The organism is Arthrobacter sp. BI5 (assembly GCF_056680065.1).
The window spans coordinates 616660-674060 of the sequence record NZ_CM155264.1 but is presented as its reverse complement, the minus strand read 5'-3'; the positions used below and the strand labels follow the sequence as shown (position 1 = coordinate 674060).

Annotated in this window: 49 protein-coding genes (2 of these 49 only partly in view); 27 read left to right on the top strand and 22 right to left on the bottom strand. The window is 68.4% G+C overall.

Going from position 1 to position 57401, the window contains the following annotated elements; translation table 11 throughout:
- A protein-coding gene (locus tag AC1MED_RS03215; protein WP_479785403.1) for a hypothetical protein crosses the window boundary here: on the top strand, nucleotides 1–230 show its end. Its footprint begins 316 nt before the window's first position; only the last 230 of its 546 coding nucleotides appear in the window; its start codon lies off the left edge, out of view; the stop codon is at nucleotides 228–230.
- Nucleotides 231–437: 207 nt separating this feature from the next.
- On the opposite strand, the gene AC1MED_RS03210 is transcribed toward AC1MED_RS03215, so the two are convergent.
- From AC1MED_RS03210 to AC1MED_RS03190, 5 genes are all read right to left on the bottom strand, one after another.
- A complete protein-coding gene (locus AC1MED_RS03210; RefSeq protein ID WP_479785402.1) occupies nucleotides 438–1493 on the bottom strand; it encodes a hypothetical protein in 1056 nt (351 codons plus the stop codon).
- Nucleotides 1490–1711 carry a hypothetical protein gene (locus AC1MED_RS03205; protein WP_479785401.1) on the bottom strand — a complete coding sequence of 74 codons (222 nt, stop codon included), beginning with the start codon at nucleotides 1709–1711 and terminating at the stop codon, nucleotides 1490–1492. Before AC1MED_RS03205 ends, AC1MED_RS03210 begins: the two co-directional genes overlap by 4 nt.
- A 247-nt stretch (nucleotides 1712–1958) precedes the next feature.
- A complete protein-coding gene (locus AC1MED_RS03200; RefSeq protein ID WP_479785400.1) occupies nucleotides 1959–2606 on the bottom strand; it encodes a DUF3223 domain-containing protein in 648 nt (215 codons plus the stop codon).
- A 152-nt stretch (nucleotides 2607–2758) separates the two neighbouring features.
- Nucleotides 2759–3796, bottom strand: coding sequence for a DUF4062 domain-containing protein (locus AC1MED_RS03195; RefSeq protein WP_479785398.1), 1038 nt, complete (start codon nucleotides 3794–3796; stop codon nucleotides 2759–2761).
- A 1050-nt stretch (nucleotides 3797–4846) separates the two neighbouring features.
- On the bottom strand, nucleotides 4847–4993 hold the full coding sequence (locus tag AC1MED_RS03190; protein ID WP_441418987.1) for a lmo0937 family membrane protein: 147 nt from the start codon (nucleotides 4991–4993) through the stop codon (nucleotides 4847–4849).
- Between the two features lie 191 nt (nucleotides 4994–5184).
- Between AC1MED_RS03190 and AC1MED_RS03185 the strand changes: the two genes are divergently transcribed.
- Nucleotides 5185–5511 carry a DUF1905 domain-containing protein gene (locus tag AC1MED_RS03185; RefSeq protein ID WP_479785396.1) on the top strand — a complete coding sequence of 109 codons (327 nt, stop codon included), beginning with the start codon at nucleotides 5185–5187 and terminating at the stop codon, nucleotides 5509–5511.
- Between the two features lie 183 nt (nucleotides 5512–5694).
- Here the strand turns inward: AC1MED_RS03185 and AC1MED_RS03180 are convergent, their stop codons facing one another.
- On the bottom strand, nucleotides 5695–5898 hold the full coding sequence (locus AC1MED_RS03180; RefSeq protein ID WP_479785395.1) for a hypothetical protein: 204 nt from the start codon (nucleotides 5896–5898) through the stop codon (nucleotides 5695–5697).
- Nucleotides 5899–6014: 116 nt separating this feature from the next.
- Between AC1MED_RS03180 and AC1MED_RS03175 the strand changes: the two genes are divergently transcribed.
- From AC1MED_RS03175 to AC1MED_RS03140, 8 genes are all read left to right on the top strand, one after another.
- Nucleotides 6015–6833 carry a pyruvate, water dikinase regulatory protein gene (locus AC1MED_RS03175; RefSeq protein WP_479785394.1) on the top strand — a complete coding sequence of 273 codons (819 nt, stop codon included), beginning with the start codon at nucleotides 6015–6017 and terminating at the stop codon, nucleotides 6831–6833.
- Between the two features lie 145 nt (nucleotides 6834–6978).
- Entirely contained in the window at nucleotides 6979–9402 is a 2424-nt protein-coding gene (gene ppsA / locus AC1MED_RS03170) for a phosphoenolpyruvate synthase (RefSeq protein WP_479785392.1), read from the top strand.
- Between the two features lie 93 nt (nucleotides 9403–9495).
- Nucleotides 9496–10977 carry an amidase gene (locus AC1MED_RS03165; protein ID WP_479785390.1) on the top strand — a complete coding sequence of 494 codons (1482 nt, stop codon included), beginning with the start codon at nucleotides 9496–9498 and terminating at the stop codon, nucleotides 10975–10977.
- Nucleotides 10978–11106: 129 nt separating this feature from the next.
- Entirely contained in the window at nucleotides 11107–11730 is a 624-nt protein-coding gene (locus AC1MED_RS03160; RefSeq protein ID WP_479785388.1) for a hypothetical protein, read from the top strand.
- Between the two features lie 199 nt (nucleotides 11731–11929).
- On the top strand, nucleotides 11930–12628 hold the full coding sequence (locus AC1MED_RS03155) for a YcnI family copper-binding membrane protein (protein ID WP_479786534.1): 699 nt from the start codon (nucleotides 11930–11932) through the stop codon (nucleotides 12626–12628).
- Nucleotides 12629–12760: 132 nt separating this feature from the next.
- Nucleotides 12761–13411, top strand: a complete 651-nt coding sequence (locus tag AC1MED_RS03150; protein WP_479785387.1) for a DUF4232 domain-containing protein — start codon at nucleotides 12761–12763, stop codon at nucleotides 13409–13411.
- A gap of 112 nt (nucleotides 13412–13523) precedes the next feature.
- Nucleotides 13524–18686 (top strand): Lhr family helicase, encoded by a 5163-nt coding sequence (locus AC1MED_RS03145; protein WP_479785386.1) that lies wholly within the window; start codon nucleotides 13524–13526, stop codon nucleotides 18684–18686.
- Entirely contained in the window at nucleotides 18679–19530 is an 852-nt protein-coding gene (locus AC1MED_RS03140; protein ID WP_479785385.1) for a DNA-formamidopyrimidine glycosylase family protein, read from the top strand. Before AC1MED_RS03145 ends, AC1MED_RS03140 begins: the two co-directional genes overlap by 8 nt.
- 43 nt (nucleotides 19531–19573) lie before the next feature.
- Here AC1MED_RS03140 and yczE read toward each other — a convergent pair whose 3' ends face one another.
- A complete protein-coding gene (gene yczE / locus AC1MED_RS03135; protein WP_479785384.1) occupies nucleotides 19574–20281 on the bottom strand; it encodes a membrane protein YczE in 708 nt (235 codons plus the stop codon).
- A 61-nt stretch (nucleotides 20282–20342) separates the two neighbouring features.
- Between yczE and yczR the strand changes: the two genes are divergently transcribed.
- Complete coding sequence (gene yczR / locus AC1MED_RS03130) at nucleotides 20343–21908, top strand: MocR-like transcription factor YczR (RefSeq protein ID WP_346960534.1); 1566 nt, start codon at nucleotides 20343–20345, stop codon at nucleotides 21906–21908.
- A gap of 50 nt (nucleotides 21909–21958) precedes the next feature.
- Here yczR and AC1MED_RS03125 read toward each other — a convergent pair whose 3' ends face one another.
- Nucleotides 21959–22651 (bottom strand): SRPBCC domain-containing protein, encoded by a 693-nt coding sequence (locus tag AC1MED_RS03125; protein ID WP_346960550.1) that lies wholly within the window; start codon nucleotides 22649–22651, stop codon nucleotides 21959–21961.
- Nucleotides 22644–23285, bottom strand: a complete 642-nt coding sequence (locus tag AC1MED_RS03120; protein ID WP_479785382.1) for a helix-turn-helix domain-containing protein — start codon at nucleotides 23283–23285, stop codon at nucleotides 22644–22646. Before AC1MED_RS03120 ends, AC1MED_RS03125 begins: the two co-directional genes overlap by 8 nt.
- A gap of 158 nt (nucleotides 23286–23443) precedes the next feature.
- Here AC1MED_RS03120 and AC1MED_RS03115 point away from each other — a divergent pair, with 158 nt between their 5' ends.
- Together AC1MED_RS03115 and AC1MED_RS03110 are read left to right on the top strand one after the other, a co-directional pair.
- Entirely contained in the window at nucleotides 23444–24442 is a 999-nt protein-coding gene (locus tag AC1MED_RS03115; RefSeq protein ID WP_479786533.1) for an RluA family pseudouridine synthase, read from the top strand.
- A 47-nt stretch (nucleotides 24443–24489) separates the two neighbouring features.
- Nucleotides 24490–25134, top strand: coding sequence for a DedA family protein (locus AC1MED_RS03110; protein WP_479785380.1), 645 nt, complete (start codon nucleotides 24490–24492; stop codon nucleotides 25132–25134).
- A 29-nt stretch (nucleotides 25135–25163) separates the two neighbouring features.
- Here AC1MED_RS03110 and AC1MED_RS03105 read toward each other — a convergent pair whose 3' ends face one another.
- From AC1MED_RS03105 to AC1MED_RS03095, 3 genes are all read right to left on the bottom strand, one after another.
- Complete coding sequence (locus tag AC1MED_RS03105; protein ID WP_346960531.1) at nucleotides 25164–25469, bottom strand: hypothetical protein; 306 nt, start codon at nucleotides 25467–25469, stop codon at nucleotides 25164–25166.
- Nucleotides 25470–26066: 597 nt separating this feature from the next.
- Nucleotides 26067–28886, bottom strand: a complete 2820-nt coding sequence (gene ppc, locus AC1MED_RS03100; protein ID WP_479785379.1) for a phosphoenolpyruvate carboxylase — start codon at nucleotides 28884–28886, stop codon at nucleotides 26067–26069.
- 163 nt (nucleotides 28887–29049) lie between these two features.
- Nucleotides 29050–29730: an NADPH-dependent F420 reductase gene (locus tag AC1MED_RS03095; RefSeq protein WP_479785377.1), complete on the bottom strand. Its 681-nt coding sequence runs from the start codon at nucleotides 29728–29730 to the stop codon at nucleotides 29050–29052.
- A 212-nt stretch (nucleotides 29731–29942) separates the two neighbouring features.
- Between AC1MED_RS03095 and AC1MED_RS03090 the strand changes: the two genes are divergently transcribed.
- Nucleotides 29943–30581: a TetR/AcrR family transcriptional regulator gene (locus AC1MED_RS03090; RefSeq protein WP_479785375.1), complete on the top strand. Its 639-nt coding sequence runs from the start codon at nucleotides 29943–29945 to the stop codon at nucleotides 30579–30581.
- Between the two features lie 27 nt (nucleotides 30582–30608).
- Nucleotides 30609–31436 (top strand): DUF1684 domain-containing protein, encoded by an 828-nt coding sequence (locus tag AC1MED_RS03085; protein WP_479785374.1) that lies wholly within the window; start codon nucleotides 30609–30611, stop codon nucleotides 31434–31436.
- 215 nt (nucleotides 31437–31651) lie between these two features.
- Here AC1MED_RS03085 and AC1MED_RS03080 read toward each other — a convergent pair whose 3' ends face one another.
- Complete coding sequence (locus AC1MED_RS03080) at nucleotides 31652–32866, bottom strand: acyl-CoA dehydrogenase family protein (RefSeq protein ID WP_479785373.1); 1215 nt, start codon at nucleotides 32864–32866, stop codon at nucleotides 31652–31654.
- Nucleotides 32863–33708: an SDR family NAD(P)-dependent oxidoreductase gene (locus AC1MED_RS03075; protein ID WP_479785372.1), complete on the bottom strand. Its 846-nt coding sequence runs from the start codon at nucleotides 33706–33708 to the stop codon at nucleotides 32863–32865. The genes AC1MED_RS03080 and AC1MED_RS03075 overlap by 4 nt, the downstream gene beginning before the upstream one ends.
- 160 nt (nucleotides 33709–33868) lie before the next feature.
- Here AC1MED_RS03075 and AC1MED_RS03070 point away from each other — a divergent pair, with 160 nt between their 5' ends.
- The 5 genes from AC1MED_RS03070 (at nucleotide 33869) to AC1MED_RS03050 (ending at nucleotide 41251) form a co-directional block, all read left to right on the top strand.
- Entirely contained in the window at nucleotides 33869–35188 is a 1320-nt protein-coding gene (locus tag AC1MED_RS03070) for a glycoside hydrolase family 76 protein (protein WP_479785371.1), read from the top strand.
- Nucleotides 35189–35353: 165 nt separating this feature from the next.
- Nucleotides 35354–36406, top strand: a complete 1053-nt coding sequence (locus AC1MED_RS03065) for an iron ABC transporter substrate-binding protein (RefSeq protein ID WP_479785370.1) — start codon at nucleotides 35354–35356, stop codon at nucleotides 36404–36406.
- Between the two features lie 3 nt (nucleotides 36407–36409).
- Nucleotides 36410–38002 carry an ABC transporter permease gene (locus AC1MED_RS03060; RefSeq protein WP_346960522.1) on the top strand — a complete coding sequence of 531 codons (1593 nt, stop codon included), beginning with the start codon at nucleotides 36410–36412 and terminating at the stop codon, nucleotides 38000–38002.
- Nucleotides 37999–39174: an ABC transporter ATP-binding protein gene (locus tag AC1MED_RS03055; RefSeq protein WP_346960521.1), complete on the top strand. Its 1176-nt coding sequence runs from the start codon at nucleotides 37999–38001 to the stop codon at nucleotides 39172–39174. Before AC1MED_RS03060 ends, AC1MED_RS03055 begins: the two co-directional genes overlap by 4 nt.
- A 115-nt stretch (nucleotides 39175–39289) precedes the next feature.
- Entirely contained in the window at nucleotides 39290–41251 is a 1962-nt protein-coding gene (locus tag AC1MED_RS03050; RefSeq protein WP_479785369.1) for a glycogen debranching N-terminal domain-containing protein, read from the top strand.
- Here the strand turns inward: AC1MED_RS03050 and AC1MED_RS03045 are convergent.
- Together AC1MED_RS03045 and AC1MED_RS03040 are read right to left on the bottom strand one after the other, a co-directional pair.
- Nucleotides 41248–41997, bottom strand: a complete 750-nt coding sequence (locus AC1MED_RS03045; RefSeq protein ID WP_479785368.1) for a phosphatase PAP2 family protein — start codon at nucleotides 41995–41997, stop codon at nucleotides 41248–41250. The two genes, AC1MED_RS03050 and AC1MED_RS03045, sit on opposite strands and share 4 nt — an antisense overlap.
- A 41-nt stretch (nucleotides 41998–42038) precedes the next feature.
- Nucleotides 42039–42656: a YdeI/OmpD-associated family protein gene (locus tag AC1MED_RS03040; RefSeq protein WP_479785367.1), complete on the bottom strand. Its 618-nt coding sequence runs from the start codon at nucleotides 42654–42656 to the stop codon at nucleotides 42039–42041.
- Nucleotides 42657–42698: 42 nt separating this feature from the next.
- Between AC1MED_RS03040 and AC1MED_RS03035 the strand changes: the two genes are divergently transcribed.
- Nucleotides 42699–43502, top strand: coding sequence for a VOC family protein (locus tag AC1MED_RS03035; protein ID WP_479785366.1), 804 nt, complete (start codon nucleotides 42699–42701; stop codon nucleotides 43500–43502).
- Here the strand turns inward: AC1MED_RS03035 and AC1MED_RS03030 are convergent.
- From AC1MED_RS03030 to AC1MED_RS03010, 5 genes are read right to left on the bottom strand one after another with little or no spacing between them, the layout of a single operon-like run.
- Nucleotides 43499–44782 carry a M20 family metallo-hydrolase gene (locus AC1MED_RS03030; protein ID WP_479785365.1) on the bottom strand — a complete coding sequence of 428 codons (1284 nt, stop codon included), beginning with the start codon at nucleotides 44780–44782 and terminating at the stop codon, nucleotides 43499–43501. The genes AC1MED_RS03035 and AC1MED_RS03030 overlap by 4 nt on opposite strands.
- Before the next feature lie 53 nt (nucleotides 44783–44835).
- On the bottom strand, nucleotides 44836–46539 hold the full coding sequence (locus AC1MED_RS03025) for an amidohydrolase (RefSeq protein WP_479785364.1): 1704 nt from the start codon (nucleotides 46537–46539) through the stop codon (nucleotides 44836–44838).
- A gap of 13 nt (nucleotides 46540–46552) precedes the next feature.
- A complete protein-coding gene (locus AC1MED_RS03020) occupies nucleotides 46553–47968 on the bottom strand; it encodes an aldehyde dehydrogenase family protein (protein WP_479785363.1) in 1416 nt (471 codons plus the stop codon).
- Between the two features lie 11 nt (nucleotides 47969–47979).
- Nucleotides 47980–49611, bottom strand: coding sequence for a thiamine pyrophosphate-dependent enzyme (locus tag AC1MED_RS03015; protein WP_479785362.1), 1632 nt, complete (start codon nucleotides 49609–49611; stop codon nucleotides 47980–47982).
- Nucleotides 49608–50936, bottom strand: coding sequence for an MFS transporter (locus AC1MED_RS03010; RefSeq protein WP_479785361.1), 1329 nt, complete (start codon nucleotides 50934–50936; stop codon nucleotides 49608–49610). Before AC1MED_RS03010 ends, AC1MED_RS03015 begins: the two co-directional genes overlap by 4 nt.
- 193 nt (nucleotides 50937–51129) lie before the next feature.
- Here AC1MED_RS03010 and AC1MED_RS03005 point away from each other — a divergent pair, with 193 nt between their 5' ends.
- The 6 genes from AC1MED_RS03005 (at nucleotide 51130) to AC1MED_RS02980 (ending at nucleotide 57061) form a co-directional block, all read left to right on the top strand.
- Nucleotides 51130–52335 (top strand): helix-turn-helix domain-containing protein, encoded by a 1206-nt coding sequence (locus AC1MED_RS03005; RefSeq protein WP_479785360.1) that lies wholly within the window; start codon nucleotides 51130–51132, stop codon nucleotides 52333–52335.
- Between the two features lie 76 nt (nucleotides 52336–52411).
- A complete protein-coding gene (locus AC1MED_RS03000; protein ID WP_346960510.1) occupies nucleotides 52412–52951 on the top strand; it encodes an NUDIX hydrolase family protein in 540 nt (179 codons plus the stop codon).
- A gap of 122 nt (nucleotides 52952–53073) precedes the next feature.
- Nucleotides 53074–54141: a DUF6707 family protein gene (locus AC1MED_RS02995; RefSeq protein WP_479785359.1), complete on the top strand. Its 1068-nt coding sequence runs from the start codon at nucleotides 53074–53076 to the stop codon at nucleotides 54139–54141.
- Nucleotides 54142–54231: 90 nt separating this feature from the next.
- Nucleotides 54232–54957 (top strand): SRPBCC family protein, encoded by a 726-nt coding sequence (locus tag AC1MED_RS02990; RefSeq protein WP_479785358.1) that lies wholly within the window; start codon nucleotides 54232–54234, stop codon nucleotides 54955–54957.
- A gap of 33 nt (nucleotides 54958–54990) precedes the next feature.
- The gene (gene tgt, locus AC1MED_RS02985) at nucleotides 54991–56289 is read left to right on the top strand and encodes a tRNA guanosine(34) transglycosylase Tgt (protein WP_479785357.1); all 1299 of its coding nucleotides are present in this window, start codon (nucleotides 54991–54993) and stop codon (nucleotides 56287–56289) included.
- A gap of 22 nt (nucleotides 56290–56311) precedes the next feature.
- The gene (locus AC1MED_RS02980; protein WP_479785356.1) at nucleotides 56312–57061 is read left to right on the top strand and encodes a dienelactone hydrolase family protein; all 750 of its coding nucleotides are present in this window, start codon (nucleotides 56312–56314) and stop codon (nucleotides 57059–57061) included.
- Between the two features lie 54 nt (nucleotides 57062–57115).
- Here the strand turns inward: AC1MED_RS02980 and AC1MED_RS02975 are convergent, their stop codons facing one another.
- Nucleotides 57116–57401: the 3' end of a queuosine precursor transporter gene (locus AC1MED_RS02975; protein ID WP_479785355.1), read on the bottom strand. It continues 413 nt past the right edge of the window; the window shows 286 of its 699 coding nt (coding positions 414–699); its start codon lies beyond the right edge, outside the window — the gene reads right to left on this strand; it ends in the stop codon at nucleotides 57116–57118.

Here is a 57401-nt window from a genome sequence, read left to right as displayed (position 1 = left end):
CCCTTACGACGGACTATTTCTCCCGGGACCTGATCGACTGGCTACTAGACCATGGTGCGTTCGACAACGAGTACAACGGAAACAACGGCGATCAGGACCACTCCTTTTTCCTCAAGATGTTTAACAAGCGCAAAAAGGAAGACATCTCAGATGCCCAGCGCAAGAAGATTTGGGTCATGCTGCAGCACCAGGTAAAGCCATTTATCCGAACCCATCCCGCACTTGGGTAACAGGACTCAACAGGGCCCCATCTGGAGGCAGAACGGCAAGCGGGGTGCATTATGGGGCACAAGTACATGTGCACCATGATGGAGCGTGTTTCGATAGTAGAATGCGGGGTTGCGACACTGATTGTTGGTTGCGACTACCCGCAGCTAGTAGGCGTGGGGTGCGGATGCTTTCACGGGACACTGAAGTCTCTGCCTACCTTGGCTTTCTCAGTCCTCGGCCCTGTCCTGCTTTGTTGAAGCCAGCTGCTCACGCCAAGCCAAGCATTTGTTGTAGTACCCCATCACTTCGCGGACGAGCTGCATAGCTTCTTCCCTTGACTTGCCGATGTCAGGGCTTGAAGCGTAGGTGGTCATAAACTTAGATTTCGGCCACCGGAAGCCCAAGGTGTGAATGGTTTTTTCAAGGTCCTGCAGAACGCCCCAAGAGAGCTCCTGAATTTCCTCAGAAACATCGCTCTTGTCCGGATACATAGTCAGGAAAGCCGCTTGGGCTATTCCCAGGGCATCAGCACCCTGAGTCGCTTCGAGAAAGTCGATCGGGCTATCGCGAACGTCTCGGGCGGAACCGTCGCGCAAACGCAGTACGCCCTGAGCACCCGGGCCGAGATAAATGTCAGCAAAGTGCGATTTCATCCACGCCAGGACAACCTCACAAGTGAACTGGTACGCCTCCTGATACAAGCCGGCCCGGCCAAGTTTCGTCCAGTCCTCGATCGAAGAGCGATACATGATCCCTGGGTACTTTGTCCACAGGTGAAGCAGCCATGAGAATTCCTCCGAGTTGTATTCTCGAGCCTTGGATAGAGAAAGGGTCACCGATTTGACCTCTGCTTTCCCTTCCCCCTTCTTCTTCACGTTCCCCGACTCCCAGTTAGCCACGATGGTTCTGAGATCCCTGGGCGAAAGATAGAAGTTCGCTTTTGGGAGAACGATGAAAGCGAACGTAGGGACGCCTACTTCCGACCCGCTGATCCATCCGCGAATAGTTCCGGGGTCAACTGACGGTGACTTGGAGCTGCTCTTCTTCTTCACCTGCACGTGAGCGGCGCGCCCGGACATGGACCACCCGTCAGCGTCCCCCAAGTCGGACGCGTTAGTGGGTATGAGAGGAACCTGTACATGCAGATCCCAACCGTAGTCCGAGCCGGTTATCAAATGCACCGCCGCCCCGATTTCCAACAACTCAAGGAGAACTTTTACTTCGCCCACGTCTCCGATGTATGCGGTCAGTTTTCTTTGGGCCATTGCCATCTCCGTGTTCATCCAATTCCTCTCTTGATGGTCCAGCCATGCTCGCCAGCGAGGACATCTAGATAGCTGCGCCGGATAGTCCAGATTCCGTTGGGCATTGGAGGGTTCTGCCAGGCACCCTGTGGATCCAGGATGCCCGAGGCTTTCCGCTCCCGAAGTGTGGCGCGAAAGTACTTGCCCGACTTGCCTACGAGTTCCGCTGCCTCATCGGCGCTGAGTTCATTCTTCATGCCGACATCTTGACAGGGATTCTGCCTATGCACCGAGTTTCAATAATCTCGACCACCATTCACCCAGCAAGACATTGGATTCCGAGTCATCGTCCGCTGAAGCCATGGGGAGACTCAGCTCGCTAGTCCTGATTAGGTGTAACCCTTCGTCTTCATCCCAGCGACCCATCAGGCGGATGTCCAGCATGCATTCCCTTCCGGTGAGAAGCCGTGCCCTCCGCAGTCCGGCCACCAGCAAATCTGGCGTCTACGATTGCTTTGAACGAGGTGCCTTCTCGATGACCAATCCCCCCAGATGCTGGCGCTGGAAATCACACCACCGCTCAGCGAGTGCCCTATCTTTCAGCCGCATGCCGGATTCGGTTGGATGTTTAACCAGCTCCACCGATTCGTAGTTCAGACCTTCGCGCAACAAGAAGCTCAAGTGCAGTTCTCGCCTGCTCGGACTGCGGTGCACAACGTCTGCGTCCGTTTTTTCGGTAATGACGACACCGGTTTTGGCACAAAGTACGGGACCATCCTTGAATGCCTGAGTCCGGAACTCCCTGGTAATTTCCAGCGCCTCTTGCGTCAATGCTTCGGCCACGAGGTCCTTGCGGCTCGGCCTCTTTAGCACGTCCAAGTAGCTAAATCTCACCAGCTCGTCGCGGTTCACCTGTTTCAACCGGAAGCCTTTGCTTGCGTACCCTATGTCCTTATTGGAGCAGACGACCCAGAATTCAATACCTGGTCCAATTTTTTCCGCCGCTTCCGGATGCCTTGACACGAGCTCAGACAGTAGCTCGGTTATGTCGGGGTCGTCCACTTTCTCTCCATGAGCATGGGTTCGCAGATATGAGCTGAAGAGCCTTTTGATGGCCGCTTTCGTGTATTTGCCAAACTCTGCCTCAACCATGGATACCCCAACCGTGAAAAGTGCGGACGCTGTCGAACTGAAGCAGCTTGCTACATATTCGCACGCCTACTTGCTGAGGCCGATTGGAGCTTCAGTCCTGCGGCCTAAATAGGGGCAGTGCACGCTACGTCAAGCCTGGCGCTGCAGACCTTTTATGGTTCGAGTTTTGCCCGGCTAGGCACCGCCCGCAGCGCGACAAGGTAGTCATCCCCTGCTTGCGTGAGCTTCCAGTAGACCGCTTTGTCGCTGGCGGTGCGCTTCTTTGTTCCCGTTTCGATCAAGCGCAGGGCTCGCAGTTGCACAATAATTGATCCCCAAGACTTGTCGGAAACCTTCGCCGATTCGTTGGAAAGGTCCGTCCAATGCTCCGGATCATTCTGGATGGCGCTGAGCATGTGGTTGTTGAAGGTCACGCGAAGCGAAGGCTCAGGGACTTCATCAATCATGAAGGGGCCAAGCACCTCAAAGATCTCGTCCCACGTATAGGTGAGATCTCCCGTCTCTTCAAAAGGTCCAAGAGCAAGGCTGTAACCCTCATGAACCAGCGAGAGTTCCACCTCCTCCGTCCCGTGAGCGAAGCCATCGTCGATCTGTGAAGTGAGAGACGCGGTCGTCTCGATCTCCTTTTTCTCCAGTTTGGCGATTTTTGCCTCAAGCTCCGCGATCTCAGCACGCATCTCGGGGGTCATTGCCTGGTCGCCGCGCACCCATCCCGGACGAGGATTGGTCTTGATTAGGTGAACGAGTCCACGAGTGACCTTCGAGCCAAGATCCTCTGCATTCTTCCAGTCCTTCGTCATTCTGAGTTGTACTTTTTTCTGAAAGGCGCTGAGCTTCTTCGCCGCGGCAGCTTTCTTGTCGGTCTTGCCGACAACGATCGAGTCGGGATCTGCGGGAACGAATCCCATGACCGGGATGCCCAGCTCAACGGCGTAGTCATACTCCCTCTCGGTGTAGCTGATTCCTTCTTCCGACACCGATCCATAGCGTCCGCCCAGGATTACGAGATAGTAGTCGCTCTGCTCGATGACACCCTTTATCAGCGTCCATTGGTCTGTATCAGCGGCAGGAAAGAGCTCCATTCCAGCAGGGATGCAATCCATCTCAAGCAGGGCCTGCATAACCTCTCGGCGCTCATCTACGAGGTCGACGAACGTAGAACTGATAAAGACCTGATAGCGCTTCTCCATGGGTCGATGCTATCGGCAGAACCCGATACATCCGCTAGACCCTGACTCTAACTCGCTCACTTCGGTCATGCCGCGCCCTTCCCAGCTTGGGCTCGAAGGGCAGCAATGCCGCGGCCGTGGTGCGTTTTGGTGCAGGAGTAGCTGTGAGCAAGCGTTTCCGTCCGTGAACACACCGCCCTAAAGTGCCGCTATCTGGGGACTTTTGGTTCAGTGCCTGGAATCCAATTAGGGATGTCAGTGGGTTCAAATCCCACCGTCACCGCCACATAGCGAGGCCCCTGCTTCCCTTTGATTACAAGGGAAGCAGGGGCCTTCGCTTTGCCAAAACTAAGCCAGAGGGCACATTTTGGGCACATTTACCAGAGAGACGGCGTGATCCAAAGCGTCTGAAACGGCGTCCAGATCTGCGTCAAATTGGTCCGCGTAGACATCCAATGTTATGGACGCAGGGCGCCCGAACGTCTTTGGCGCGGCTGGACCTTGGCGCCGGAGAACTCCCCGCAGTTCGCGGCGCCCGAAGTATTCTGAGCCGACTAGCGAGTCGTGGACCACTCCTGCCTCGACATCTGCTGAGCCCGGACGGGGAGCGCATCGATCTTCACCAGAGCACGATGCGCAGCCACCACTAGCATGAAGAAGCCCACTAGGCCGAGGACGGCCCCGAGTATCGCCACACCAATCAGCACGGCAACCAAGCCTCGGTCATTCCTAGAAATAGCCCAGGCCATGAACATCTGCCCGGCGAAGGCAAGCAGCGGACCACCGAAGAACAAAGAGATGCCGGCTACGAAAACTCCGGCTGATCGTTTGAATTCCGCATTTCCCCCAATTACGCGACGACTCCGTAAGGCTACAGCTCCCCGTTACGCCGCCGGTGAGAAATGCCCCGGCACGCCTAACGCGAGTCGGGCGATACGGGATAGACGCCGTTGACCCGTGGCTCCAACACTGGTCATGTCGGCGAGCTAGCCCATCCGGCGCCACTCCTGCAGTGATAAGGGGCCGTTGTCGAGAACCCCACGTCCGCGGCGGGGAAACGGCGACCAGTATCTACGTGCGCGACCGGCCGCGGATGAAGTGGAAGATCAGGACCACCACGGCGATGACCAAAAGCAGGTGAATGAACCCGCCACCAATGTTCCCGATCAAGCCGAGAAGCCAGAGAACAGCAATGATGATGGCTATCCAAAGCAACATGAGAATCTCCCTTAACTCGTCCGCGGGTGGAAATGCTGAGTCCGGCGGAAGCCCCCACCGGATGTCGTGTGGTGGCTTCACCCTATGCCCGGATCGCTTCCTTGGAAATGGGTGAAAACCTATATGCGTCTGGCCCGATGCCGAATCCAAAAGGTTGAAATCCCGAGGTGCCACCACTACCGTTTCGTGACGTGGACTCGACCTTCAGCGCGGAATTGTTCGAATGGCGTGGCCCGGCGCCCTTCTACTGGCTGGCCCTACCCGCAGACGTATGTGACTACGTCCGGGCGGAAGCAGCTGCGGCCACTTACGGGTGGGGCGCCATCCCGGTGAGCGTCCGAATCGGCGCAACCGAATGGGAGACCTCACTGCTGCCGCGCAACGGCGAATACGTGCTGCCGGTGAAAAAGGACGTCCGCGCCAAGGAACGTTTCGGCGACGGCGACACCGTGACGGTGGCTATGAGCGTGTCACCCCGCGGCGGCCGGGCCGCCAACGGTACCGGCCCGGCAGTTTGAAGCACAGGTATGCCTGGGCCAAACGGAGTCCGAAGGCAATAGTTCGTGTCGATTCAGCCCCGTGGTTGCAGCCTGGACGGACGATGCCGGAGCACTGGGTTGGGAGCCCACTGCCCCGTTCTGGTATCCGCGTCTCAAAGGCCGACCAGCCCGGCCGAGGGACGGACCACGCGCATCAGCCTCCTAGCCCGCCGGGCTGACAACGTCCTCCAGCACCGACCGGTCGAAGAAGCGGATCTCGCCGGTTTCCGCGAAGAACACGGGAACCACCGAAGTACTCGGGTCCTTCGAGGTCTCGTAGATTTCGGGCGCGCCCCCGTGCCTGCGCGCAATGGTGCCAACCAGGTCCGTACCGCGGACCTTCACAGTCCGATATTTGTAGCTCATGCGGCCTCCTTTGGGGATGTGGGTCACAGCCTACTCCCCGCCGTCCGGCCGGCGACCGGCGGCGGGTGCATGCGTCATGGAAGACCGCGCGGCCCCCGCTGGTGCACAATGCGTTTATGACCAATGACGCTCCCCGCCCGGTCTACTTCCTTTCGGACAGCACGGGCATCACCGCGGAAACGCTCGGCAACACCCTGCTCACGCAGTTCCCCGCAAACGAATATGACCGCATCACGGTCCCCTTCATCACCACCGTTGACCAGGCGCGCGCCGTCGTCAGGGTCATCGACAACCTCGCGGCCACCGGCCAGCAGCCCATCGTCTTCTCCACCGCCGTCGGCAGCGACATCCGCCAGACGTTGGGGACCTGCAAGGCGATCCTCGTGGACCTGATCGGGACCCACGTCGGGCAGCTGGAGCAGGCCCTGGGAACCCAGGCCAGCGGGGAACCGGGCCGGGCCCACGGCCTGGGCAACGCCGCCCGCTACCAGTCCCGGATGGCCGCCGTCGAATACGCCATGGAGCACGACGACGGCCAAAGCCTGCGCGCGCTGGAAAAGGCGCAGGTCATCCTGGTGGCCCCGTCCCGCTGCGGCAAAACGCCCACCACCATGTACCTGGCGCTGCAGCACGGCATTTTCGCCGCGAACTTCCCGCTGGTGGACGAGGACTTTGAACGCGAGGGGCTCCCCAAGCCGCTGCGTCCGTTCGTTTCCAAGTGTTTCGGCCTCACCACCAACCCCCTGCGCCTGAGCCAGGTCCGGACCGAACGCCGCCGCGGCTCGCCCTACGCCTCCCTGCGGCAGTGCGGGTTCGAGCTGCGCAGCGCCGAGCGGCTGTACGTGTCCCACGGGATCCCGTACCTCAATTCGGCCAGCGTCTCCGTGGAGGAAATGGCCGCCACCATCCTCCAGAAGATGAACCTCAAGCACTGAGGCCAGGCTTCACAAGTGTTGCGTGGGCCACATCGTGTGGAATCACCGGCGCCGACCTGTCACTGTGGACAGGACTTGCGCCCATCAAACGGCGGCCGCCCCCCACCGGCGGCATTACGGCATCACCTGCAAAGGAGCAGCAACCATGACGACGGACATCCTGTGGTTCTCAGAACTCGGGCTCAAGGACCTGGACCGGGTGGGCGGCAAAAACGCCTCCCTCGGCGAGATGGTGCAGAACCTCACCTCTGCCGGCGTCCAGGTTCCTGACGGCTTCGCCACCACCGCGGACGCCTACCGCCGCTTTTTGGCCGACTCCGGCCTGGACCAGAAGATCGCCGACCGGCTGGTCGGGCTGGATACCGACGACGTGACGGCCCTGGCCGCGGCGGGCCAGGAAATCCGCGCCCTGATGCGCGAGACGCCCTTCCTCCCGGACTTCGAGGCGCAGATCCGCGACTCCTACCAGAAACTGGTGGACAAGCACGGGGGCTCCGAGGACCTGTCCTGGGCCGTCCGCTCCAGCGCGACGGCGGAGGATCTTCCCGACGCGTCCTTCGCCGGGCAGCAGGAAACCTTCCTGAACGTCCGCGGCATCGAGAACATCCTGGCCGCCATCAAGGACGTCTTTGCGTCCCTCTACAACGACCGGGCCATCGCCTACCGCGTGCACCACAAGTTCGAGCACGCCGAGGTGGCGCTCTCCGCAGGCGTCCAGCGCATGGTCCGCTCCGACGTCGGCGCCTCCGGCGTCATGTTCACCATGGACACCGAATCCGGGTTCAAGGACGCCGTCTTCGTCACCTCCTCCTACGGCCTCGGCGAAGCCGTGGTCCAGGGCGCCGTCAACCCGGACGAGTTCTACGTCTACAAACCCGCCCTCGCGGCGGGCCGCCCGGCCATCCTCAAGCGCGGGCTGGGCGAAAAGGCCCTCCAGATGACATACACGGACAACCGCGAAATCGGCCACACCATCGATTTTGTTCCGGTGGAGGCGTCCCTGCGGAACCGCTTCAGCCTCACCGACGACGACGTCGAGCAGCTCGCCCGGCACGCCGTCGCGATCGAAAACCACTACGGACGCCCGATGGACATCGAATGGGGCAAGGACGGGATCGACGGCGACCTGTACATCCTGCAGGCACGCCCGGAAACCGTGCAGTCCCGCCGGACGTCCGGCAGCCTGAGCCGCTTCCGCCTGAACGCCTCCAGCAATGTCCTGGTCGAGGGCCGCGCCATCGGCCAGCGGATCGGCGCCGGCAGCGTCCGCATCCTCACCGCGATCGACCAGATGGCCGCCTTCAAAACCGGCGATGTCCTGGTCGCGGACATGACGGACCCGGACTGGGAACCGATCATGAAGCGCGCCTCCGCGATCGTGACCAACCGCGGCGGACGCACCTGCCACGCAGCCATCATCGCCCGGGAACTGGGGATTCCCGCCGTCGTCGGCACCGGTGACGCCACCGACGCCCTCTCCGACGGACAGGACGTGACCGTCTCCTGTGCCGACGGCGAGACCGGCCTGATCTACGAAGGGCTGCTGGACTTCAGCGTCGAGGAAACCGAAGTCACCCAGCTGCCCGAGGCGCCGGTGAAGGTCATGATGAACGTCGGCACCCCCGAGCAGGCCTTCACCTTCGCGCAGCTCCCCAACCACGGCGTGGGCCTGGCCCGGCTGGAATTCATCATCAACCGGCAGATCGGCATCCACCCCAAGGCGCTGCTGAACATGGACGATCAGCCCGCGGATGTGCTCGCGGAAATCCGGGAGCACATCGCCGCCTACGACAGCCCGCGCGACTACTACATCAAGCGCCTGGCCGAAGGGGTGGCCACCATAGCCGCCGCCTTCGCGCCCGAGCCGGTGATTGTGCGGATGTCCGACTTCAAGTCCAACGAGTACGCCAACCTGCTCGGCGGACCGGCCTACGAGCCGCACGAAGAGAACCCGATGATCGGATTCCGCGGCGCCTCCCGGTACCTGGAACCGTCCTTCCGGGACTGCTTCGACCTGGAATGCGAGGCGCTGTCCTTCGTCCGCAACGAGATGGGCCTGACCAACGTCAAGCTGATGATCCCGTTCGTGCGCACCCTGGACGAGGCCAGCGGCGTCATCGACCTGCTCGCCGAAAACGGCCTGCGCCGCGGCGAAAACGGCCTCGAGGTCATCATGATGTGCGAGATTCCCTCGAACGCGCTGCTCGCGGACGAGTTCCTGGACTACTTCGACGGCTTCTCCATCGGCTCCAATGACATGACCCAGCTGACCCTGGGCCTGGACCGGGATTCGGCCATCGTTGCCGGCAGCTTCGACGAACGCAACCTTGCCGTCAAGAAGCTCCTGAGCATGGCCATCAAGGCGTGCAAGGCGCGCGGCAAGTACGTGGGCATCTGCGGCCAGGGCCCGAGCGACCACCCGGACTTCGCCCAGTGGCTGGTCGAGGAGGGCATCGACTCGGTCTCGCTGAACCCGGACACCGTGGTGGACACCTGGATCCGGCTCGCCGGGGCGGCAGAAGCGTCGGCAGCCGCCGGTGTCAGCGCCGCAGCCGCCGCCAGCAACTAGGCCACGGGCCGCTCCCGCCCCGGTGGGAGCGGCCCGTCCGGCGCGCAGCCGGGCCTCTTCCCTCGCGGACAGGGATTAAGGCACAGTGAACCCATGGCCATTGAACGTTCCATCGAAGAGCTGACCATCGCCCAGGCGCACGAGGCCTTCCTTAGCGGGGAATTCACCGCCGAGGACCTCGTCGGCGCGTACCTCGACCGCATTGACCTTGACCGGTCCGGCCCGGAACTCAATTCGTTGATCTCCGTCTCTCAGAGCGCGTTGGAAGAGGCACGCCGGCTCGACCGGGAGCTCGCCGAAACGGGCCGGCTCGCTGGACCGCTTCACGGCGTCCCGGTCGTCGTCAAGGATCAGATTGAGACCGCCGGCCTGCCCACGACATTCGGCAGCATCGCCTCCGGCGACTATCAGCCCACGCAGGATGCGACGGCAATTGCCAGACTCCGAGATGCCGGCGCCATCATTCTCGGTAAGACCACGCTGCCCGACTTCGCAACGTCTTGGTTTTCGACGTCCTCGCGCAGCGGCGTGACCAAGAACCCGTACGACCTTGCACGTGACCCTGGCGGTTCCTCCAGTGGAACCGCGGCTGCCGTCGCGGCGAACCTCTCCCTGGTCGGGGTCGGAGAAGACACCGGCGGCTCGATCCGCCTGCCCGCGTCTTTTTGTGGCCTCGTCGGGCTCCGCGTCACTCCCGGGCTGATCAGCCGCGCCGGCATGTCCTCCCTGGTGAAGCCCCAGGACACCTCCGGGCCGATGACCCGGACTGTGGAGGACGCCGTCCGGCTCCTTGATGTCATGGTCGGCTACGACGCAGCCGACGACTACACCGCGGCCGTCGTCATAGCCGGCCAAAAGGAGCCCTACCTCAGCGCACTCCAGAAGGCGACCCTGACCGGCAAGCGGATCGGGGTCCTCCGCCAGGCGTTCGGCGATGACTCCGACCCGGACGGGGTCAAGGTCAACAAGACCATTGGGCTGGCGCTCGCGGCACTGCGTGACGCGGGCGCTGAGCTGATCGACATCACGATCGACAACCTCGACGATCAGGTGGGGTTCACGTCGCTTTACACCACACGGTCGCAGGCGGATATGAATGAATTCGTCGGCGCCCGCCCCGATACCGGAATCCCCTCCATGCGTTTCCTGATCGAGACAAAGCAGTACCACGAGAAGCTCGACCTGCTCGAGGCGATCGTGGCCGGACCGGAACAGCCCACCGATGATCCCCACTATGTGGAACGCCTCCTGGCGCAGACCGCGTTCCAGCGGCAGGTGATCGGTATCATGGCGCAGAACCGGCTCGACGCCGTCGCCTTCCCGGACGCCAAGCTTCCGGCACCCACGCGCGAGGACATCTTCGCTGACCGCTGGACGTGCCTGACCTACCCGACCAACACGGTCATCGCATCCCAGCTCCTCTTCCCGGCAATCACCATCCCGGCCGGACAAACAGCTGATGGTTTGCCCGTAGGCCTTGAGTTGATGGCGGTGCCCTACGGCGAACGGACCCTCGTGGCACTCGCCGCCGCTGCCGAGGCAACCCTGCAGGGACGGAGGGCACCTGCCCTCTAGGACAACGTGCCGGGCTACCTCCCGTTTTCGCAGCCGTGTAGAACTCGCCGCTAGAATCGACGGACAACCCGCGGCGTGCAAGGTGCCTGCGGGAGCAACGATGGCCGCCGCTGGTGAAGGGAGTGTTCCGTGCGCACCGCCGCCAGGGCACCCTTCCACGCAGTGCGTTCGGCCATGATCGCCACGACCGTCGTGACCCTCGCCGCGGCAGCGCACGTCGTCGCCGGAGGCCTGCTCCCCGCCCCCGCCGTGCTGTTCGCGCTCCTGGCGCTCACCGGCCTGGTCACCACCACCGCCACCCGGCTGAAACTGAATTTTCCCGCCATGTCCGCCCTGCTGGGCGCCGGCCAGGTAGTCCTGCATGAGGCGTTCTCCGCGCTCAGCCCGCCGGCTGCCGCGGCCGTGACCGGCGGACCGGCCGGGCGGGCGCACCACGGCGGGGCTGCCTTCCTTCCGCTCCCGGCGGACCACCTCCCGCTCCACCAGCTGGATTCCGCGCTGGCCTGGTCGATGCTCGCCGGCCATGCCCTGGCAACGCTCGCGTGCGCCCTGCTGCTGTCCAAGGGCGAGGACGCGCTGTGGTCGCTGGCGGCCTGGCTCCGCCCGCTCCTCGAGCTCCCGGCTCCGTTCCCGCCGCGGCCCACCGCAGCGCGCGTCCTGCCGACGCGGCCCCTCGGCGCCGTCCCGCTGCCTTGGCGCAACCTCCGGCACGATTGCCGCCGCGGGCCGCCCGCCGTCGTCGTTTTTTCCTGACATTCCTTACGGCCACGGCCGGACCTGCCCGGAAATGCCTCCGCCATGGGCAGCACCGCCGCGCCACCCCGCTTCTGCGCGCCGCCCAACAAGCCGCGCGCACGCCCGAAAGGCACCTGTTTTGACCACTACACAGCACCCATCCGCCCTCCGCCGCACCCTCTCCGGGAGCGCCGTCGCCGGAGCCACCGCAGCCTTGATGCTCGCCGGCATCAGCGGCGCCTCGGCCCACGTCGATGCCACCCCGGACAACACCGCCGCCAACTCCTACGCCCTGCTGAGCTTCGCCATTCCGCACGGCTGCGAGCATGCCGGCACCACCAAAATGACCATCACGCTGCCGCCCGAGCTCAACGATGCGCAGCCCACCGTGAACCCCAACTGGACGGCGGCCAAGGTGACCGAGAAGCTTGCTGAACCCAAGAAACTGGCCGACGGCTCATCGATAACGAAGCGCACCAGCCGGATCGTCTACACCGCCAAAGCGCCGCTGAGCCCGGAGCTCCGGGACGTCCTGGTGCTCTCGGTGAAACTGCCGGACACGGCAGGGAAAACCCTGTACTTCCCGACCCTGCAAAACTGCGAACAGGGGCAGACCGACTGGTCCGAGATCCCGAAGGACGGCCAGGACGAGGAGTCGCTCCAGAGCCCCGCGCCGTCGGTCACCGTCACGGACGCCGCCGCGGCGACCGACGGGCACGGCGCGCACGCGGCCGGGACCACGGACTCCACGGCAATGGATCCGGCGGCTGCCGTGGCCGACGACGGCGGCCAGGCCAGGAGCTGGGCGGGCCTTGTGGCCGGCGTCGGCGGCCTGGTCCTGGGCGGACTCGCGCTGCTCCGGAGCCGGAAGCCCGCCGCTGTCCGGGTGCCGGCGGCCCGCGCACCCAAGGAGTAAACCGCCGCCGGGCAGCGCCAGCGGATTGGTGCCCGGAAATCACAATCCGGGCATCAATCCGCGCCCTTCGTCGTGGCGTCGTTGACTCAGGCAACTGTGGAACATCACAGTGGTGCCATGAGGCCTCTGCAGATGAAGAACAGACTGGTAATCACTTCCGTGACGGCTGCCGCCGCGGCTGCGCTGCTGCTCAGCGGCTGCGGCCCCACGCAGAGCCAACCCCAGGGCTCCACCGGCGCCGCGTCGCCGTCGTCGTCCGCCTCGACCCCGGCCAGCGAGTCCAGCCCGGCAAGCCCAACCGCGACTGCGTCCGCCTCCCCGAGCGCATCGTCCGCACCTGCCTCCACCACCGCCGCGGCGGGACCGGCCCTGTGCAAGGCCGCAAACCTCACAGCTTCTTTGGATTCCAGGGGCGGCGGCGCGGCCGGCAGCGTCTACATGCAGCTGATCTTCAAAAACGCCGGCGCAGAGCCGTGCCTGCTCAAGGGCTTCGCCGGGGTGTCCCTCACCGCCGGCGCCAGCGGCGGACCCATCGGTGCCGCGGCGAAGCGCGACGATTCCAGGCCGGTGGCCAACGTGCTGCTCGCCCCGGGACAATCCGGAAAAGCCACGCTGCGCTACACCCAGGCCGGTAACTACCCCGACTGCACCCGCACCCCGGCCGCGGGCTTCCGCGTCTACCCGCCGGAAGACACCGCGTCCCTGTTCATCGCAGCCCCCAAGGACGCGTGCCGCGAGTCCGCCATCAATCTCCTGACCATCGGGGCGTTCACGGCGGCATAGCCGTCGCCTCCGGGCACCGCCAGCGTGCTGGGGCAGCGCCTGCTCGTCCGGCCGAATAGCCCCGGCAAGGACCCCGGCAAAGACTGTCTGCGGCATAGGGCATGATGGAGGAATGAAGGGGCAGGAGCTCGCCGGCGGCACACTCGCGGCAGAGGCCATGGACCGGTTCAGCCGGCCGACCCGGGAGTGGTTCCTGGGCGCCTTTTCTGCGCCCACCCCGGCGCAGGACGGCGCTTGGAACGCCATTTCCTCCGGCGCGCATGCCCTGGTGGTGGCCCCCACCGGCTCCGGCAAGACCCTCGCCGCCTTCCTCTGGGCGCTGGACCGGCTCCTGGTCTCGGCGCCGGCGGATCCCGAGGAACTTCCCGGGCTGGATGCCACGGCCGCCAAACCCGGCCGGAAGAAGGCTCCGAAGCGGAAAACCCGGGTGCTGTACATCTCCCCGCTCAAGGCGCTGGGCGTCGACGTCGAACGCAACCTCCGCGCCCCGCTGATCGGCATCACCCAGACCGCCAAACGTTTGGGCCTGCCCGCGCCGCTGATCACGGTGGGCGTCCGCTCCGGGGATACGACGGCGGCGGACCGCCGCTCGCTGCTCAGCCACCCCCCGGACATCCTGATCACCACCCCCGAATCCCTCTTCCTGATGCTGACCTCCAAGGCGCGGGAGACCCTGGACGAGGTGGACACCATCATCGTGGACGAGGTGCACGCCGTCGCCGGCACCAAGCGCGGGGCACACCTGGCCGTCTCGCTGGAACGCCTCGACGCGCTGCTGCCAAAGCCGGCGCAGCGGATCGGGCTCTCCGCGACGGTTGAACCGAAAGAACTCGTGGCACAGTTCCTGGCGGGGTCCGCGCCGGTGGAGATCGTGGCGCCGCCCTCGAAGAAAACCTGGGACCTGACCGTCTCCGTTCCGGTCGAGGACATGTCCGATCTGCAGGGCGCCGCCGGGGCCTTCGATTCGGGTCCGGCGTCCGGGCTGCAGCCGCACGCGTCCATCTGGCCGCACGTGGAAGAGAAAATCGTGGACCTGGTGCTGGCGAACCAGTCCACCATTGTGTTCGCCAACTCCCGCCGGCTCGCGGAACGGCTCACCGCGAGGCTCAACGAGATCTACGCCGAGCGCCAGCTGATGGCCGCCGGCGGAGGCTGGGACGACCCCGGCGCGGACCCGGAGGCGGGCGGCGCGCTCCCGGGGGCGGGCGGCGTGCTGCCCGCGTCCACCGCCACGCCCGCACACATGATGGCCCAGGCCGGCAGCACCGCCGGCGCGGACCCGGTCCTGGCCAGGGCACACCACGGCTCCGTCTCCAAGGACCAGCGCGCCCTGATCGAGGACGACCTGAAGTCCGGCCGGCTGCGCTGCGTCGTGGCCACCTCCTCGCTGGAACTCGGCATCGACATGGGCGCCGTGGACCTCGTCGTCCAGGTCGAATCGCCGCCGTCCGTGGCCAGCGGGCTGCAGCGGGTGGGCCGCGCCGGCCACCAGGTCGGCGAAATCTCCCAGGGCGTCCTCTTCCCGAAGCACCGGGCGGACCTGGTCCACACCGCCATCACCGTGGAACGCATGCTGGACGGCAAAATCGAGCGGCTCTACGTCCCGGCCAACCCGCTCGACATCCTCGCCCAGCAGACCGTCGCAGCGACCGCGCTCGGGGCGATCGATGTGGAGGAATGGTTCGCCACCGTCCGCCGCTCCGCCCCCTTCGCCTCGCTCCCCCGCTCCGCCTTCGAAGCGACCCTGGACCTGCTGGCCGGGCGCTACCCCTCGGACGAATTCGCCGAACTGCGGCCCCGGATCGTCTGGGACCGCAACGCCGGCACCATCGAGGGCCGCCCCGGGTCGCAGCGGCTGGCCGTCACCTCGGGCGGCACCATCCCGGACCGCGGACTGTTCGGCGTCTACATCATCGGCACCGAGGTCGAGGGCACCGGTTCCTCCGGCGGCTCCGGTGACCCCGGGGACGGCAAGGCCCCGGGCAAGGCCTCCCCGGCCAAGGGCGGCCGCCGCGTCGGTGAACTCGACGAGGAAATGGTCTACGAATCCCGCGTCGGCGACGTCTTTGCCCTCGGTGCGACCAGCTGGAAAATCGAGGACATCACGCACGACCGTGTCCTGGTCTCCCCCGCCTTCGGCCAGCCCGGCAAGCTCCCGTTCTGGAAGGGCGACTCCCTCGGCCGGCCGGTGGACCTGGGCCGTGCGCTCGGCGCCTTTGTGCGCGAACTCTCGGCGTCCGACGTCGGGCCGGCCACCGAGCGTTGCAAGGCCAGCGGCCTGGACGACTTCGCCGCCAACAACCTGATCCAGTACCTCGCCGAACAGAAGCTTGCCACCGAAGTGGTCCCCAGCGACACCACCCTGGTGGTGGAGCGGTTCCACGACGAACTCGGCGACTGGCGCGTGGTGCTGCACAGCCCGTTCGGCATGCCGGTGCACGCACCCTGGGCCCTGGCCGTGGGGCAGCGGCTGCACCAGCGGTACGGGATGGACGGTTCCGCAATGGCTGCCGACGACGGGATCGTGCTGCGGGTGCCGATGATGGAGGACGAGCCACCCGGAGCCGAGCTGTTCCTCTTCGAGCCCGAGGAGCTCGAACAGATTGTTACCGCGGAGGTCGGCGGCAGCGCACTTTTCGCCTCCCGCTTCCGGGAATGCGCCGCCCGTGCCCTGCTGCTGCCCCGGCAGACCCCCGGCAAACGCCAGCCGCTCTGGCAGCAGCGGCAGCGTTCCGCCCAGCTGCTGGACGTCGCCCGGAAGTACCCGACCTTCCCGATCGTGCTCGAAACCGTGCGCGAGTGCCTGCAGGACGTCTATGACCTTCCGGCGTTGAAGGATATTGCCGCCTCCATTGAGCGGCGCGAGCTGCGGATCCTGCAGACCACCACGCAGCAGCCCTCGCCGTTCGCGAAGTCCCTGCTGTTCGGCTATGTGGCGCAGTTCCTTTACGAGGGCGACTCGCCGCTGGCCGAGCGGCGGGCCGCCGCGCTGGCCCTGGATTCGACCCTCCTCAACGAGTTGCTGGGCCGGGTGGAGCTGCGCGAGTTGCTCGACCCGAAGGTCATCGAGGCCACCGAGCTGGAGTTGCAGCGCCTGGCGCCGGACCGGAGGATGCGCGGCCTGGAAGGCGTGGCCGACCTGCTCCGGCTGTTGGGCCCGCTGACCCCCGACGAGGTCGCGGCCCGGCTGGAGGCGCAGGTCCAGCCGGAGGTGACGCCGGCGGTTCTGCCGGAGGTTGTGCCGGAGGTCCGGCCCGGCGATGCTGCAGCCGCGACGGGTCCGGAGACAGCGGAGTCCGGGGAAGCGGAAGCGGCCGACGGCGAGGCCGCGGCGCCGGAGCCCGCTGTGGCCCGGGGCGCCGATCCCGGCGAGGCCGCAGCGCACCTGGCCGCCCTGCAGCGCGCCAATCGGGCGATCAAGGTCAACATCGGCGGCGTTGAACGGTTCGCCGCCGTCGAGGACGCCGCCCGGTTGCGGGATGCCCTCGGTGTCCCGTTGCCAATGGGTGTGCCGCTGGCCTTCATCGAACCCGTCGCCGATCCGCTGGGCGACCTGGTCTCGCGCTACGCCCGGACCCACGGGCCCTTTACCGCCACCGAGGCCGCCTCCCGGCTGGGACTCGGCGTCGCCGTCGTCGGGACCGCGCTCAAGCGGCTGGCCGCGGACGGCCGCGCCGTCGAGGGCGAGTTCCGGCCCCATCCCGCGGCGCCGGAACCAGTTGAAGGCACCACCGGGGAGCCCGCCGGGGAACCCGCCGACGCGGCCGCCGCCGTCGAGGACGCCGCGGTCGGAGAGGCTGCCGTCGTTCCTCAGGTCGTTCAGCCGCTGGCGGCCAGCGAATGGTGCGACGCCGAGGTGCTGCGCAAGCTGCGCCGCCGTTCACTGGCTGCGCTGCGCGCCGAGGTGGAGCCTGTGGACAACGCCGCGTACGGGAGGTTCCTCCCGGCCTGGCAGCACGTGCGCACACCCGGCGGCCGGGGGCAGTCGGCGCTGCGGGGGCTGGACGGCATCGTCACCGCCATCGACCAGCTCTCCGGCGTGCCGATTCCGGCGTCCGCCTGGGAACCGCTGGTCCTGGCCAGCCGCGTTTCCAATTACCAGCCGGCCATGCTCGACGAACTGATGGCCGCCGGCGAGGTCCTCTGGTCCGGAGCCGGCTCGCTTCCCGGCAACGACGGCTGGGTGAGCCTCCACCTGGCCGATTCGGCCGAACTGACCCTGAACCCGGCCCTGGACTTCGAACCCGGCGACGCCCAGCAGCGGCTCCTGGAGCATCTGCAGAACAACGGCGGCGGGTACTTCTTCCGGCAGCTGACCGACATTGCCGGCGGGATGGACACGGTGCTCAGCGACCAGGACGTTGTCTCCGCGCTCTGGGACCTGGCCTGGGCGGGCCGGATTACCGGCGACACGTTCGCCCCGGTCCGTGCCCTGATCGCCGGCGGCCACACCGCGCACCGGCAGGTGGGGCGTGCCCCGCGAGCCCGGGCGCCCCGGCTCAGCCGGCTGGGCCGCGCCCACGGGACCGGGCTGCTCGGCTCTCCGGGCCTCACCGGCGGCCGGTACGGTTCCGTCAGCGGCGCCGCCCCCACCCCGCCGCTGGCCGCCGGACGCTGGTCCGCGCTGCCTGCGCCCGAACTCGATCCCACCATCCACGCCCGGGCCACCGCGGAGCTCCTGCTCGACCGGTACGGCGTGGTCACCCGCGGGTCTGTGATGGCGGAGAACATCCTGGGCGGCTTCGGCCTGATGTACAAGGTGCTGGCCCGGCTCGAGGAAGCCGGCCGCTGCCGCCGCGGTTACTTCATCGAGCACCTCGGGGCCGCCCAGTTCGCGGTGCCGGCCACGGTGGACCGGCTGCGGTCCTACGTCGAGGACGCCCAGCTGAACAAGGCCGAGCCGATCGCCCTGGCACTCGCCGCCACAGACCCGGCCAACCCCTACGGCGCCGCGCTGCCATGGCCGGCCATGGACGTCGAGGCCGGCACCGGCCACCGCCCTGGCCGGAAGGCGGGCGCCCTGGTGGTGCTGGTGGACGGCGCCCTGGTGCTCTATGTCGAACGCGGCGGCAAGACCCTGCTGGCGTTCAGCGCCGACGCCGACGTCCTCGCCGCCGCCGGCGCCGCCCTTGTGGGAGTGGTGACGCGGGGCGCCGTGGACAAACTGATCATGGAAAAGGTCAACGGCCACGGCATCCTGGACACCCCCATCGCCGCCGCCCTGGCCCAGGCCGGCGCCTACTCCACGCCGAAGGGGTTGAGGATCCGTGCCTGAGGGGGATTCCGTCTTCCGCGCCGCGGCGCAGCTGCACGCCGCGCTGGCGGGCAAGGAGTTATTGGCGTCCGATTTCCGGGTGCCGCGCTTCGCCACATTGAAGCTGGGCGGCTGGCGGGTGGAGGAGGTCGTCCCCCGCGGCAAGCACCTGCTGATGCGCGTGGCGGGCCCGGCCCCGAAGGACCGGCTCACCATCCACTCGCACTTGAAGATGGAGGGCACCTGGCAGATCTATCCCCCGGGCGGACGCTGGCGCAAGCCCGGCTTCACCGCCCGCTGCGTGCTCCGGACCGCGACGGCGGACGCCGTCGGGTTCTCGCTGGGGCTGCTGGAAGTCATCCCGACCGCCGAGGAGGCCAGCGTCGTGGGCCATCTCGGGCCGGATCTGCTGGGCCCGGACTGGGACATGGCGGAGGCCGAACGGCGCCTGCTGTCGGCACCCGAGGTGCCAATCGGCGTCGCACTCCTGGACCAGCGCAACCTGGCCGGCATCGGCAACATCTACCGCTGTGAGGCGTGCTTCCTGTCCGGCGTCCACCCGGCGGCGCCGGTGTCCGCGGTCCCGGACCTGGCGGCGATGATCACCGACGCGAAGGTCCTGCTGACGGCCAACCTGGGTCCGGGCCGGCGGGTCACGGTGCTGAACGCCCGCGGCGTCCCGGTGGGCCGGACGGCGGGGCGGCCGGGCTACTGGGTGTACCGGCGCGAGCACCAGCCCTGCCTCAAGTGCGGCACGCCGATCCGGCGGGGGGTGCTGGCCAAGGCCACCGGCGCCGAGGAACGGGACATTTACTACTGCCCCACCTGCCAGCCGCTGCCCGGCGCTTCGCAGGACAAAGCGTGACGCTGGCTGCGAAGAGCCAGCCGTGGAATGCGGTCCGCAGGGCCTACGTCGCCGGGGTCGAGGCCCCGGCCACCGCGGCCTCCGCTGCGGGCTGTGCTTCAGCTGCGGGCTCTGCTTCACCTTCGCGCGGCGGCTCAGCTGCGGCTCCGGGCTCCGCTTCAGCTGCGGCCCGGGGTTCCGGCACGGTGAACCGCGGCAGCAGGAGTTGCACCAGCGGGCCGATCGCCAGCGCGTAGAGCACGGTCCCCACGCCGACCGAGCCGCCCAGCAGCCAGCCGGCCCCCAGCACCACCACCTCGATGCCGGTCCGCGCGCCCCGCACCGGCCAACCGGTCCGGCGTGCCAGCCCGGTCATCAGCCCGTCCCTCGCCCCGGGCCCCAATCGGGCGCCGATGTAGAGCGCGGAGGCCACACCGTTGAGCACCACGGCACCGACCAGGAGAGCGATCTGGCCGCCCAGGTGTGAGAACCGCGGGATCAGCGCCAGCCCGATGTCGGCAAACACTCCCACCAGCACGGCGTTGCAGACGGTGCCGACGCCGGGCCACTGCCGGAGCGGAATCCAGAGCAGCAGGACCAGGAAACTCACGATGATCACCACCGTGCCGAGGCTCAGCCCCGTCCGGCCCGCGAGCCCCTGGTGGAAGACGTCCCACGGCGCCGTGCCAAGGCTGGCACGGATGACCATGGCCAGCGAAATGCCGTACAGGGCAAGGCCGAACAAGAGCTGGAGGAGTCTGCGCGTCAACATGTCCACCATCTTTGCGGAGAACTGGCCTTGTAATCCATATCCAGTTTGAAATACTGGCTTTATGTCCGGATCCCTGAACCCCGGCTCCCTGGCCCGCCTGCTGGGTGAGTGGAACGTCGGCGCCGCGCCCGCCTACCGCGAGCTGGCCGACGTCGTCCGCCTCCTGATCCTCGACGGCCGCGTCGCTCTCGACGTCGCACTGCCCAGCGAGCGGGCACTGGCGGCGACGCTCGGCATCAGCCGCACCACCGTGACCGCGGCCTACGCCCTGCTGCGCGAGCAGGGCTTCCTCAGCAGCGGCCAGGGCAGCCGGAGCAAGAGCTGCATCCCCAGCCACGGCCCCGTCCATACCGGCGGGAACGACGGCGGGCTGCGGCTCAGCGGCGCCCCCGGGCTGGCAGTTCCGGACGGGATCCTGGACCTGGCCTACGCCTCGCTGCCCGCCAGCGGCGAAGTGGTGCACCGGGCGTTTGCCGCCGCGCTGACCGAACTGCCGGCGCTGCTGCCCGGTTTCGGTTACGACGCCCTCGGGGTGGGGCGGCTGCGGGAGGCGATCGCGGCCCGCTACACAGCGGCCGGGGTGCCCACCACCGCCGGGCAGATCCTGGTCACTTCCGGTGCGCAGCACGCCCTGAACATCGTGCTCCGGACCTTCGCCGAACGGTCCGGGAAGGTTCTTGTGGAACACCCGAGCTACCCGAATGCACTCGATGCGATCCGCGCCGCGGGCTGCCGCCCCGTGACCGTGGCGATGCCCGCGGCGAACCGTGGCGGCGTCCGCAGCGGTTCCCGGTCCGGCGGGCGCGCCGGCGCCCGGACGGACGAACGCACCGACAGCCACATCGCGGGGCCGGCCGGCTGGGACCTCGAGGCGATGGAGTCGGCATTGCTGCAGCAGCGGCCGGCAATGGCCTACGTGGTGCCGGACTTCCACAACCCCACCGGCCGGCTGATGCCCGACGCCCAGCGGCGCCGCCTCGTGGCGGCTGCCGCGGCGTCGGGCACCGTGCTGGTGGTGGATGAGACGCTGCGGGAGCTGAACCTCGACGGCGCCGCGTCCACCCCGATGGCCGCGTTCGGTCCGGCAGTGGTGTCCGTGGGATCGCTCAGCAAGTCGCACTGGGCAGGGCTGCGCACCGGCTGGATCCGTGCCGGCGAGCCCCTGATCCAACGTTTCGCGGCGGTCCGCACCACCCTGGACCTGGGCGGCCCGGTGGTGGAGCAGCTCGCCGCGGCCCACCTCGTCAACGACCTGACGGAACCGCTGCCGGGCCGGCTCGCAGCGCTGCGCGGCAACCGTGACATTCTGCTGGACCTGCTCCGCCGGCATCTTCCGGAGTGGGAGCCGGAACGGCCGGTCGGCGGATTGTCGGTCTGGTGCCGGCTTTCGGCGCCGGTGAGCACCGCCCTCGCGGTTATCGCCCCGGACTTCGGTATCCGGCTGGCCGCCGGGCCCAGGTTCGGCGTCGGCGGCGCCTTTGAGCATTACCTGCGGCTGCCGTTCACCCTGCCGCCGGAGCAGTTGGAGTCCGCGGTGCTGGCCCTGCGCTCAGCCCAGGACCGGCTGGACCGCTCCCCGCAGCTGCGCCGGAACCTCCCCGCCCGGCCCGCCGCGGCCATCGCCTGATCCCCTTCGTGCCCGGCCAGGCCCGGCCCGCCCCGACCTGAGCCGCGGGCTTAGGCGTAGACCTTGTCGAGGAATCCGCCCCACGCCTTGGCTGTCGCGCCGGAGTCCCCGCGGCCGCTGAAGTCGTGCACAGTCACGCCCACCGGTGCGCCGAAGGCGTTACGCCCGAAGAACCGGTACATCGCGTCAGCGGTCCGCAGCCCGAGGAAGTTCTCGTTGGAGAAGTCCACTTCCCCGGCAAGGTGCCCGACGCCGTCGACGTCCAGCTCCACGGTGTCTCCCTGGGCTGAGGCGGCGACGCCGAGGGCCCTCCTGAGCCGGTCGAAGCCGTCCGGGGCCTGGGACGCGGCCGGCGCCTGGATGTCCGTGAAGACCACGGGCTTGCCGTCGAAGTGCTTCAGGTACTGGCCAAGGGTGTGCAGGTAGAACGCCGTGTGCTTGCTGGCGCCGTCGTATTGCTCGTCCCAGTTGTCGGTGAAGATGCCGCTGTGGACGTAATGCAGCCGCGCCCGGCCGCCGTCGAGCGGTTCCAAAACGTGTTCGAGCTGGTTGAACCAGCCGTCCGGGCCCTCCATCCGCGACACCAGGTGGGAGGGGCGCTCCTCCACGGTCTTCACGTCCGGCCACTGGTCCGTGGGGAACATCCAGGCGGGCGTACCGCGGGTGACGGCCTCCCATACGCGCTCCGGGGTGCCGGGCAGGTCGGTGTCATAGACGATCTCAAATTCCCGCTTGTCAGTCATGGTCCTGCTCCTTAGCTTTCAGGGTTTGGGGTGAGGTTTTCAGTGCCGGGTGGAGTGCGATGACGAGCCGGTGCTTGCGTCCCGCCGCCGGGGAAGCTGCCGGGCCGCGCGCCCCGCCGTCGTGGTACTTTTCGACGAGCCCGGCCACTGCGGCGCCGAGCTCCTCGGCAAAGGCCGCCCGGTCCGCCGCGGAACGGAAGGTGACCTCGCCGTCGATCGCGAAGGTGGCGAGTTTCTGCCGGGCCGCCGCCGCGCCTGCGATCAGCTGGCCCATTTCCTGGACCATGCGGCCCGCAAGCGCCAGCAGCCAGAAGGCGGAGAACCGGTCCGAGAAACGGTGCGGGTCCGGAGCCACGGAGGCCAGGGCCGCCGGCGATATCAGATACGACGCCGCCGTCGCCCGCAGGACGCGTTCCGTGACGTTGCCGCGCCGCCGCTCCTCGACAAGCTCCACCAGGCCGTGCCGCTCGAGGGCCTTGAGGTGGTAATTCACCTTCTGCCGCGGCAGGCCCACCCCCGCGGCAAGCTGAGTTGCGGATCCCGGTTCCGCCAGCTCACGCAGGATCCGGGTGCGGATGGGGTCCAGCGAGGCCTCCGCCGCCGCCGGGTCTTCGATGACCTCGATGTCCAACATGCTTCGAGTCTGCTCGCCGACAATTTTATTTGTCAAGAACTATTTAGTCGTCGGTGCCGTTTCAAAGGTTACCTGCCCACCCGGCGCTCGGAAACGTCGTGCGGGCACCGAACCGTCGAAACGGCGGGAGGGAAGGGGCAAAGTAGAATGGACCGGTGATGCAATCCCCCCTGCCCGTGCGCGACGGCGTGAACGCGACCCGCCTGCGGCTGCCGGACGAGGGGCCGTGGGACACCGCCATGGACTACATGATGCACCGCTGGGGACACATCGACCCGCAGGGCATCGAGGACCGCTTCGACGCCGGCGAGATCGTAGGCGAGGCCGGCGTGCCGCTGGACCGCACCACCCCGCTGCAGCGCCACACCTTCATCTGGTACTACCGCTCGTTGCCGCCGGAGACCCGAATCCCGGTGGAACTGGACATCCTGCACCAGGACGAACACCTCCTGGTCGTGGATAAACCGCACTTCCTGCCCACCACCCCGGGCGGCACTTACATCCAGGAGTCTGCCCTGGTGCGGCTGCGGAACCAGCTGCAGCTGCCGGACCTGATCCCGATGCACCGACTTGACCGCATGACGGCCGGCATCCTGCTGCTCTCCACAAATCCCGAGACCCGTGGGAAGTACCAGGTGCTCTTCGAAAAGCGCCAGGTGCAGAAGGAATACGAGTGCGTGTCCGCCGCGGAACCCGCCCCGGGGCACCCCGCCGTCGACTTCCCCGTGGTGGTCCGGAACCGGATGACCAAGTCCCGCAGCTACCTGCTCGCCGAGGTCGTCGAAGGCGAACCCAACGCCGAGACCCGGATCGAGCGGTTGCGCACGTTCGCGGGGCCGGCCAACGCGGCACAGGCTGACGCGGCCCGGGCCGGCGGCTCTGAGGCCAACGGCACCGCTTACGACGCCGGGTCGGCGCGCCGCGCGCTTTACCGGCTGGAGCCGCACTCCGGCAAGACCCACCAGCTCCGCGTCCACATGGCCTCACTGGGACTCGGGATTGTCAACGACGCGTTTTACCCCGAGCTGCTGGACAAGGCACCGGACGACTACGCCAAGCCGCTCCAGCTCCTGGCCCGCGGCATCCGCTTCGTGGATCCGATCTCGGGCAGCCCGGTGGAGTACCGCAGCCGGCTCGAGCTTTCCGAGGCTCGCTAGGGAACCCGCCACCCGCCGGGCGGCCGGATATGCGGTACCTTGTGCCCATGGACCTGGCCAATGCGGACACGTGGGGAGCAGCGATCTATTTCTGGATCATCCCCGTTGTCCTTGGCGACGCCATCTTCCCGCCGCTGCCCTCCGAAATGGTGGTTATCACCGCCGGAGCCCTGTCCGCCGACGGCCGGGCCAACGTGTTCCTGGTGGCCATCCTCGCCGCCCTGGCCTCCTGGCTCGGCGACCTAGTGGTCTTCCAGCTCTTCAAACGCCGCCTCAGCCACGTGCTGGACCGGTGGAGCTGGGGCCGCAAATTCCACAGCGGCGTGCACCTGGCCATCGCCCGGGCGGGCCGCTCCTCCACCTACGGGGCCATCATCGGGATCCGTTTCATCCCCGGCGGAAGGCTGGCCACTACGGCCGCGGCGGGGATCGCCAACGTGTCCACCAAGGGGTTCAGTTTCTGCGCTGCGCTGGGCGGCTCGCTGTGGGCGGTGTGGTCCGTGGGCCTGGGGTACGTCACGGGCTCGGCCACCAAGCTGCCGTTCTGGGCCAGCTCGCTGATCGGGGTGGGGCTTGGCCTGGTGATTGGCGCCGTCGTCGGAGTGATCGTCACCCGCCGCCGCGGCAACCGCTCCCCCGTGGTGGAACCCGGTTCTCAGGCGGCGGATCCGGACGCGGAACTGGACTTTTAGCCCGGCAGCCGCTGCGCCCGGGGTCGCGGCTAGACCGGAGCCCAGCGGCCCCGGTTGCGCCGCAGCACGGTCAGCGGCCCGGTCACCGCGACGCGTTCGACGGCGTCGCGCATCATGGCGGCCGACTCCAGCGCCTGGCTGTTCTCCGCCGCGTACGCCGTGGCGTCCACAAGGAAGCGCAGGTTCAACTGCGGGACACCGCTGGCGATCTCCAGCTGGTTGGACTCCACATGGTGCCGCGTCCCGAGTGCCTCCACGGCAGCGGCCATAACGGCTTCGGGCGGTGTGCCCGGCTTGAGTCCGGTGATCTTGAGTCTGGTCTGGAACGAGGGCATAAACCAACCCTAGCCGCCCCCTCCGACGCTCCCGCAGATCCTCCGGGATCGAACCAACCCTCCCGCACATCCGGCCGGAATCAAACCAACCCTCCCGCACATCCGGCCGGAATCAAACCAACCCTCCCGCACATCCGGCCGGAATCAAACCAACCCTCCCGCACATCCGGCCGGAATCAAACCAACCCTCCCGCACATCCGGCCGGATTCAAACCAACGCCCCCGCAGATCGCTCGCCCAGAAGACCCGCCTCACCTGAGGGAGCATCCAGAAAACACCCGCCACACCTGAGGGAGCAACCAGAAAACACCCGCCACACCTGAGGGAGCAACCAGAAAACACCCGCCACACCTGAGGGAGCAACCAGAAAACACCCGCCACACCTGAGGGAGCAACCAGAAAACACCCGCCACACCTGAGGGAGCAACCAGAAAACACCCGCCACACCTGAGGGAGCAACCAGAAAACACCCGCCACACCTGAGGGAGCAACCAGAAAACACCCGCCACACCTGAGGGAGCAACCAGAAAACACCCGCCACACCTGAGGGAGCAACCAGAAAACACCCGCCACACCTGAGGGTGGATCGTGGGAGGGCTAGCCGGTGTTGCGCAGGCCCGCCGCGACGCCGTTGACGGTGATCAGCATGGCGCGCTGGAGGCGTTCGTCGATCTCGGCGTTGGGCATGCCCTCCCCTGCGGCGGCCTCGGCCCGGACGCGCCGCAGCAGCTCCACCTGCAGGTAACTGATCGGGTCGAGGTACTGGTCGCGGATCTCCAGCGAGCGCTTGAGCGTGGGCTGCGCGTCGAGGAGGAGATCCTCGCCGGTGAGGTTTTGGATTTCGGCGACCGTCAGCTCGTACTCCGCGCGGATGGTGTGGAACAGGTGGTGCAGCTCGGCCGGGACCAGGGTCGAAACGTAGTAGCCCGCGATGTCCATGTCCGTCTTGGCGAGGGTCATCTCCACGTTGGAGAGCACCGACCGGAAGAAGTGCCAGCCCTCCATCATCTCCACCAGCTGGGCCGAGTGGCCCGCCTCGCGGGCGGCCTTGAGCCCGGAGCCGACGCCGAACCAGCCCGGCACGATCTGCCTCGACTGGGTCCAGCCGAACACCCACGGAATCGCCCGCAGGCCCTCAAGTCCGGCGCCGGAGTCGGGGCGTTTCGAGGGCCGGGAGCCGATGTTCAGCGAACCCAGCTGCTCCACCGGCGTGGACGACATGAAGTACGCCGGCAGGTCCGGGTCGTCGATCAGCGTCCGGTAGCGGGCAAACGCGGCGTCGGAAATGGTCTCCATGACGTGTCCGTACCGTTCGCGCTGGTCTTCCGAGGTCCGCGGGGTGCGGTGCAGCGCCGACCCCTGCAGCACCGCGGCGAGGGAGAGCTCCAGGTTCTCGCGCGCGAGCTCCGGCAGCGAGTACTTGTCCGAGATGACCTCGCCCTGTTCGGTGAACTTGATCTCGCCCTCGAGCACACCGTTGGGCTGGGCCATGATCGCGTCGTAGGTCGGTCCGCCGCCACGGCCCACGGAACCGCCGCGGCCGTGGAACAGCCGCACCCGGACGCCGTGCTTGGCCGCGACGTCGCGCAGCTTGCGCTGGGTCTTGTGGATTTCCCACTGGCTCGTCATCACGCCGGATTCCTTGTTGGAGTCCGAGTAGCCGAGCATGATTTCCTGCACGTCGCCACGAAGCCGGACCAGCTCGCGGTAGGACGAGTCGGAGAGCAGGGCGTCCACGATCTCGGCCGAGGCGCGCAGCTCCTCCACGGTCTCCAGCAGCGGAGCGAAGCCGATCCTGGCATACGGCGCCTCGCCGAAAAGGTTCACCAGCCCGGCCTCGCGGGCCAGCACGGCCGCGGCCAGCACGTCGTCCGCGCCGCGGGTCATCGAGATGATGTAGGTCTCGATCACGTCCGGGCCGTAGGTGCGCAGGGCGCGTCTGATCTCGCGGAAGACGTCGTACGTGCCGGCCGCGACGCCGTCGAGCTTGATCGGATGGCCGGAGAGCGGGCGGCGGGACGCGAGCTCGGAGCCCAGCACTTCGAGCCGCTCGGCCCGGCTCAGCTCGGCGTACCGCACGCCGGGCCCCCCGAGGCGGTCCATGAGCTGCCCGACGGCGTCATGGTGATGGTCTGCGTGTTCGCGGATATCCAGCGTGGCAAGGTGCAGGCCGAAGGAGGCGATCGCCCGCCGGACCCGCGCCAGGGCGCCGTCGGCGGCGAGGCCGGCATGGTGGTTCCGCAGCGAGGACTCGAGCAGGCCCAGCTCGGCCAGGAGTTCCGCGGTAGCGGCATAGTCCCGGCCGGGCTCGTGCGCCGAGCCGGCGGTGACCCGGCGGCCGGTGTTCAGCAGTTTGGCCTTGATGCAGGTGAGCTTGAGCCGGTACGGTTCCTGCGCGTTGAGCTCCAGGACGCGCCGGTCCAGTCCGGGCAGGTTCCCCAGGTCGACGTCGATTGAGTCCAGCAGCGCCTGGTCGGCCCCGGCCAGCGCGGTGGAGTTGGACAGGATGGAGATGAGCCCGTCGATCAAGCCGATGCTGATCCGGACGGCGTGCTGGTTGTGGATCTGCAGGATTTCGCGGGTGACGCCGGCGGTGACGTTGGGGTTGCCGTCCCGGTCCCCGCCGATCCAGGAGCCGAAGCGGATCGGCGCCTTGGTGGCCGGCAGGGTGACGCCGTGCTCGGTGAGGAGGTCGGACAGGTCCGAAAGCATCTCCGGCATAGCGTCGCTGAGGATGCCGGTCAGGTAGTAAATCGCGTTCCGGGCCTCGTCCACGGGGGTGGGGCGGACCTGGCGGAGCTCGTCCGTCTGCCACATCTGGTCGATCACCTCGGCCAGGTGGCGGTCCTGGCGACGGCGGGCCGAGGTTCCTTCCGATGTGGATTCGGCCAGCACGTCGGAGAGCCGGCGGATCTTGTCCAGCACCGACCGCCGGGACGCTTCGGTGGGATGCGCGGTAAAGATGGGCCGGACGTCGAGTTCGTTCACGACGTCCTGCAGCACGGCGGATCCGGCCTTTTCCGCGATTTCGGCGACGGCCTTGGCCAGCCAGCCGTCCTTTTCCTGCCGGCTGCGCAGCCCGCGGACCCGGTGGACCTGCTCGGCGGCGTTGGCTAGGTGGAAGTAGAAAGCGAAGGCCCGGACCAGGTCGGTGGCCTGGTCCAGCGGCAGGGAGCCGAGCAGTTCGCGGACCTGGGCGACGACGTCGTACGAACTCCACGGCCCGGTGGCATCGGCGCCGCCCCGGGCGGCCTCCTTGGATTCCTTGGTCAGCAGCCGCACCTGTTCCACCAGGTCGAGGAGCTCGGGGCCGTGCTGGCGGACCAGGGATTCGCCGAGGAGGGTGGACACCCGGCGGACATCAGCGCGCAGTTCGGAGGCGAGGTCCGTGCCGGAAGTCAGTGCAGTGTCAGCCATGGAAATCATCTTTCGAGGTTCGACTTGGCTCGTACACTGCGCTGGATACTGTGAGCCGGGTTACTTGTACCCATGGGATGTTACCCGGCTCACGCGGCGGCCGGGAATCCGTCTCAGATAGTGTCCGGCCTCTTTTCGGCGGCGCTCCCGGCCAGATGGGACGTCAGCGGGCGATCTTGAAGTTGAAGTCCGCGTTGCCGAAGGCGCCCCAAAGCCGCAGCCAGATCGGCAGGAGCATCTCCGTGCCGCGGGCCGTGGTGATGTCGCCCAGGTCGATGATGTCGCGGTGGCCAAGGTCCGCCAGCAGGCCGGCCACCACCGTCTTGGCGTCCGCGTCGTTGCCGGAGACGAACACCGAGTGGTCGCCGCCGGCCACACTTCCCGGGTCCACCATGACGCCGGCGTTCATGGTGTTGAGCGTCTTGACCACGCGGGCGTCGGGGAAGGCCCGCTGGATCTGCTCACCAAGGCTGTCCGTATTCACCGGGTTCAGCGACGGCGGGAAGCCCTGCGAGAAGTCGAGCGGGTTCGCGATATCCACGATCACCTTGCCGGTCAGGGTGGCAGGCCCGGCTGCACCCAGGGCGTTCAGGGAACCGGTCCCATTTGTGGCGTTGACGACGATGTCGCTGCCGGCCGCAGCATCGGCGAAGGTGGTCACGGCGATGTCGCTGTGCTCCGCATGCCATTGGGCGAACGGGACGCCGCCCATCGGCCCCGCCTCGGTCCGGGCCAGCGTGGCTTCCGGATCGCGGGTTCCGATCACGACGTCGTGGCCGAGCTTTGCCAGGGCGCCTGCGACGAGGGGGCCGACGGTGCCGGTGCCAAAGACTGCAATTTTCATGGGGACCTCATTCGGGAAAGGGTTTCGCGGAAGACCTTGGGGTAGACAAGTTCGTCTACCACTGGGCGAGACGCTACCAGACAGAACTGTCTACGGCAAGGACACCTCGGCCGAAGATCGACGCCCGCATGCCCGCTGCCCACCGCTGCCCGCCGTGGAATGAGTCGCGGAACAAGAGGAACCGGACAGACGGGTCTGTGTACCATGAAGTCATGACGCCGCACCCAGCCACCGCACCAACCGCCGCCTGGCCGCGGGCTGTCCGGACGCCTGCGGGGCAGGCCAAGGATAAGATCCTGGCGACGGCATTCCGTCTCTTCTATGCGCAGGGCCTCAGGGCGGCCGGCATCGACACGATCATCGCAGAATCCGGCGTTGCGAAGGCCACCTTCTACAAGTACTTTCCGGCCAAAGACGACCTGATCCTGGCCTATCTCGAACAGGTCGACGGCGTCTGGACCGGGCAGCTGCACGCCGCCGCCGAAGCCGCGGGGCCGGACCCCGCGGATCAATTGGTGGGCCTGTTCGACGCCCTTTCCAACGCCTGCCGCCGCGACGGCTACCGCGGCTGCGCCTTCATCAACGCCGCCGCCGAGTCAGCCCCCGGCACGCGGGTGCACGAGCGTACGGTCGCCCACAAACAGCACATCCTGGCCTGGATCCGTGACCTGGCGGAGCAGGCCGGCGCCCCGGACCCGGACCGGCTGGCGCGCAGCCTGACCCTCGTCCTCGACGGCGGCCTGGCCAGCGGGGTGCTCGACGCCGACCCCGCTGCTGCCGCCGCCGCCCGCACCACCGCGGCCCAGCTGGTCGCGGCCGCCCTCCCAAGCCCGCCCCCAACTGACAGCTAGTTGGGCTGATACCCGAAGAGGTGCCCATTGACCGCCGCCCCGTCCCCCACCGGCGCACAGCTTGCCCGCTGGCAGCGCTTCCGCAAGAACCGCAACGAGGCCCTCGCCAGCGAGTACGGCTGGCTCACCCTGACCTCCTTCCAGTGGCTGCCGGAGTCCCCCGCCGCCGTCGAACTCGTCCCCGGCCTGTGGTCCACGGACGGCACGACGGCGTTCCTCACCGCCGCCGCGGCGGACGGGCTGACGCTGGTGGAGACGGGCGAGCCCGTCGACGGGACCATCGGCGCGGCGCTGGCCAACGAAGAGTCGCTGCTTTGGGTCCAGTTCGGCGGCCCGGACGGCCGTGAGGTCAGGGTGGAGCTCGCCATGCGGGCCAACAAGTACGCGCTGCGCACCCGGGATTCGGCGTCGCCGGTGTTTACCGGGTTCGACGGCGTGCCCACCTTTGATTACCGGCCGGACCTGGTCATAGAAGCGCGGTTCGTGCCCTACCCCGAGCCGGTGGACGTGCCCATCGGGACCGCCAACCCTTTGGTGGACGGGGTGCACCGATCCGTCGGTGAGCTGGTGTTCCGACTTCCCGGCCAGGAACATGAGTGCCATCTGCAGGCCGAGGAGGAAAAGCTCGGAGCCCTGACGGTGACGTTCCACGACGAGACCAACGGGATAACGACGGACGAGTGGCGCAAGGTCTCCACGGCCCGGCCGCGGCCGGACGGCACGGTGGTTCTGGACTTCAACCGGGCGATCAACTACCCCAGCGCCTTCACCCCCTACGGCACGTGCCCCATGCCGGTGCGGAACAACAGCCTGGATTACCGGATCGAGGCGGGCGAAAAGCAGCCCTTCGCCTAACAGGACCCACGCGCGAACGGACACTTCAGGCCCCGCACCAAAGCGCGAACGGACACTTCAGGCCCCCACCCAAAGCGCGAACGGACACTTCAGGCCCCACCCCCACGCGCGAACGGACACTAGTGGCCCTCAACCTCGCAGATTCAGGGGCCCCAAGTGTACGTTCGCGCTCTGAGCCGGAGGGCGGGAGGGCGGGGCGGGGTTAAGGGGCGGACCTAGACGATCGCGGACACCCCGGTCACGGCGCGGCCCACGATCAGGGTGTTGATCTCGTACGAGCCCTCATAGGTATAGATCGCCTCGGCGTCGGCGAAGATCTTGGCCATCCGGTAATCGGTGACGATCCCGTTGCCACCCAGCAGGGACCGGCCCATCGCCACGGTTTCGCGCATCCGGGCGCTCACGTAAGACTTCGCCAGTGCCACCTGGGGCATGTCCGCCGCGCCCGCGTCCTGCAGCTGGGCAATCCGGACCATCATGCCCATGCTCGCCACCGCATTGCCGAGCATCGTCACCAGCTGCTGCTGGACCAGCTGGAACTTGGCCAGCGGCCGGCCAAACTGGTGGCGTTCGACGGCGTACTGCCGGGCGACGTCGAAGGCGGCCAGCTGCTGCCCCACGCCCTGCCAAGCGACCATGATCCGCGAACCGCGGAGCAGCTCGTTGGTGTCCTCGAAGCTGTTGATCCCGGCGAAACGGTCCGACTCCGCCACCCGGACGTCGGTGAAGACGATGTCGGCGTTCTGCACGGTCCGCAGCGCGATCTTGTTTTCGATCCTGCTCCGGCGCACGCCGGGCAGTGTGGCGTCCACGATGAAGCCACGGATGCCGCCGTCGGCCTCGTCGCGCGCCCAGACCAGCATGTAGTCGCAAAACGTCCCGTTGCCGATCCAGCGCTTGGCCCCATTGAGCACCCAGTAGTCGCCGGACTCCCCGGACACGCGCCGCGCGGTGGTCTCCATCCCACCGGCCACGTCCGAGCCGTGGTCCGGCTCGGTCAGAGCGAAGGCCCCGGTGGTGCGCAGGCCCGCGGCGTCGTCCAGCAGCCGGGCCTTCTGCTCTGCGGAGCCGAAGCCGTAGAGCGATTCCACGAACAGGTCGTGGTGGACCAGGAAGAAGGTCGCCAGCGAGGTGTCCACCCGGGTCATCTCGGCGATGACCAGCCCGGCGAACAGATTGCTGTAGCCGCGCTGAGCCGGGGCGCTGAGCTCCAGCGCCGCCAGTTTAGGCAGGATGTGCGCCGGAAACTCGGCGTCGTTCCACCACTGGGTGGCGAACGGCGCCACCTCGCGGGCCAGGAACTCCCGGAGCTCGGCCAGCTTCGCCTGTTCGGCGGCGCTGAGCAGCGACTCGAAGTCAAAGAAATCGGCGGACGGCAGTCCGGACAGCGCCGGGTCCACGGGGGCAGCGCTGTCCACGGCCAGGGTCACTTCGGCCCCATCCGGATGGCGCCGTCGAGCCGGATGGTCTCCCCGTTGAGCATGGCGTTGTCCACGATATGCGCTGCGAGGTTCGCGTATTCGGCGGGCCGGCCCAGCCGGGACGGATGCGGCACCTGGCGGCCCAGCGAGTCCTGTGCCTCCTGCGGCAGCCCGGCCATCATGGGGGTCTCGAAGATGCCGGGCGCGATCGTGACAACGCGGATCAGCGAGCGCGCCAGTTCGCGGGCGATCGGCAGCGTCATCGCGGCCACGGCACCCTTGGAGGCCGAGTAGGCCGGCTGCCCGATCTGCCCGTCGAACGCGGCCACGGAGGCGGTGTTGATGATGACCCCGCGCTCTTCGCCGCCCAGCCCGGTGGCAACCGGCTCGGTGGCGGCCATCGCGGCGGCGGCCAGGCGGATGACGTTGAAGGTGCCGACCAGGTTGATCTGGATGACCCGGCTGAAGGTCTCCAGCGGCAGCACACCGTCCCGGCCCAGTACCTTGCCCGGGGTGGCGATGCCGGCGCAGTTCACCACGATCCGCAGCGGCCCGAGCGCGACGGCGGCGTCGACGGCGGCCTGCACCTGCTCCTCGCTGGTAACGTCCGCGGGCACAAAGACAGCGCGGTTCGCCGGTTCCGGCGCAGTGCCGTGTTCCGGCGCGCCGCCGCCGGCGGACGCGTTGAGCTCGGCGGACGCGTTGAGCTCGGCGGCGAGGGCGTCCCCCGCCGAACCCGGCAGATCCACCAGCACCACCGAGGCGCCGGCACTGAACAGCCGCCGGGCCGTCGCGGCCCCCAGCCCGGAAGCGCCGCCCGTAATCAGTGCGACCGTACCCATGACGTCCATACATCCTCCTTGATGTGGCACCGCAACCCGGCCGTGGAACTGTGCGCAGCCCACCGGCACCAGGGAACATTAGTTAGTTCAGGTTAACTGGAATGCAAACATTGCGCACCTCCGGCCCCGGATTCCGCGCCGCGGCGGCCGCCGCCACTAGGCTTGGTCCATGACCGCAGCAGCCGCCCACTCCCCCGCCCCGAACTGGTCTTTCCGCGCCGATGAGGCCGCACGTTCGGTGACCCGGCTGTTCGGGCAGCGTCTCTTCTTCCTGCCCGGCACCCACATCGCCGCAATCAGCCGTCCCTCCGGCCGGCTGAAAAACCTCGCCCGGCCGTGGCACTACTGGTGGCAGGCGCACTACGTGGACTGCCTCGTGGACACCGGCCGCCGCGAACTCGGCGTCGAGGGCCACACCCCGGCCAAGTTCGACGGCGACAACCTGCCCAGCGCCGGCAAGCTCGCCTCCCGCCTGGTCACCGGCATCCGGCTGCGCAACTTCCTGACAGTCGTCAACAGCTACTACGACGACATGGCCTGGCTGGCCCTGGCCACCCTGCGGCTGGAGAAGCTCGCCGGGGACACCCGCAAGACCTCCGGCCGGCGCCGCAACGCCAAAGTGCTCAAGAGCCTCACCCTGCAGTTCGATTCAGCCTCCACCGACGACCTCGGCGGCGGCACGTTCTGGAGCAAAAAGCGCGACTTCAAGAACACCCCGGCTACGGCCCCGGTGGCCCTGTACTACGCCCGGACCGGGCAGGCGGCGAAGGCGCAGGCCCTGCTGGACTGGCTGGACGCCAAGCTCTACGACCCGGAACAGGGCATGTACCGGGACGGCCTGCGGATCGCCCCCGGCGGCGAGCTGGTGCTGGAAAGCGCCATCTACACCTACAACCAGGGTCCGGTCCTCGGCGCCCTGCTGGAGCTGGGCGGTGAGGCGAACCTGGAACGGGCGGCCGCGCTCGTGGCCGCGGTCGGGCGCGGTCTCACCGTTGAGGCACCGTTGCTGGGACGCAAGGGCACGGTGCTCCGCTCGGAGGGAACCGGCGACGGCGGGCTCTTCACCGGAATCCTCGTCCGCTACCTGGCCCTGGCCGCCGTTGACGAGCGGCTGCCCGCACCGACGCGGGCCGAGGCAGCCCTGCTCGTGACCGATACGGCGGAGGCATTCTGGGAAGGCCGGCGTCTGGTCGCGGCGCAGGAGCCATTGGCCCGCAACGGCGCCCGGCTGGTGTTCTCGGCCCGTCCCGAACTGCCGGCGCGCCGGAGCTACCCGGCGGGATCCGCCGTCGAGCTCTCCACCCAGCTGCAGGCCTGGATGGTGCTGGAAGCGGCGGCATCCATCGCCGGGAGGCTGCCCGCCGTCGTGCCGCCGTCCGCCGAAGCGGCCGGAACGGAAGCTGCCGCAACCGAAGGTGCGGGAACCAAGGCGCCCGCTGCCGCCACGGACAGTGCAACCCCGGCGCCGGAAGCCTCCGCCGGGAATTAAGTCACGCAATAGTTTCGTAATTCGTGTGATCCTCCTCACTTAAGGCGCTCTCGGCTTGGTTGCTTAGGTTTGGCTAACCTACAGTTTTTCGTAGTGAGCATGCCCTAACTTCCCCGCTCACGGGGGTTAGGCACCTACGACCTTTTCCTTGCAGAAAGTAGCCTCATGAAGATCCGCACCAATGCGCTGGCAGGTATTGCCCTCGCCGCCACCGCCGCGCTCGGCCTCGCAGCCTGTGGCTCCGGCGCCTCGACCTCCGGCAGCACTACCGGAGCCGACGGCAAGCCGGCCGGCGAGATTACGGTCTATAACGCCCAGCACGAATCCCTGACCAAGGAATGGGTGGACGCCTTCACGGCGGAGACCGGCATCAAGGTCACCCTGCGCCAGGGCGACGACACCGAGATGTCCAACCAGATCATCCAGGAAGGCGCCGCCTCCCGCGCCGATGTGTTCCTCACCGAGAACTCGCCCGCCATGGCCCAGGTAGAAAACGCCGGCCTGTTCGCGGACGTGGACCAGGCCACCGTAGACCAGGTCCCCGCCGAGTTCCGGCCCTCCACCAACAAGTGGACCGGCATCGCCGCCCGCTCCACCGTGCTGGTCTACGACAAGGCCAAGCTGAGCGCGGACAATCTGCCCAAGTCCATGCTGGACCTGGCCAAGCCCGAGTGGAAGGGCAAGTGGGCGGCCTCGCCGTCCGGCGCCGACTTCCAGGCGATCGTCTCCGCCCTCCTCGAACTCAAGGGCGAGGCGGCCACGGAGGAATGGCTCAAGGGCATGAAGGAGAACTACAAGGCCTACAAGGGCAACAGCACGGCCATGAAGGCCGTCAACGCCGGCGAGGTGGACGCCGCCCTGATCTACCACTACTACTACTACGGCGACCAGGCCAAGACCGGCGAGAACTCCAAGAACGTCACGCCGTTCTACTTCAAGAACCAGGATCCCGGCGCGTTCGTCTCCGTCTCCGGCGGCGGCGTGCTCAAGTCCTCGAAGAACGCGGCGGCCGCCCAGGCCTTCCTGAAGTTCATCACCGGGAAGAAGGGCCAGGAAGTACTGCAGAAGGGCACCTCCTTCGAGTACGCCGTCGGCTCCGGCGTCCCGGCCAACGACAAGCTGGTGACGCTCACCGAGCTCCAGGCCCCCAAGGTCGACCCGGCCAAGCTCAACTCCGCCAAGGTCACCGACCTGATGACCAAGGCAGGACTGCTCTAACCAGTGACCAAAACGCTGGCGGCTCCCGGAACCACCGGAAGCACGACGACGGCGGGCCGGGGCAAGCGCCCCCGCCCGCCTTTCGGCGTCTCCGTGGTGGCGATCCTCGCGGTCCTGATCGCCCTGTTTTCGCTGATCCCGCTCGGCTACGTGGCGGTCATGACGGTAGCCACCGGCTGGGACACCGCCGTCGGCCTGATTTTCCGCGCCCGGGTGGGCGAACTCCTGCTCAACACCGTGCTGCTCATGCTGATCACCGTGCCGCTCTGCGTGGTTCTCGGGGTAGGCGGCGCCTGGCTGGTGGAACGCACCACCCTCAAGGGCCACAAGGTGTGGGCCGTGCTGCTCGCGGCGCCGCTGGCGATTCCGGCCTTCGTCAACAGCTACGCCTGGGTTTCCGCGGTGCCGTCGATGGGCGGGCTCTGGTCCGGCGTGCTGATCGCGACGCTGTCCTACTTCCCGCTGGTCTACATCCCTGCCGCCGCGACGCTCAGCCGCCTGGATCCGGCCATCGAGCAGTCCGCCGCCTCGCTGGGCCTGGGCGCCTGGCGCGCCTTCTTCCGTGTGGTGCTGCCCCAGCTGCGGATCGCGATGACCGGCGGCGCGCTGCTGGTCTCACTGCACCTACTGGCCGAGTACGGCGCGTTCGCGATGATCCGCTTTGACACCTTCACCACCGCGATCATGGTCCAGTACCAGTCCACTTTCAACGGGACGGCCGGGAACATGCTGGCCAGCGTGCTCGTCTTCTTCTGCCTGATCCTGCTCCTGGTGGAGGTCCGCGGCCGCGGCACGGCCCGCTACGCGCGGGTCGGCTCCGGCGCGCAGGCCAGGGCGCTGCGCCTGCCCCTGCACTCCTACCAGTTGCCCGCACAGCTGGCCCTGCTGGCCCTCACCGCACTGGCGTTCGGGCTTCCGCTGACCTTCGTGCTGCGCTGGATCTACGCCGGCGGACCGGACATCTGGGCCGCCGACGAGTTCCTGCCGGCCCTGCTGCAGACCCTCGGCTACGGACTGGTCGGGGCCGCGGCCACCACCGTGGTCGCCTTCCCGATGGCCTACCTCGCGGTGCGGCATCCCAGCTGGTTCAGCAAGGCCCTGGAACTGTCCAACTACGTCACCAGCTCCATGCCGGGCATCGTGGTGGGCCTGGCCTTTGTGACCGTGAGCATCCGGGTGGCGCCGGACCTCTACCAGACCACGGCCCTGCTGATCTCCGCCTATGTGCTGCTGTTCCTGCCGCGGGCTCTGGTGAACATCCGCTCCGGGCTCTCGCAGGCGCCCAAGGAGCTCGACGAGGCCGCGCAGGCCCTGGGCAAGCCGCCGCTGCTGGCGTTCCTCCGGGTCACCCTGCGCCTCACCGCCCCGGCCGCGGCCGGCGGAGCCGCCCTGGTGTTCCTCGCGATCGTCAATGAACTGACCGCCACCCTGCTGCTCTCGCCCAACGGCACCCGCACCCTGGCCACCGAATTCTGGAGCAAGAGCACCGAAATCGACTACGCCGGCGCCGCTCCGTACGCCCTGCTGATGATCCTGATCTCGGCGCCGATGACCTACCTTCTCTTCCAGCAGTCCAAGAAAGCAGCGGGACAGTGACCGAACAAAACCCCTCACGGCTTCCGGAACCCCGGATCGCCCCCTCCGTGGCGCCCAGCACCAACAGCCACCTGGAAGTCGAGGCCGTCACCAAGAACTTCGGCTCCCAGGCCGTCCTCAAGGGCGTCAACCTCTCGGTCGCCAAGGGCGGGACGACGGCGATCGTGGGCCCGTCCGGTTCGGGCAAGACCACACTGCTGCGGCTGATCGCCGGCTTCGAACACCCGGACACCGGCAGCATCTCGCTCAACGGCACCAAGGTGGCCGGCGACGGCGTCTGGGTTCCCGCGCACAAGCGGCACGTCGGCTACGTGGCGCAGGACGGCGCCCTCTTCCCGCACCTGTCCGTGGGCCAGAACATTTCCTTCGGCCTGGACGCCGGCAAACTGCCCGGCGGCCACCGCGGGGTCAAGGCCCGGGTCGCCGAACTGCTCGAGATGGTCGCGCTGGACCCGGCCATGGCCAGACGGCGGCCGCACCAGCTCTCCGGCGGCCAGCAGCAGCGCGTCGCGCTGGCCCGCGCCCTGGCCCGTGAGCCGGAGCTGATGCTGTTGGATGAGCCGTTCTCCGCGCTCGACGCCGGCCTGCGCGTCGCCACCCGCCGCGCCGTCGGCAAGGTGCTCCACGACGCCGGCGTGACCACCATCCTGGTCACCCACGATCAGGCCGAGGCGCTCTCCTTCGCCGACCAGGTCGCGGTGATGCGCGGCGGCAAGCTCGCGCAGATCGGCAACCCGTTTGTGGTCTACACCCGCCCGGCGGACCGGGCCACCGCGGAGTTCCTGGGCGACGCCGTCATCCTGGACGCCTGGATGGAGGGCTCCCTGGCCACCTGCTCGCTGGGCGGCATTCCGGTCCGCCGGCCGCCGGCCCAGGGCCGGGTCCAGCTGATGCTCCGGCCCGAGCAGATCCGGATCGCCGAGGACGGTCCCATCCGCGGCACCGTGGTGGATACGGACTACTTCGGCCCGGAGACCACGGTCCGGCTCAAGCTCGCGGTCCCCCCGGTCCTGGCCGAGGGCGCCGTGGCGGACCACCGCTACCCCGGTGGCGGCGAGGTCATCACCATCCGGCACTGGAACGCCTCCATCGCCCGGCCCGGCACCGAACTGTGCCTGCGGGTGGTGGGTGAAGCCGTGGCCTTCCCGATCGAGGACACCGCGCAGGACTGAGTCCGGCCGATGGCCCGTCCGCGGGCTGCGGGATCGCCGGCGGAGCCTCCACCGGAACCTCTGGCGCACGGGCAGGCCTAGGTACGGCCCTGCCCTCCGGCATAGGCTGGGGCGCATGACTGTTCAGCCAGCCCTTCACCGTCAGCACTGTTCCGTGGCCGCTCCCACCCAGGTATGGCTCGACGCCGAGGGCCGGCTGGCCGGCGGCGCCACCGGTGCCTCCGGCGACAGCGCTTCCGGCGACGGCGCCACGGGCCCCGGCACCGGCACCGGCACCGGCGAGTGGTTCACCGGGCTGCTGCACGGGGACACCCGGATGCTTTGCCGCGCCGAGGTAACCGTCAACGGATTCGCGCCCGAACCGGCCACCGTGGAGGCCTCCCCCGGCGGCGTGCTCCGGGTCCGCGGACTCGTCCGCGGCATCGAGGGCCCCACCGAGGATCCCGCCGTCGAACTCCTGCAGACCTGGACCGTCACGCCCGGCGCCGTCCGCGTCGCCCTGCGGCTAAGCACGTCGCTGGACGCCCTGGACGCGGAGATCGAGGTGCGGCTCGCGGCGGACTTCACCGACATGGCCGCCATCCGGCTCGGCCGCTACCGCGACCCCATGCAGCCCTCCGCGGCTGACGATTCGACGCTGCGCTGGAGCGAGGGCGGCAAGACCCTGACGGTATCGGCGCCCGGCCGGGTCACCGGCGGCGAACGGCTCACCTGGCGCGGGACCGCGGGCCGCGGCAGGCCGCTGGAGGCCGAATGGCAGGCCGTGCTGGCCGACACCGAGGACGCCGTGGTGGCCGCGCCGCCGCCGGCCGCCCGCCGCGTCCGGGCCGAGCCGGAGGGGCCGCTGGGCCTGCTCCTGGAAAACTCCCTGGACGAACTCGACGGTCTCCGGCTGGCCACCCGGAAGGCGCCCGATGCCCCCTTCCTGGCCGCCGGCGCCCCCTGGTACTTCACCCTCTTCGGCCGGGATTCGCTGTGGGCCGCCCGGCTGCTGCTGCCGTTTGACGCCGCCCTGGCCGCCGGGACCCTGCGCGCCCTCGCCGCGCACCAGGGCACGAAGACCGATGCCGCCGCGGCCGAGGAACCGGGCAAGATCCTGCACGAACTGCGCGCCAAGGAGCTGGTGCTGGAAAGCCAGGCGCTGCGCCTGCCTCCGGTGTACTTCGGCGCCGTGGACTCGACCCCGCTGTGGCTGTGCCTGCTGGGCGAGCTGGGGCGTGCCGGCACGGACGACGCCGCGGTCCGTTCCCTGCTGCCCAACGCCGCCCGCGCCGCGCAGTGGCTGCTGGCCGCCGGCGCCGCCGGCGGCAGCGGAGCAGGGGGAAATACGGCCAACGGCGGCTTCCTCAGCTACCAGGACACGTCCGGGCATGGCCTGAGCAACCAGGGCTGGAAAGACTCCCGGGACGCAATGCAGTTCCGCGACGGCCGGCAAGCGGACGGCCCGATTGCCCTCGCCGAAGTGCAGGGCTACGCCTACCAGGCGGCGGTGGAGACCGCGGATCTCTTCGATGCCTATGGCGAGCCCGGGGCGCAGGAACTGCGGGACTTCGCCGCGGCGCTGCAGCGCAACTTCCGCGAGCGCTTCTGGGTGCAGGACGACGGCGGCCGGTTCCCCGCGATGGCGCTCGATGGCCACGGCGAACCGCTGGACATTCCGGGCTCCAACATGGGACACCTGCTGGGCACCGGGATCCTGGACGCCGCGGAGGCGCGGCTGGTGGCGGACCGGCTGCTCAGCCCGGAACTGTTCTCCGGCTACGGCCTGCACACCCTGTCCCGGCGGGCGGCAGGGTTCTGGCCCTTCAGCTACCACTGCGGTTCGGTCTGGAGCCACGACACCGCCATCGCCGTCAGGGGTCTGCACAGCGAGGGGTTCACCGCCGAGGCCGGGGTCCTCGCCGAGGGCCTGCTGGCGGCCGCAGGCTCGTTCGGGCACCGGCTCCCGGAGCTTTTCGCCGGTGTCACCGCGGCGGAGTCGGGGCGAGCGGTACCGTATCCGGCCTCCTGCCACCCGCAGGCGTGGTCCTCCGCGTCCGCGGTGGTGCTGGCCCAGGCCCTCGGCGTCGCCTTCTAAGGTGCCGGAACCGCCATCCGCGCGGTGCGGAGGCCGTCGAGCAGGATCACGATGCCGGTGACGGCGACCGCCAGGCCGAGCGAGGCGACGACGTCAGTGAGCCAGTGATAGCCGAGGTAGAGCCGGCTGAACCCGACCAGCAGGGCGCCGAGCGCGGCCGCCGAAAACGCGAGCACCGCCGTCGGGCGCCGCACCGGACGGCTGAGCGGACCCCGCGGGCCGGCTGCGCTGCCCAGCAGCAGGTACACCAGGACCAGCAGGAACACACCGGTGCCGAAGGTGTGGCCCGAGGGGAAGGAGAGGGCGTCGTCCGGACCCATCAGGAAATCGGCTGCCGATGGCCTGCCGCGCGCCACCTCATGCTTGATCAGGGTGGACGCCCCGAACGTCGCTGCCATGGCCCCCAGAAGCAGCCCCGGCCGCCAGAGTTCTCGTTTCCGGACCGCCCAGCCGAGCGCCAGCAGACCCCCGATGACCAGCAGCCAAGACGGGGACGTGACCGTACTGACGGCCGCCAGGAGGCCGGTGGCAAGGGGCGACCTGCCCTCCACCAGGGCGTCGTGGACCCCGCCGTCGAGCAGGGCGAGCCCCGAGTCGGTCTGGACAGCGGCCAGCATCAGCCAGAACACCGCCTCGCCGGCCACCAGCAGGCCCGCGGCGCCGAAAAACACCGCGCGTTGCGACCGCGTGCCGGGAGCGGCGGCGGGAACGACGGAGCGGGACTGGCCGCGTTGGGAGGTAGTCACCGGGCTACTCTGCCAGCCCGGGCTGTCGGGATCCCTGACGGCTACTGGGAGGTTCCTGAGGGTCCCGGGCCCGGCCGCCGGGTTTGCGGGTGCGGCGTCTCGTAGCGGGCGAGCATCTCCACGAAGCCGGCGATCTTGCGCTCCCGCGTGGACGCCTGCTTCACCGCATTGGTCCGGTAGATCAGGGCGTAGCGGTTCACCGACGTCAGGACCTCGAACATCGCCTGCGCCCGCGGGTCCGCCGCGATGGCCGCGGCCAGATCGTCCGGCACCTCGGCCGAGGCCTGGCCGGAGTACGCCGACTCCCAACGCCCGTCAGCCTTGGCACTTTCGACGGCGGCCCGCCCTGCCGGGGCCATCCGGCCGGCCGCTTCAAGGCGTCCGACGCGCTCCACGTTCCGGGCCGACCAGACGCTTTTAGGGCCGCGGCGGGTCATCCGCTGGAAGGAGGTCTCGGCGTCCCGGCGCCTGCCCTGGCCGTCGATCCAGCCAAAGCAGAGCGCCTCCTGCAGGGCGGCCTCGTAGTCGAGTTCCGTCACCGAGCCGCCCTTTTTGTGCAGCACCAGCCACACTCCGGGGCTGTCCGCGTGGTGCGTCTCCAGCCAGGCCCGCCACTCGGCGGCGTCTTTCACCAGCAGTTCCATAAGCTCGGCAGCCATGGCACCATTGTGCTCCCAGACCGAACCACCAGGGAGATACCCATGCTGCGTGTCCGTCCCATTCATTTCACCTCCCGACTGGACCAGTGGGAGCGCCTGCTGACCGACCTGGGCATGGTCAAGTCCGTCGACGAGCCCACCTGGCGGGAGTTCGACGCCGGCGCGGGACGCCTGGCGCTGCATTTCGTCGAAGCGGGCTCGGCGGAGGACGGCACCACCTCGTTCGGCGTCGAGGTCGGCGACCTGGCGGAATTCGCCCGCCGGACCAACGAAGCCGGGGCGCCGGCCGGCCCGGGCACCGCCGCCGGCACCACGGCAGAACTCATTGAAGCGGAGCACGGCCCTTCCTGCCGGGTCACCGCCCGGGACGGGTTCAGCTTCCTCGCCGACCCCGCCACGCGCGCGTCCGACGGCAGCTGGGCCGGTGCTGCGGAGGCGGAAGCTGGGCTCGCCGTCGTCGGCATCTGGTTCGCGGAGGACCCGACGGCGGCGACCCAAACCCTGCGCGACATCGGCGCCCGCCCCCGGCCGGTTCCGGGTGCCGGCGGCGCCGGTCCCGCCGGGACTGACACCGGCGAGTCCGAGTCGTTCACGGCGAAGAACGGCGGGGTCCTAATGGTCGGCGCGGCTGCCGGATCGGCGCCGGGAACCGGGCGCGCCGGGCTGGGCTTCGAATACGACGGCGACCTTGAAGCGCTCCGGGAGCGGCTCGCCGGGGCGGGGCATGAGGTGGCGGCCGTGGAGGACGCCGCCGTGCCGCTGCTGCACGTGGGCAACCCGGATGCGGACGGCGGCGCCGCCCGCCCCCACGCCCTTTGGATCTCCGCGGCCCCGGCGGAGGCTTAGGCCCGGTCCCCCGTCGCCAGGGCTCCCTGGCAAAGCCGGTTCAGGACCTCTGTCAGCATAGTGACGCCGGCGACGGTGTCCTGGTCCTTGGTGAATTCGTGTTCATTGTGCGAGATCCCGTCAACACTGGGGACGAAGAGCATGACCGTGGGGACCAGGTCCTTCATGTTGGTGGAGTCATGCCCCGCCAGGGTCATCACCTGGCGGCTCGTGAGCCCCAGATCCGCAGCGACTTTGGCCGCGAGCTCGACGCCTTCGGGCTGGTAGGGGGTCACCGGCCAGGAGTGCGAGTGGTGGCGCTGGACGGTGACGTTGGCCAGCTGTTCGATCTCATCGATCCGCCGGTGCAGCAGCGTGTCGGCTTCCGCGAGGACAGCCTCGTCGGCGCTGCGCAGGTCCAGCAGCAGGTTCACGCGCGAGGGCACTACGACGGGTGAGTTGGGGTAGACGGTCAGCTGGCCCACCGAGGTGTGCAGCACGCCGGAGAATTGGTCGGCGAGCTCCCGGGCTGCCACCACCATCATCGACGCGCCCAGCAGGGCGTCCTTGCGGTCGGCGATGACGGTGGAGCCCGTGTGGGCCTGCTCGCCGTGGACCACAAATTCGTATTTGTTGGCTGCCCAGTTGGAGTTGACCAGCCCGATCGTGACGCCGTCGCGCTCCATGCTCCGGCCCTGTTCGATGTGGATCTCGGCGCAGTACACCGCCGCAGGGCCGTCATAGTCTCCCCGGCCGCCGATCGCGTCGAGGGCCTCGCGCACCGAGGTCCCGGCGGCGTCCCTGGTGTCCAGTGCCGTGTCCAGGGCAAGCTTGCCGGTGTAAACCGAGGAGCCCATCATGGACGGCTTAAACCGGGAGCCTTCCTCGTTGAACCAGTTGACCACGGCGATGTTGAACTTCGGCGCGCCGGCCCGCGGGTGGTCCGGGTGCCCGCCGGCCCACGCCTCGGTGAGCCGGAACGCGGCGTGCGCCGCGGCGAGGACGCCGTAGGCGCCGTCGTAGCGGCCTGCGGTCGGCTGCGAATCCATGTGCGAGCCCACCACCACAAACGGCGCCCCCGGGACAGCTTCGTAGAGCCCCCATTGGTTGCCCGCGCGGTCGAACCTGACGGTGAACCCACGCGCCTCAAGCAGCCCGGTGAGCCAGCGCCGTTGCTGCCCGTCGGCCTCGCTGGCGGCTTGGCGGTCCACCCCTCCGTTGGGGGTGGCGCCGAACCGGCTCATGGTGGCGAAGTCGCGGAGGAACGCGCTGTCCTCGGGGCTGAAATTGTTGGTCGTCATGGTGTCCCCTGGTGCTGGTGGGCGGGCTGGTGGATTGGGCCGGGTGGCGGTGCCTACCGGGTTTGCAGGGCCGCGGCGCGTCCGGACTGCGGTTCCGGCAGCGCCCGGTAGGTGAAGCGCCCGCCGACGGCGGTGGCGAGGACTTCGAGTCCATCGATCCGCTCCGCGGTCAACGGCGAACCGGAAAGCACGGTGAAGTCCGCGAGCTTCCCCGGCTCCAGGGAGCCCTTTTGGTGCGCGGCCCCGGTGGCCGCTGCAGCCCCGGTGGTGTACGCCGCGAGCGCCTGGTGGGGGCTCAGGCATTCTGCGGGGTCGCCGAAGAGCGCCCCGGAGGAGGTGCGCCGGTCCACAAACGCCTGCATGCCGCGCAAGACGTTACCGTCGGCCACGGGCCGGTCCGAGCTTCCGGCGAGGGTCACCCCGGCCGCGAGGAAGGACGACGCCCGGTAGGTCCAGCCGAGGCGGTCGGGACCCAAGGATGCCGTCATGCCGTCGCCGCCGTCGTGGAAGAAGCTGGCCTGCGGCGTCACCGCGATCGCAGCCGCGGCCAGCCGCTCGAGCTGGTCCGGCCGGGTCATCGAGGCGTGCTCGATCCGGTTCGGCACCGCGCGCGGCCCGTAGTGGCGTTCGCAGCCGGCGATGATGTCGATGGCCAGGTCGACGGCCCGGTCCCCGATGGCGTGCGCGGCGATGGACCAGCCCGCGGCGTAGGCGGCCTCGATCTCGGCGCGGAGCTGTTCCGGATCGGCCTGGAAGTAGCCCACGTTGCCAGCGTTGTTCTTGTGGCCGTGGCTGCAGAACTCCTGGCTAACCGCCGCGGTTTCCCCCAGCAGCGAACCGTCCAGGAAGACCTTCGCCGGTCCCAGCGAGAGGAAGTCGCCGCCGAAGCCCGTGGCGATGCCCAGGTCCAGTCCGGCCGGAACCGTTCCGGGGAAATCCTGGCCGTGGGCGGCGACCGGATGCAGCATCTCCAGGACCGGCATCAGCTGGGCGCGGGCATGCAGCCGGCCGTTGGCCGCCGCCCGCTGATAGGCGGCGAGTTCCACCGGGCTGTGGCCGATCCAGCCGCCGCCGATGCCGGCCTCGGTGAAGCTGGTGATGCCCTCCGACGCGTAGTGCCGGGTGGCCCGGTCGAGCGCCGTCTCGAGGTCGGCGACCGGATAGGGCAGGATGAGCTGCTGGATCAGCTGCTGGGCGGTCTCCTCCACCAGCCCGGTGGGCTTCCCGGCGCTGTCACGGACAATCACGCCGCCGTCGGGGTCGGGGAAGGACGCCGCGTCTGCCCCGGCCAGCCGAAGGGCTGCGGTGTTCACCACCGCCATGTGACCGGAGTTATGGCGCATCAGCAGGGGCCGCCCGCCGGTGATCCGGTCCAGCACGTCGATGTCCGGGAACTCGCCGCCGTGGTGCTGTTGGTTGAACCCGGTGGCCAGCAGCCAGGCGGCCGTCCCGGAAGACGCTGGCTGCGCGGCGCTCTCCGCCTCCAGCAGCGCGTAAAGCTGGGTCAGGCCGCGCACGCCGGACACGTCCAGCTCACCCAGGCCCAGCCCGAACCAGGCGGTGTGGCAGTGCGCGTCGATGAAGCCTGGCGTCACCGTGGCGCCGTTGAGATCCAGGACCTCGGCGGCGTCCAGCCCCTCCACTTCCTCATCCAGGCCCACGACGCGTCCCTGCCAGACGCCTAGGCGTGTGGCCGCGGGCCGCAACGGGTCCATGGTGATGATGTCCGCGTTTTTGAGCAGCAAGTCGAGTTTCATGTGTGGTGCGCTTTCAGCGGTGGGAGGTGGTGACGGACTTGATCCGGGTGTAGTTCTCCAGCCCGAAGACGGAGAGGTCCTTGCCGGTACCCGAATGCTTGAAGCCGCCGTGCGGGGCTTCGGCGGGGATCACCTGGTGGCAGTTGATCCAGACCGAACCGAAGTCGAGGTCGTTGGCGACCCGGGTCACGACGCCGTGGTTGTTGGACCAGACACTGGAGGCCAGTGCGTACTTGGTGCCGTTCGCGAGCTCCAGCGCTTCCTGTTCATCGGCGAAGGGCTGCACGGTGACCACCGGCCCAAAGATTTCTTCCGCGACGACCTCGTCGGACTGGGCCACCCCGTCGATCACCGTCGGGGCAAAGTGGAACCCGACGCCGGTCCGCTTGCCACCTGTGAGCACGCGCGCGTTTGCTGGCAGTCGGGCCATGAACCCCTCTACCCGGTCCAGCTGTGCAGCGCTGTTGAGCGGCCCGAGGTCCGCGGCGTCTCCGCCCACGGTCAGCCCGGCTGCCGCTGCCGCGAGCGCCTGGGCGAACTCGGCGTGGATGTTTTCCTCCACCAGCACCCGGGTCACGGCCGTGCAGTCCTGCCCGGCGTTGAAGAACGCGCCAAGCGCGATCTCCTGCGCGGTCTGCGCAATGTCGACGTCGGCGAACACGATGGCGGGAGCCTTCCCGCCAAGTTCCAGGTGAACGTCTTTGAGCGTCGCGGCGGCGGCAGACATGACCTGGGCGCCGGCGCGCGTGGAGCCGGTGATGGAGACGAGCTCGGGAATCTCGTGGTCCACCATCACGGCGCCCGTGTCCCGGCCGCCGCAGATCACGTTCACGACCCCGGCCGGATAGACCTGCTGGGCCAGCTCCGCCAGGATAACCGTGGACCAGGGGGTGGTGTCCGCAGGCTTGAGCACAACGGTGTTGCCGGCCGCCAGGGCCGGCCCGAGCTTCCAGATGGCCATCATAAAGGGGTAGTTCCAGGGCGTGATCTGGGCGACCACACCCAGCGGCTCCCGGCGCACCGTCGAGGAGAAGCCGGTGACGTACTCGGTCTGCGCCGTGCCCGAGACCACGCGGCAGGCGCCGGCGAAGAAGCGCAATTGGTCCGCGCCGCGCAAGATCTCGATGCTGCGGGTCACGGCAGCGGGCTTCCCGGTGCAGGCCACCTCGGCCGCCAGCAACCGGTCCGCATTGGCTTCGACCAGGTCCGCGAGCGCAAGCATCATGGCCTGCCGCTCGGCGGGGGTGGTCCTTTTGTAGCTGCGAAATGCGGCCTGCGCGGCGGCGAAGGCACGGTCCACCGTGGCGGCGTCGCTGTCCGGGGCGGTTCCGAGCTGCTCGCCGGTGCGCGGATCGTAAAACGGCAGGGTCGCAGCGTCGGCGCCTCCGCCGTCGGCCGCCCCATTGATGACGTTCCTGAGCGTAATCACGTGGGCTCCAGTCAGTTGCTTGCAGTCTTGGGTGAGCGGACGGCCGGATCCTGCGGCAGGTGCAGGACGGCGGGCACGCCGGACTCAACCGCGCGGCGGAAAGCAGGGGCGAAGTCCGCCGCGGAGTCCACGCGTTCGCCGTACCCGCCGTAGGACCGGGCCAAGGCGGCGAAGTCCGGGTTGGCCATGTGCGTCCCGGAGGGCCGTCCCGGGTAGTGGTGCTCCTGGTGTTCGCGGATTGTGGCGAAGATGCCGTTGTCCACCACCAGCGCAACGAAACGCGCTCCGTGGCCCATGGCGGTGGCGATTTCTTGGCCGTTCATGAGGAAACAGCCGTCGCCCGCGACGGAGATGACCTGACGGCCGGGATAGGCCAGCGAGGCCGCCACCGCGGCGGGGATGCCCATTCCCATGGCGCCATTGCGAGGCGCCGCGAGCGAGTTCGCCGCGTTGTGCCGCAGGTAGCGTGCCGCCCACAGCGAGTGGTTGCCGGCGCCGTAGGTGATGACGGCGTCGTCGTCCATCTCCTGCTTCAGTACTTCCATGACGACGTTGAGGTCGACATACCTTGCATCCGCCCCGCCGCTTTCCGGCTGGGCTGTGGAGAAGTTTTCGTAGTCCGCGCGTGCCTCGGCGAGCCAGCCCGCGGCAGGGTGCACCGCCGGCGCGGTGCCGGCGAGCGCCGCAGCGAAGGCGGCAACGTGGGCCTGGAGATGCTGGTCCACCCGGCCGAAGTGCCCCTTGAGGTCGGCGTCGGGGTTGACGACGACGGTGACGGCGTCCAGGCCCCGGGTGTAGCCGTCGGACAGCACGTCGGAGCGGACACAGCCCACGAAGAGCAACAGGTCAGCGGCGTCCAGGCGGCGGGCGTTGGCGTCGCTGCGGGCGTAACCGAGGTAGCCGGCGTAACTGCCGCTGTCGTGGGGAACCGCATCGTAGGCGCGGAAGTCGGCCAGCACCGGTATCCCGTGGCGTTCCGCCCAGCCGGCCAGGGCCTCCGATGACGCCTGGTCCCAGCCCTCGCCGCCCACCACCACGAGGGGCCTCGTGCAGGCCGCGAGGCGCTCTTCCAACTCCGCCAGTCCGGCGCCGGTGGCCTCGGTCCGGGCCACCCGCCGGGGTTCGACCGTGCCCGAGTCCACGGTGTGCACCAAGACATCCTCGGGCAGTCCGATCACCACCGGTCCCGGCCGACCGCTGAGTGCGGTGAAGATGGCGTCGTCAACGACGCGGGCGGCGGATGCGGCGTCGTCGAGGGTCACAACCTTCTTGGCAGTGCTGCCGAACCAGGCATTAATGTCGAATTCCTGGAACGATTCCCGGCCCCTGTCCGCGACCGGGATGAGGCCGACAAAGAGGATCAGCGGGGTGGCATCCTGGTGCGCCGTGTGGATGGCGATGAAGGCGTTGGCGGCCCCCGGCCCGCGCGTGACCATGGCCACGCCGGGCAGTTCGGTCAGCCGTCCCTCGGCCACCGCCATGAACCCGGCGCCGCCTTCGTGGCGGGTCACAACGGTTTCGATCGAGGAATCGTGCAGCCCGTCCAGGACATCCAGAAAACTTTCGCCCGGAACGCCGTAGACCCTCCGGACCCCGGCCCGTTCCAGCTGCGCGACGATCAGGTGACCGGCGGTGGTGCTCAATGCTTCATTCCCTCTTCCTCGATGCTCAGCGAGGGGAGCAGCAGTCCGGAGAGCGCGGTCAGTGCGGAGACGACCAGCAGGATGATGGCGCCCGGCCAGAAGGAGTTGCCGGCGGCGGCAACGAGCGCCGTGGCAAACAGCGGGATGAAGCCGGAGATCACGCCGGCGCTGTTGGAGGTGATCGCCACACCCGTGTACCGGACCTTCGTGGCGAACAGCGCGGTCAGGGCGGTGCCGGACACGGCGTACGGGATCGACAGGGTGGCCACGCCGACGATCATGGCGAGGATTACGAGTGCCGGGACGGCGGTGTTGATGGCCAGGAAGACGGGGATTGCGACGACGGCCGAAGCCACGCCGCCCCACAGGATGACCTTGCTGGCGCCGTACTTTTCGCCCATCCGGCCGGCCCAGATCAGGAAGAAGATTTCGACCACGGCAGCGAGCAGCGACCCGGCCAGCAGGACCTCGGAGGGCATCTTCAGGATCTTGGTGCCGTAGAAGACGACGAAACTGGTGATGAGGTAGAACCCGCCAATGCCGAGCAGCGCCGAGCACATGCCCACGAGGATCTGGCGCCAGCTCTTGGTCAGCACGCCGCGGATGGGAGCATGCTCGGTTTCGCCGGCCTCCATCAAGGCTTCGAACTCCGGGGATTCGCTGAGCTTGCTGCGGATCCACAGGGAGATGGCCAGCAGCGGCAGGGCCGCCACGAACGGAATCCGCCAGCCCCAGGCGTCGAAGTTGCTCTGGCCGACCAGGGCGAGCATCCCGAAGAATCCGCCGGAGGACAGGATGGTGCCGATCGGGGAGCCGATCTGCGGGAGCGCCGCGTACCGCGCCCGCTTGGCCACGGGCGCGTTTTCGACGGCAATAATCACCGCGCCGCTCCATTCGCCGCCGACCGCGAGGCCCTGCAGGATGCGCAGTGCCACGAGGATCGCCGGGGCGGCCGCACCGATCGTCATGTAGTTCGGCAGCACGCCGATCAGTCCGGTGACCACGCCGATCCCGACGATGGTGACCATCAGGATTTTCTTGCGCCCGATCTTGTCACCCAGCGCGCCGAAGATGAAGCCGCCGATTGGCCGGGCGACGAAGCCTACGGCCAGGGTGGCGAAGGAGCTCATGGCCGCGACGAACGGGTCCTGCGAGACGAAGTACTGGGTGTTGAACACCAGCGCGGCGGCGGTGGTGAACAGGAAGAAGTCGTACCACTCCAAGGCGGTGCCCACCAGGGCTGCGAGCGCGACTTTCTTGGTTACGCTCTCGTCGACGATGCGGGGCGGCTGCGGGTTCAGCTGCGCGGTGGCGTTGCTTGCCATAATGTCTCCAAATAATGCGGAATGGATGGGAATCAGCCGGCGGGCCGGCTGGGAGGGTCTGCACTGACTCCGGTGACTGCGGCGACTTGGCAATGTGATTGCGGTCACCCGATTACTCTTCGCCCATTCTGCCAGCACAATTCGCCCAAAAAACTAGCTGCACACCACGCAAATCCATGCGTAAAATGTGCGAATGCACAATTTTCATGCGCCGGGCGATTCCCTGCGCTGGGCTGAACTGGTGGAGCTCCTGCACGGGAAGATCGACGCCCTGGCCGAGGCTTTCGCCGCCAGGGTTCTCGAGATTCCCGAATACGCCGACAACCAGCTCGGCCCCGGTGACCTTGAAGCCACCGCCCGGGAAACTTTCAGGAGGCTGGTCGACGGCCTGCGCGGCAGGAAACAGCATCGGCTGACCGGGGACGAGGCCGGCCCGGAGCCGGAGATGGAATCGCTGCTCGGGTTCGCCGCCGGCCTCGGGGCCAAGCGGGCCCGCGCCGGCATTCCGCCTGAGGCACTGATCTCCGCCGTGCGGCTCGACTTCAGCATCATCTGGGAGTGCCTGCTCCAGATCGCCGACGCCCGGGATGCGGCCCTGCTGGCCTCCCGGGTGGACAGGGTCTGGCGAGTGGTGGACGAATTCGCCACCCGCACGCACACCAGCTACCTGACCGAGCGGGTGCGGATGGCGCAGGAGGAATCCAGCATCCGCCGCGAGTTCATTGCCCGGCTCTTTAACCAGTCCAGTCCCTCCGCGGAAACGGTGAGCCAGGTTGCCGCCGCCCTCGGAGTGGACGCAGCCGCCCACTTTGGCCTCGCGGCGGCCAGCGGCGACGCAGCCGTGGCGCTGCGGAAAGCCGCGGCCGGGCCCGGATCCGGACCCGGCCACCGGAGCCGCTTCTTCGTCCACGAATTCGGTGGCAACACCTACGCGTTCTGGCCAATCGCTGCGCACCGGGACCCGCCCCGGCCACCCATGCCCGCCGCGCTGACGGGCGTCCCGTGTGGCTACGTTCCGGAGGCCGCCGGGCTCCGGGCCCTGCCGGTCGCGGCCCGCACGGCCGAAAGCCTCGCCTCGCTGCTGCGGCCCACGGACTCAGGGCCGCTCTCCGCCGAGGCAGCCTGGGCACGGCTGGCCAAACAACAGCTGGACGACGCCGGCCTCGACCTGCTGGCGGACCTGGACGCGGCGCTGTCCTCGTGCCGCGGCGGGGAACGGGAGCGCCTGGAAGAGACAGTCCGGCACTACCTTTCGACTGGAAGCGTCACGGCCACGGCGCAGCAGTTGTTCTGCCACCGCAACACGATCCTCAACCGGATCAGCCGGTTCCAGGAGCTGACCGGGCTGGACCTGGCCGTGCCCGCCCAGGCGGCCCGCCTGGTGGTTGCCTGGGCCTGATCCGGAGCGGCGGCCCCGGCGGAGGCTTGGGCCCGCCGACCACGCCCGGGGAACGCGGATGGGGTAGAACTTAACCATGAACGTTCGCACTCCCGACCCCAATCCCGGCTGGCTTTCCGACGACGATCTGTTTGAAGCCCGCGGCCGGCTTCCCATGGTTTACGTCGAGGCTGTGCCGGTCCGGCTTGACCCGCTCGGGTTTGTGAACGAGGTCGGCACCCTGCTGCAGGCCGAAGCCGACGGCACCATGGTCCGCTCCCTGGTGTCGGGCCGGGTGCTGTACCGCGAGACCATCCGGGCCGCCCTGCTGCGCCACATGGAAAAGGACCTCGGCCCGCTCGCCTTCCCGCAGCTGCCAATCAGCCCCGTCCCCTTCACGGTGGCCGAATACTTCCCCTCCCCGTCGCACACCGGGTTCACCGACGACCGGCAGCACGCCGTTGCGCTGGCCTACGTCATCCCCGTCACCGGCGAATGCTCACCGCGCCAGGACGCCCTGGAACTGACCTGGATGACCCCGGAGGAAGTGATGAGCTCGGACGTGCAGCTGGAGTTCAGCGGCGGCCGCGGCGCCCTGATCCGGCAGGCGCTGGCGTTCGCCGGCGTCGGCCACTAGGGGCCTCCGCTCCCAGGCAGCTGGACCGCCCGGGGCACCCGGGCTGCCCCCGGCGTCCCCGATTTCGCGCGCCGGTCTTTGTAGACTGTTCAGCGGACCGAAAGAGAAGTTAAGGACTCCAGATGACCCACCCCACAGCCTCACTGAACTACAGCGAACGGCAGGCGGGATCTCTGCAGACCGGGGATCTGCTGCTCCTGCCGGACGCCGTGCGCACTGCCGAAATCCAGCGCGTCGACGTCGACACCGACGATTTCGGCTCCCCCGCGATCGTGCGCGCCACCCTCACCGGCGGCGGCATGCTGCGGATCGCCGCCGGCTCCGTGGTCCTGGTCCGGGACGCCGCGCCGGAGGCCTTCGTGCCCTCCCCCGCCGATGACGCCGGCCGGCCGTCCGGCGATGCTCCCGAGACGGCGGCCGGCGAACCCGCCGCTCCTTCCGCCGACGACGGCGGCCCGGACCTGCAGCTGGTCCAGCCCCGCACCGCGGAGGACGGCAGCCCGACGGCGGCTTCCGCCGTCGTCGTTCCTCCCCTGCCCGTGGCCCCGCCGGCCGCCAGCGGTCCCAGCGAAGCGGACCTGGCCCTGATCCCGGTTGCCGAGGGGACCCCCGAATCCGTCGTGGCGGCCGCGGCTGAGGCCCACCCCGATGCGCTGGGCGTGCTGCTGCTCAGCGACCGGCTGGTCAAGGGCATCAACACCAAGTCCGGCAGCTGCCTCAAGGATCTCAGCGACCTGGCCCACGAGCTGTTCGTGGTGCTCAAGGACGCCGACAACGCCCTCGCCGTGGCGGACCTGCTTAACGTGTTGCCCTTCGACGGGAACCCCGGCCGCTGGGCTTCAGTGGAGGCGTCCCTCGCGCTGGCCAGCTACATCTGCCGGCAGCGCGGCGAAGAGGACCGCGCGGCGGTCTACGAAAAGTTCCTCCGGGCGCCGGACGCGATGGAAACGGACCCGTTCAAGGCCCGGATCAACGCCAAGGTCCGCCAGCGCTCCCTGAACGAACCGAACCTGTACGACAAGGAAATTTTCCGCGCCATCGACAGTTCCAACCCGGACGCGGAACGTGAATGGCGGCTGCTCCGGCTCGAGGCGCTCCTCTTCCTGCGCGCCCACGGCGGCTCGCAGACCATCGGCGGAGCAGAACTGGAACGCCGCATCGGCAACGAACTCGAGTCCGTCCGCGGCTGACCCGGCCGCGGGGTTCGGCACGCGGCCCGGCCGCGGGCCGCGGACGTTCGGCCCTACCCCGGTGCGCCCGGCCGCGGTAAATTCACCCTCATGACGAACAATCTCAGCGTGGTGATCAACTCTGACGCGCCGCAGGTCTGGACGATGTTGCGCGAACCCGCGAAGGTGGCGCAGTGGCACGGCTGGGAGGCCGAGGACCAGGCCGCCGAGATCAACGCGATCTACTTCAGCCCCAACGTGGTCGAGAGCGCGGACCACACCTCCCTCGTCGTCGACGGCGGCGACATCTTCACCCTCAAACCGGTCCCCGCCGGCACGGAAGTCAGTGTGACGCGCGCAGCGATCGACCACAACTCGGAGTGGGCGGCCTGGGACGAGGACATTACCCAGGGCTGGCTGACCTTCCTGCACCAGCTCCGCTTCGCGCTGGAGCGGCACCCGCACGGCAAACGGCGGACGTTCTTCTTCTCGGTGCCCGGCACCGAGGGCTCCGCGATCGACAAGCTGGGCCTGTCCAAGGTGCCCGCCCCGGGCGAGCCGTATTCGCTCACCCTGGCCACCGGCGAGGAGATTGCCGGGAAGGTCTGGTTCCGGAGTAACCACCAGGTGGGCCTGACGGTCCACGGCTACGCCGAGCACGGCGACGGCCTGGTGATCGTGGCAGACCAGCCCGCCATCCCGGACGCCCGGCCCGACGGCGGCTCGCTGGTGATCGTCTCCACCTACGAGCTCGGGGCACACCAGCTGGAGTCCATCCGCGCCTACTGGGACAACTGGCGGGCTGAGAACTACCCCACATCGGAACCGCTGCACTGAGGGTTCCGCCGTGTTAGCTGGCACACTTGAACGGTGCCAGCGAATCCTGAACCCGCCCCCTCGTCCCCGCAGCCTGCCCGGCAATCCGAGTTTTCCTTCCGGGTGGGCAAACGCCTGAGCGAAACCTGCGCGCCGTCGGGCCCGCAGGTTGCAGCGAACGGCGGGGAGTTCCTGGGCCGCACCGGCACCATCACCTCCCCGCACGGCGAGATCCAGACCCCGGCGTTCATCGCCGTCGGCACCAAAGCCACGGTGAAGTCCGTGCTGCCCGAAGCCGTCGCCGACCTCGGCGCGCAGGCCGTACTGGCCAACGCGTACCACCTCTACCTGCAGCCCGGCGCGGACGTCCTGGACGAGGCCGGCGGGCTGGGCGCCTTCATGAACTGGCGCGGGCCCACGTTCACGGACTCCGGCGGCTTCCAGGTGATGAGCCTCGGCTCGGGGTTCAAGAAGGTCATCGATATGAAATCGGTGGACACGTCCGGCCCGGATGACGCCGTCGCCCCCGGCAAGGAGCGCCTGGCCCACGTTGACGAGGAGGGCGTGTGGTTCAAGAGCCACCTCAACGGCGACCGGCACCGCTTCAGCCCCGAGATCTCGATGAACGTCCAGCACCAGATCGGCGCCGACATCATGTTCGCCTTCGATGAGCTGACCACGCTGCAGAATTCCCGCGGCTACCAGGAGGAGTCCCTGGAACGCACCCGGCGCTGGGCCGAACGCTGCATCACCGAGCACTTCCGGCTCACCGAGGAGCGCGCCGGCAAGCCCTACCAGGCACTCTTCGGCGTCATCCAGGGCGCCCAGTACGAGGACCTGCGCCGCAAGGCCTGCCGTGACCTCGGGGGCATGAACTTCGACGGCTTCGGCATCGGCGGGGCACTGGAAAAGGAGAACCTGGGCACGATCGTGCGCTGGTGCAACGAGGAACTGCCGGAAAACAAGCCCCGGCACCTGCTGGGCATCTCCGAGCCGGATGACATCTTCACCGCGATCGAGAATGGCGCCGACACCTTCGACTGCGTCTCCCCCACCCGGGTGGCCCGGAACTCGGCGTTCTACCACCCCACCGGCCGGTACAACCTTTCGGGCGCCATGTACAAGCGCGACTTCGGCCCGCTGCAGGAAGGCTGCGACTGCTACGCCTGCCTGAACTACTCGCGGGCCTACATCCACCATCTGTTCAAGGCCAAGGAGATGGTGTCGGCCACCCTGATCTCTATCCACAACGAACGCTTCGTGGTGAAGATGGTCGACGACGCCCGCCTCGCCATCGAGGACGGCACCTTCTTCGAGTTCAAGGCCGAGACGCTGGCCCGGTACTACTCCTAGGCAGTTCGGCTAGGCTGGCCGGATGCTTATTGAGATCCCCGCCGCAGACGGCACCGCCGAGGCCCTGGTGGCCCGCCCCTCCACCGGCACGGGCCCGTTCCCGGGTGTCATCCTCTACATGGACGCCTTCGGCCTGCGCCCGCGCATCCAGGACATGGCGCAGCGCATCGCCGACTGGGGCTATGTGGTCCTGGCCCCGAACGTCTTCTACCGCGAAGGAACGGCGGCCGAACTGGCCCCGGACCTGGACATGACCACGCCGGAGGGCCGCGAGGCGGCGGGCGCGGCCGCCTTCCCGCGGGTCGGCCGCCTCACCACGGACAAAGCGCTGCCGGACATCGACGCGTGGCTGGCTGCCCTGGGCGGGCTCGACGGCGTTGCCCCCGGCCCGGTCGGCGTCACCGGCTACTGCATGGGTGCACGGCTTGCCGTCCGCACCGCAACCGCCCGCCCCGAGGCTGTGGCCGCCTGCGGCGGTTTCCATGGCGGCGGCCTGGCCACCGACGAGCCGGACAGCCCCCACCTGGGACTCGGCAACGCCCGCGCCCGGTTCGTCTTCGGCCACGCGGACCACGACCGGAGCATGGATCGGGACGCCGTTGCGCGGCTGGGCCAGGCCCTGGACGAGGCCGGCCTGAAGGCTGCCAACGAGATCTACGCGGGGGCACCCCACGGCTATTCGATGGCGGACACCTCCGCGTTCCACCCGGAGGCCACGGAACGGCACTTCCGCGAGCTCCGCGACCTCCTCGACGGGACGCTCAAGGCCTGACGCAGGGCCCGGCCTTGGCCTCGCGGCTTCGCCGGTTACTGGCGAGCTGCGGAGCTAGACCGCTCCGTAGCTCGGTTCGCGCTTTTTGACCCAACCGATCGCGAGCGAGGTCAGCGGGACGAAGGCGAACTCCACGAGGGTCTTGTAGAGGAAGCCCACCAGGACGTAGTTCACGAACATCGCGGCGTCGGTAATGCCGATCACGGACGCGGCGATGCTGCAGAAGATCAGCGTGTCCACGAATTCGCCCGCCACGGAGGACCCCATGATGCGGGCCCAGAGGGATTTCTCCCCGGTCCGGGCCTTCATCTTCACCATGATCCAGGAGTTGATCGTCTGG

What these genes read in the sequence shown, in the direction of transcription:
- AC1MED_RS03210 (WP_479785402.1), bottom strand. Translation starts at nt 1,493, where the DNA reads ATGAACACGGAGATGGCAATGGCCCAAAGAAAACTGACCGCATACATC.
- AC1MED_RS03205 (WP_479785401.1), bottom strand. Translation starts at nt 1,711, where the DNA reads ATGAAGAATGAACTCAGCGCCGATGAGGCAGCGGAACTCGTAGGCAAG.
- AC1MED_RS03200 (WP_479785400.1), bottom strand. Translation starts at nt 2,606, where the DNA reads ATGGTTGAGGCAGAGTTTGGCAAATACACGAAAGCGGCCATCAAAAGG.
- AC1MED_RS03195 (WP_479785398.1), bottom strand. Translation starts at nt 3,796, where the DNA reads ATGGAGAAGCGCTATCAGGTCTTTATCAGTTCTACGTTCGTCGACCTC.
- AC1MED_RS03190 (WP_441418987.1), bottom strand. Translation starts at nt 4,993, where the DNA reads ATGTTGCTTTGGATAGCCATCATCATTGCTGTTCTCTGGCTTCTCGGC.
- AC1MED_RS03180 (WP_479785395.1), bottom strand. Translation starts at nt 5,898, where the DNA reads ATGAGCTACAAATATCGGACTGTGAAGGTCCGCGGTACGGACCTGGTT.
- AC1MED_RS03175 (WP_479785394.1), top strand. Translation starts at nt 6,015, where the DNA reads ATGACCAATGACGCTCCCCGCCCGGTCTACTTCCTTTCGGACAGCACG.
- ppsA (WP_479785392.1), top strand. Translation starts at nt 6,979, where the DNA reads ATGACGACGGACATCCTGTGGTTCTCAGAACTCGGGCTCAAGGACCTG.
- AC1MED_RS03165 (WP_479785390.1), top strand. Translation starts at nt 9,496, where the DNA reads ATGGCCATTGAACGTTCCATCGAAGAGCTGACCATCGCCCAGGCGCAC.
- AC1MED_RS03155 (WP_479786534.1), top strand. Translation starts at nt 11,930, where the DNA reads ATGCTCGCCGGCATCAGCGGCGCCTCGGCCCACGTCGATGCCACCCCG.
- AC1MED_RS03150 (WP_479785387.1), top strand. Translation starts at nt 12,761, where the DNA reads ATGAAGAACAGACTGGTAATCACTTCCGTGACGGCTGCCGCCGCGGCT.
- AC1MED_RS03145 (WP_479785386.1), top strand. Translation starts at nt 13,524, where the DNA reads ATGAAGGGGCAGGAGCTCGCCGGCGGCACACTCGCGGCAGAGGCCATG.
- yczE (WP_479785384.1), bottom strand. Translation starts at nt 20,281, where the DNA reads ATGTTGACGCGCAGACTCCTCCAGCTCTTGTTCGGCCTTGCCCTGTAC.
- yczR (WP_346960534.1), top strand. Translation starts at nt 20,343, where the DNA reads ATGTCCGGATCCCTGAACCCCGGCTCCCTGGCCCGCCTGCTGGGTGAG.
- AC1MED_RS03125 (WP_346960550.1), bottom strand. Translation starts at nt 22,651, where the DNA reads ATGACTGACAAGCGGGAATTTGAGATCGTCTATGACACCGACCTGCCC.
- AC1MED_RS03120 (WP_479785382.1), bottom strand. Translation starts at nt 23,285, where the DNA reads ATGTTGGACATCGAGGTCATCGAAGACCCGGCGGCGGCGGAGGCCTCG.
- AC1MED_RS03115 (WP_479786533.1), top strand. Translation starts at nt 23,444, where the DNA reads ATGCAATCCCCCCTGCCCGTGCGCGACGGCGTGAACGCGACCCGCCTG.
- AC1MED_RS03110 (WP_479785380.1), top strand. Translation starts at nt 24,490, where the DNA reads ATGGACCTGGCCAATGCGGACACGTGGGGAGCAGCGATCTATTTCTGG.
- AC1MED_RS03105 (WP_346960531.1), bottom strand. Translation starts at nt 25,469, where the DNA reads ATGCCCTCGTTCCAGACCAGACTCAAGATCACCGGACTCAAGCCGGGC.
- ppc (WP_479785379.1), bottom strand. Translation starts at nt 28,886, where the DNA reads ATGGCTGACACTGCACTGACTTCCGGCACGGACCTCGCCTCCGAACTG.
- AC1MED_RS03095 (WP_479785377.1), bottom strand. Translation starts at nt 29,730, where the DNA reads ATGAAAATTGCAGTCTTTGGCACCGGCACCGTCGGCCCCCTCGTCGCA.
- AC1MED_RS03090 (WP_479785375.1), top strand. Translation starts at nt 29,943, where the DNA reads ATGACGCCGCACCCAGCCACCGCACCAACCGCCGCCTGGCCGCGGGCT.
- AC1MED_RS03075 (WP_479785372.1), bottom strand. Translation starts at nt 33,708, where the DNA reads ATGGACGTCATGGGTACGGTCGCACTGATTACGGGCGGCGCTTCCGGG.
- AC1MED_RS03070 (WP_479785371.1), top strand. Translation starts at nt 33,869, where the DNA reads ATGACCGCAGCAGCCGCCCACTCCCCCGCCCCGAACTGGTCTTTCCGC.
- AC1MED_RS03065 (WP_479785370.1), top strand. Translation starts at nt 35,354, where the DNA reads ATGAAGATCCGCACCAATGCGCTGGCAGGTATTGCCCTCGCCGCCACC.
- AC1MED_RS03050 (WP_479785369.1), top strand. Translation starts at nt 39,290, where the DNA reads ATGACTGTTCAGCCAGCCCTTCACCGTCAGCACTGTTCCGTGGCCGCT.
- AC1MED_RS03040 (WP_479785367.1), bottom strand. Translation starts at nt 42,656, where the DNA reads ATGGCTGCCGAGCTTATGGAACTGCTGGTGAAAGACGCCGCCGAGTGG.
- AC1MED_RS03035 (WP_479785366.1), top strand. Translation starts at nt 42,699, where the DNA reads ATGCTGCGTGTCCGTCCCATTCATTTCACCTCCCGACTGGACCAGTGG.
- AC1MED_RS03030 (WP_479785365.1), bottom strand. Translation starts at nt 44,782, where the DNA reads ATGACGACCAACAATTTCAGCCCCGAGGACAGCGCGTTCCTCCGCGAC.
- AC1MED_RS03025 (WP_479785364.1), bottom strand. Translation starts at nt 46,539, where the DNA reads ATGAAACTCGACTTGCTGCTCAAAAACGCGGACATCATCACCATGGAC.
- AC1MED_RS03010 (WP_479785361.1), bottom strand. Translation starts at nt 50,936, where the DNA reads ATGGCAAGCAACGCCACCGCGCAGCTGAACCCGCAGCCGCCCCGCATC.
- AC1MED_RS03005 (WP_479785360.1), top strand. Translation starts at nt 51,130, where the DNA reads ATGCACAATTTTCATGCGCCGGGCGATTCCCTGCGCTGGGCTGAACTG.
- AC1MED_RS03000 (WP_346960510.1), top strand. Translation starts at nt 52,412, where the DNA reads ATGAACGTTCGCACTCCCGACCCCAATCCCGGCTGGCTTTCCGACGAC.
- AC1MED_RS02995 (WP_479785359.1), top strand. Translation starts at nt 53,074, where the DNA reads ATGACCCACCCCACAGCCTCACTGAACTACAGCGAACGGCAGGCGGGA.
- AC1MED_RS02990 (WP_479785358.1), top strand. Translation starts at nt 54,232, where the DNA reads ATGACGAACAATCTCAGCGTGGTGATCAACTCTGACGCGCCGCAGGTC.
- AC1MED_RS02980 (WP_479785356.1), top strand. Translation starts at nt 56,312, where the DNA reads ATGCTTATTGAGATCCCCGCCGCAGACGGCACCGCCGAGGCCCTGGTG.